This window comes from Sulfitobacter sp. HGT1, from assembly GCF_013282155.1.
GTDB lineage: Bacteria > Pseudomonadota > Alphaproteobacteria > Rhodobacterales > Rhodobacteraceae > Sulfitobacter.
This window is the reverse complement of sequence record NZ_BLWI01000002.1, coordinates 172,147-226,683: the sequence shown is the minus strand read 5'-3', so window position 1 is coordinate 226,683 and position 54,537 is coordinate 172,147. Positions and strand designations below refer to the sequence as shown.

Genomic DNA, 54,537 nt, shown 5'->3' with positions numbered 1-54,537 from the left:
CCTGTGCAGGCCTTGCCGCTTGCGGTGACACCATTGGCGAACAAGCCCTTGGCGGCGGTGCCGTCGGCGCTGGTGCAGCCGTCCTTACAGGCGGCAGCTTGCTTCAGGGTGCAGCCATCGGTGCCGGCGCAAACGTGCTTGCCTGCCAGTCGGGTGCCGTACGCTGCAACTAATCTGACCGACAGTGCTGCCGCCCCCGGCAGCGCGTCACCATATCAAAATACCGACCCCGCTCAGCCTGTGCTGATGCGGGGTTTTTCCGTTTCCTCAAGACCCAAAAGGACAGCCCATGTTCAATAAGATCCTGATCGCCAACCGCGGCGAAATTGCCTGCCGTGTTATCAAGACCGCGCAAAAGATGGGCATCCAGACCGTCGCCATCTATTCGGACGCAGACGCGCAAGCGCTGCATGTTCAAATGGCAGACGAGGCGATCCACATCGGCCCGCCCCCTGCCAACCAGTCCTATATCGTGATCGACAAGGTCATGGCAGCGGTCAAGGAATCCGGCGCACAAGCGGTGCATCCGGGGTATGGTTTCCTGTCCGAGAACGCCAAATTCGCCGAAGCGCTGTCCGCCGCCGGTGTCGCCTTTATCGGCCCCCCAGTTGGCGCGATCGAGAAGATGGGCGACAAGATCACCTCCAAGAAGATCGCTCAGGAAGCGGGCGTTTCAACCGTGCCCGGCTATATGGGTCTGATCGCAGACGCAGACGAGGCGGTGAAAATCTCCAACGAAGTCGGCTATCCGGTGATGCTCAAGGCATCTGCGGGCGGCGGCGGCAAAGGCATGCGCATCGCATGGAACGACGAAGAGGCCCGCGAGGGGTTCCAGTCCTCCAAGAACGAAGCCGCCAACAGCTTTGGCGATGACCGCATCTTTATCGAGAAATTCGTAACCCAACCGCGCCACATCGAAATTCAGGTTTTGTGCGATGCCCATGGCAATGGCGTGTATCTGGGCGAACGCGAATGTTCGATCCAGCGCCGCAACCAAAAGGTCGTCGAAGAAGCGCCATCGCCTTTCCTGGACGAAGCCACGCGCAAGGCCATGGGCGAACAGTCCGTCGCATTGGCCCAAGCGGTTGGCTATGCCTCGGCAGGGACCGTCGAATTCATCGTGGACGGCGACAAGAACTTTTACTTCCTCGAGATGAACACCCGTTTGCAGGTTGAACATCCCGTCACCGAACTGATCACCGGCGTCGATCTGGTTGAGCAGATGATCCGCGTGGCCAATGGCGAAAAGCTGACGATCACACAGGACGATGTAAAGCTGAACGGCTGGGCCATCGAAAACCGCCTATATGCCGAAGACCCGTATCGCGGCTTCCTGCCGTCCATCGGTCGTCTGACCCGCTACCGCCCACCGATGGAAATCGCGGCCGGTCCGTTGCTGACAAATGACAAATGGCAAGGCGATGCCCCCAGTGGTGCGATGGCCGTGCGCAATGATACCGGCGTCTATGAAGGGGGCGAGATCAGCATGTATTACGACCCCATGATTGCCAAGCTGTGCACCTGGGCCCCAACACGCGCCGAAGCGATCGAAGCCATGCGTGTGGCGCTGGACAGCTTTGAGGTCGAGGGCATCGGGCACAACCTGCCGTTCCTGTCTGCCGTGATGGATCACCCGATCTTTATCGCGGGCGACATGACAACCGCCTTTATCGAAGAACAATACCCCGACGGCTTTAGCGGGGTTGAGCTGCCCGAAACCGAATTGCGCCGCATTGCCGCTGCAACGGCTGCCATGCACCGGGTTGGCGAAATCCGCCGGACCCGCGTTTCGGGCCGGATGGACAACCACGAACGCAAGGTGGGTACCGCATGGAATGTCGCCATTCAGGGGCAATCCTATGATGTCGATATCGACGCCGATCCCAAAGGTGCGACGGTCACCTTCGAGGATGGCCATGCCATGCGCGTATCGGGCGACTGGACGCCGGGCGATCAACTGGCCACGATGACCGTCGATGATGCGCCGCTGATCTTTAAGGTCGGCAAGATTTCCGGCGGTTTCCGTGTGCGCGCCCGTGGGGCCGACCTCAAGGTGCATGTGCGCACCCCGCGTCAGGCCGAACTGGCACGCCTGATGCCGGAAAAACTGCCACCGGACACGTCCAAGCTGTTGTTGTGCCCCATGCCCGGTCTGGTCGTCAAAATCGACGTCGAAGTCGGTTTCGAGGTTCAGGAGGGCCAGAACCTCTGCACCATCGAAGCGATGAAGATGGAGAACATTTTGCGCGCCGAGAAGAAGGGCGTCGTTCTCAAGATCAACGCAAGCGCAGGCGACAGTCTGGCTGTCGATGATATCATCATCGAGTTTGAATAGACCCGATGGCCTTTGACGCACCCATATTTCACCCCATCGGCCCAGCGGTTCACGCTGTGCCGGTGAGGTGGGCTATGGGGGCGTGTCAGTCGAATATCTTTCCGGATTTTTCCTTGGCATCGCGGATTTCACGTTGCCGGATCGTCATCTTGTCGATGCTGCGGGTGATTTCGCGCACGTCCCAAGGGCGCGGTTTGCGCAGTTTGATGTCGCCATCCTTGCCGACCAGCACCAGCATGAACCCGCGTGGCCGCATTTTCAGCCGCAACGGGCTGCGGGCGGCGGGGTCTGTATCGGTTAACACAATGACGTCGCGGGCCAGCAAATCTTCTTGCTGTTCCATTAACAATTCCATCTGCTCTTGGTACGCAGGGTCGTCTGGACTGTCTGCAAAGACCAGAACCGGCCTTTTTTTCCAGTGGAATTCACTCAAATCTGCCATATCTGCCGGTGCAAACAGCACCGGGGCGGGTGGTTCTGTCGGGGTTTGTGCGGACAGCACGGACGCAAACAATCCAGCAAAAACAAGGGCTATCACAGGTTTCATTTTCTCTCCTACTGCCTCTGATATAGGGGGTTTGCGCGCGATTGCGATGCGCAAATTGGCGCAAGCACATATTAAGCTTAACGCAACAGGTCTTCGACCATGAATGGGGTCATTCCCCTGAATGGATCGGTTGGGATGGTCCTCTTAAGAAGATTGGGCGATAAGCTGATGGATATTATTCTGCATGTGGGCGCACATCGGACTGCGACGACCAGTTTTCAAAGGTATCTGCGGGCAAACTCCGACGCGATTGGCACATCCGGCACCGGCGTCTGGGGCCCGCTTCGGACCCGTAAGGGGCTGTTTTCCGGTATGTTTCCTGGCCCCGCGATGCAGGGGCGGTCGCCTGACCGGGTGAAAGGGCGGGTGTCCCTGCAACTGTCGCGCGCGCGCGATGCCGGGGTGGTGCGGCTGCTGGTGTCGGATGAAAACATGATCGGCTCGTCGCGCCAATGCGTGCGCACGGGGTCTCTTTTCCCTGCGGCGGGGGACCGGATGGCGCGCTATTGCGCGGCCTTTGACGGCGCGATCACACGGGTTATGCTTAACATCCGTTCCCCCGAAACATGGTGGGCGTCGGCGGCGGCCTATGCGATATCGCGCGGCCACGGGGTGCCGGACGCGGCGCAGCTTGACCGCATTGCCACGTCTGGGCGCGGTTGGCGCGATGTGATCACCGATCTGGCCTGTGCCGTGCCGAATGCGGAAATCAAGATCGCCCCCTTCGAAGAATTCGCAGGCCGCCCCGACGCGCTTCTGTCCGAGGCGACCGGCGTGCAGGCACCGCGTGACCGTGACCACTATTGGCTGAACCGCGCCCCCGATCTGCCTGCCTTGCGCGCCATTCTGGTCGAACGGGGCCAGAACCCCGACCTGTTGCCCGATGAGACGGGCCACTGGAACCCCTTTACCGAAGCGCAGACCGACGTGCTGCGAGAAACCTATTCCGACGATCTGTTCTGGCTTGCTGCCGGTGCGGATGGTCTGGCCCAACTGACAGAAAATCCCGCCCGAAACAGAGCAGGCACAAGCCAGCCCACGGGCGACACTAGAAAAGGACACTCCCATGACAGCCGACAAAGAGACATGGCGCAATCTGGCTGAGGCCGAACTGCGTGGACGAACCGTTGACGATCTGACCTGGCACACGCTGGAAGGCATCGACGTTAGACCGCTCTATACTGCCGATGACGTTGCCGGACTTGACCACATGGGCGGGATCCCCGGCGTGGCCCCCTTTACCCGTGGCGTCAAGGCGACGATGTACGCAGGCCGACCCTGGACGATCCGCCAATATGCGGGCTTTTCCACGGCCGAAGAATCCAACGCATTCTACCGCCGCGCACTGGCCGCTGGCCAGCAGGGCGTTTCCGTCGCTTTCGATCTGGCGACACACCGCGGCTATGACAGCGACCACCCCCGCGTCGAAGGGGATGTCGGCAAGGCCGGTGTGGCCATCGACAGCGTTGAAGATATGAAAATCCTGTTCGACGGCATCCCGCTGGACAAGGTGTCGGTGTCGATGACCATGAACGGCGCGGTTATCCCGATCTTGGCGAACTTCATCGTCGCGGGCGAAGAGCAGGGCCATGATAGATCGGTCCTGTCAGGCACCATTCAGAACGACATTCTGAAAGAATTCATGGTGCGCAACACCTATATCTATCCGCCCGAACCATCGATGAAGATCATCGGGGACATCATCGAATACACCTCTGATTTCATGCCAAAGTTCAACTCGATCTCGATTTCCGGCTATCACATGCAAGAGGCCGGCGCGAACCTAGTTCAGGAACTGGCATTCACTCTGGCCGATGGCCGTGAATATGTGCGCACGGCGATTGCCGCCGGCATGGACGTGGATAAATTCGCGCCGCGCCTCAGCTTTTTCTTCTGCATCGGCATGAACTTTTTCATGGAGGCCGCCAAACTGCGCGCCGCCCGTTTGCTGTGGTCGCGGATCATGGATGAATTCCAGCCCAAGAACCCGAAATCCGCCATGCTGCGCACCCATTGCCAGACCTCGGGCGTGTCCTTGCAGGAACAAGACCCCTATAACAACGTGATCCGTACCGCCTACGAGGCGATGTCGGCGGTCTTGGGTGGCACGCAGTCTCTGCACACCAACGCGTTGGACGAGGCGATTGCCTTGCCGACCGAATTCTCCTCACGCATCGCGCGCAACACCCAGTTGATCTTGCAAGAAGAAACCGGCGTGACCAATGTCGTCGACCCATTGGCTGGCAGCTATTACGTTGAAAAACTGACCAGCGATCTGGCCGAAGCGGCCTGGAAGCTGATCGAAGAGGTGGAAGAACTGGGCGGCATGACCAAGGCCGTGGCATCCGGCATGCCAAAACTGCGCATCGAAGAAGCCGCCGCCACCCGTCAGGCCAAGATCGACCGGGGCACCGACGTGATCGTGGGCGTCAACAAATACCGCCGCGAAACCGAAGACGCGATTGATATTCTCGACGTCGACAACGTTGCCGTGCGCGACAGCCAGATCAAACGGCTGGAAACATTGCGCGCAACCCGCGACGAGGCGGCGTGCACCGCCGCGCTGGCGGAACTGACCCGCCGCGCAAAAGAGGGCGGCAACCTGTTGGACGGTGCCGTCGAAGCCGCGCGGGCCCGCGCCACAGTCGGAGAAATCAGCATGGCAATGGAAAGCGAATTCGGCCGTCACCGCGCGGAAGTGAAAACTTTGGCAGGTGTCTATGGTGCCGCCTATGAGGGCGACAGCGGTTTTGCAGAAATCCAGAAGGCCGTCGAAGAGTTTGCCGAGGGCGAAGGCCGCAGGCCACGTATGCTGGTCGTCAAAATGGGTCAGGACGGCCATGACCGCGGTGCCAAAGTCATTGCGACCGCCTTTGCCGATATCGGTTTCGACGTGGATGTGGGCCCCTTGTTCCAGACCCCGGCCGAGGCAGCGCAGGATGCGGTGGACAATGACGTGCATGTCATCGGCATCTCGTCGCAGGCCGCGGGTCACAAGACGCTGGCACCGCAATTGATCAAGGCGCTGAAAGACGCAGGGGCCGAGGATATTCTGGTGATCTGTGGCGGCGTGATCCCGCAGCAGGACTACAAGTTCCTGTATGATGCAGGGGTCAAGGCGATCTTTGGGCCGGGCACCAACATCCCCAACGCCGCGAAAGACATCCTGAAACTGATCCGCGAAACCCGCGGTTAAGTCGGTATCAAGCAATGAGGGGGCTTTCTGCCCCCTCAAACTCCTCTACCTTTAAGAATGAGGGGGCTTTCTGCCCCCTCAAACTCCCCCGAGGATTTCTGACCATTTGGAAGCTGAAATGAGAATCGAACTGGATCATATCGCCGTTGCAGGAGAGAGTTTGGGCGCGGCGACGGCCCATGTTCAGGATGCTTTGGGCGTCGAAATGCAACAAGGCGGGGAACATGCGGTTTTTCATACCCATAATAGGTTATTGGGGATGCAAGACGGGCTGTATCTTGAGGCGATTGCGATCAATCCCGAGGCCGCCATCCCGGACCGCGCCAGATGGTTTGATCTGGACCGGTTCACCGGCCCCGCGCGGCTGACAAACTGGATTTGCCGCTGCGATGATCTGGACGCTGCATTGGCGGCTTTGCCGGCGGGGTTTGGTGCCCCGGTCCAGTTGCAGCGCGGGGATTTGCGCTGGCGGATGGCTGTGCCGGAAACCGGGGTCTTGCCCTTTGACAATTGCGCGCCGGCCTTGATTGAATGGCAAGGCGACGCGCATCCGGCGCAACGGCTTTTGACGGCGGACTGTCGTTTGACTGCGTTGCAGGTGCACCATCCGGAAGCCATGACATTGGCAGCCCTTCTTGCGCCGTTTTTGCACGACAATCGGGTGCGTTTTGTGGAGGCTGATGCCGGTTTGCGGGCCGAGGTCGAGGTCGGCGGTGCCAAGGTCGTATTGCAATGACGATCCGTGCCGCAACCCAAGCCGATGCTGCCGAGATTGCCGCGATCTGGAATGACATGATCCGCAACACGTTGTTTACCTTTACCACCGAAGAAAAGACCGAAACCGGCATTGCCGCGATGATCCTGGACAGGCCGGGGGCGGTTTGGGTGGCCCAGGCGGAGGCCGAGGCGATCGCAGGTTTTGTCACTTATGCGCAATTCCGGTCAGGGCCGGGCTACCGCACCAGCGTCGAACATAGCATCGTGCTGGGTGCCGGCGCACGCGGGCAGGGCACCGGGCGCGCCTTGATGGACAAGGCCATGGCATCCGCCGCCGGGCAGGGGCACCATGTCATGGTGGCCGGTATCAGTGCCGCCAATGCCGGTGGTGTGGCGTTTCACACGGCCTTGGGGTTTCAGCATGTCGGGCGCATGCCGGAAATCGCCCGTAAAGGCGGGCAATGGCTGGATTTGATTTTGATGCAGAAAATGCTGAGCGCCCCCTGACTTCTGCGCTGCGGCGCAGTATGGTGGTGCCATGTCGATTTGGTCACGTATCACCGAAGCTTTGTCAGCGCTCACTGCCGGTGAGGGGTTGGCGGCTGTTTTCGACCGTCTTCGCAGCCCGCCCGAGCGGTCAGTGGCCTTTACAATCGCGGTGATCGCGCTTGGTGCAAAGATGGCCAAGGCTGACGGGCAGGTGACCCGCGACGAGGTCACAGCGTTTCGCGAAGTGTTCCAGATTGCAGAGGCCGACCAGCAGGGTGCGGCGCGGGTGTTTAATCTGGCCCGTCAGGACGTGACCGGTTTTGAGGATTATGCAGGCCGCATCGCGCAGATGTTTGCCGACCAGCCGGAAATGCTGCGCGATCTGATCGAGGGGTTGTTCCACATCGCGATGGCGGACGGCATGTACCACCCCAACGAAGATGCGTTCCTGACCCGCGTGGCGCAGATTTTTGCCATGGACGACAGTGATTTCGCGTCTTTGCGCGCGCGGTTTGTGCCGGACACATCGCCGCTTCCGCATACGGTTCTGGGCATCGCGCCCAATGCAACCATGGAGGAGGCGAAGGCCGCATGGCGGCAGTTGGTTCGTGACAACCACCCTGACGCATTGGTCGCGCGGGGGCTGCCACCTGAGGCGATTTCGATGGCGGAAAAGCGGATGATCGACATCAACCGCGCCTGGGAAACTTGGTCGGGCAAGGCGCGCTGATGCGCATTGCGACCTATAATATTGAATGGTTCACCGGACTGTTCGACGACGATAACCAGCTGTTTAACGATGGCGGATGGTCAGCGCGCCATCAAGTGACCCGCGCCCAGCAAACCCAGGCCCTGGGGCGGGTGTTTCGGGCGCTGGATGCGGACGCCGTGATGGTGATCGAGGCCCCTGATAACAGCCGTAAACACGAGACCCTGACCGCGTTGCAAAACTTTGCCGCGCATTTCGATTTGCGCACGACCCATGCGGTTATGGGGTTTTCGAATGATACGCAGCAGGAAATTGCGCTGCTTTACGACCCTGCCAAGCTGACGGCCAGCCACACGCCGGGCGGAGAGGCGACCGGCCCCGATGGCGCAACCGGTGCGCCCCAGTTCGACGGTATCTTGCGGATTGATCTGGATATTGATGCCAGCGAAGATGCTGTTGTTTTCTCGAAGCCGCCGCTTGAGTTGAGCGTTCAGACCCGATCGGGGTTTGCGTTCCAGATGATCGGGGCGCATCTGAAATCGAAAGCGCCGCACGGGGCAGAGACCCCTGTTGATATCTTGCGCCTCGGGATCGCCAACCGCCGCAAACAACTGGCGCAGGCAATATGGTTGCGCAGGCGGATTGACGAACTGCTTGTCGCGGGCGCGCCTGTGATGGTCTTGGGGGATTTGAACGATGGTCCGGGTCTGGATTCGTTTGAGGACCTGTTCGGCCGGTCCTCGGTCGAGATTGTGATGGGCCACCGCGGGGAAGCAGCGTTGATCGACCCCCATGCCACCCGCGCCCTGTCACAGCGCATCGGGGCAATGCCGACAACTTCGCGGTTCTGGATCGCGCAGGAAAAGCGGTTTTTGCAGGCATTGCTGGATTACATCATGGTCAGCCCGGCGTTCATTGAGCGCAATGCCAGCTGGCGCATCTGGCATCCGCTGGATGACCCGGACTGTTGGGCGGATGAAGAATTGCGCGATGCGTTGATCACGGCGTCCGATCATTTCCCCGTGACAATCGAGTTCGACGACTGACCGCGCGTGCGATATCTTTTGCGGGGCGCACAAAGAGGTGTATCATCGGGCCATGAAACACATCGCGCTGATTTTTTCGCTGATCTGCCTGCCCGGTCTGCCGCTTGCCCAAGATTTGCCGGATGAGGGCCAGTCGATGATGGAGCGCGGGGTAGAGCTGTTTCTTGAGGGGCTGAAAAAGGAAATGGCACCGGCGCTGGAGGATTTGTCGGAGCTTGGCAAAAAACTGGGGCCGGCCTTGCAGGAGTTTGCCAGTGAAATGGGGCCCGCCTTTGCCGATCTGCTTGAAACGGTCGAGGATTGGAGCGTCTATGAGGCCCCCGAAATCCTGCCAAACGGCGACATTATCATCAAACGCAAACCTGATGTACCGGTCCCGCCGCCCGCGAAAATCATCGTGGACCAGAACCCGGAGTTCGACATCTAGGCCTTGACGGTTTTCAACTGAACCTCTGCCCCCAAGGAGGCGGCGAGAGAGTTCAAACGCGCCTCTGCGACCTCGCCAAAAAGCGGCAGCATGTCGTTGGTCAACCACAGTTCCAGCATCTTCTTTTTCGGGAACCACTTCAGGGTCCCGCGTTCCTCGTCTTTGTTCATCCACAGCATCGCACCAAACCGCATGGCCTTGCCCAGAATTTCAGCCTCGTTGCGCGTCTTTTCATCGACCATTTCATACAGGTCTTCAAAGCGGGTGTTTTCGCGTTTGTTGGAATAGCGGTGCAGCAGGGCCAACCCCAGAAAAATACGTTCCGAATGTTTGAGCCCGCCGAGATTGGCGCGGGTGGCGTTGTCAAAACAGACCTCGGCGCGGTAATCGGGATGCGCGCGCCAGCTGACGTCATGCAGCAGACAGGCAGCTTTGATCAAACGTTTGCGCTGCGGCGAAGCGGATTTGAAAAGCGGCGCAATGAAATCGGACAACACCTTGCCGAAACCGGGGGTGCGGGCATCTTTGGCTTCGGCAAAACGGCAGGCCTCGATCAGGGGATCGCGGTCGCGCAGACGCTGGGGCATCTGTTCGTAAAGCATGCCCTCGCGGATGCCATAGCTGGAAATGGCGATGTCCTTGGGCTTGAAGGTCTTGACCAGCCGCGACAGGACTTCGGCGGCAAAGGGCACCAATGCCATCCGGCTAGAGGACACGCCACTGATCAGGCGCAGTTCTTCGAGGTCGGAATTCTGGATGTGTTTCACGGTGGCGCGCACGGATTTGGCGGTCATGCGATATTCATGAAGCACATGCAGCGGATAGCCCCGACGTACCATATCAATGCGCGCAATCGCCCGCCACGACCCGCCGACAAGGAACAAACGGTCGCGCTGCGCGCCCATTTTTTCAGCCAGTCCCTGCATGACCTCTTTGATATGGGTTTGCCGTGATTTGGCACCGCCCTTGAGATCGCGCAGCTTGAGCGGCCCCAAGGCCGAGGTGACCCGTTTGCCGACGCGGCCTGCTGAAATCTCGGCCAGCTCCATCGAAGATCCACCGATATCGCAGACAAGACCGTAAGCGCCCGGCCAGCCCAAAAGCACACCTTGTGCGGAAAGCCGGGCTTCTTCCTCGCCGTCGATGACCCAGATTTTCAGGCCGGTTTCACGCGCGACCTCGTCGCAGAATGCACGGCCATCCGACGCATCGCGCACCGCAGCAGTCGCCACGACCGTCAGTTCAGCCAGATCCATCCCGTCAGCAAGCTTGCTGAAACGTTTCATCGCCGACAACGCCCGCGCGCGCCCCTGCGGCGACAGATGACCGGTTTCAGCCATGCCAGCCCCCAAGGCGCACATGATCTTTTCGTTATAGAAATACGCAGGCGAACGGGCCGCGCCATCAAACACCACCAGCCGGACAGAGTTCGAACCCACATCGACAACCCCGACCCGGGCAAGCGCACGGGCGGAGGGATCAAGAAACAGCGGTTTTCCGAAAAGCCCCAGATCGGCGACGCCGGTTTCAGGGACAGGGGGGGGCGGATTGGTGTCTTGGCTATCTGCCACAAATGCTCCTGCGGGGCCTTGGTTCAGCTTCAAACTGGCCCAGTTGGGGGGGGAAGGTCAATCGCTAACGGTGCGAGGTGGGCTGTAAAAAGGCGAGGGCCTGCGGCCCTCATGACATTCTGGCGCGTGGGGCGAGGTGAGCCCGGGTGCGGCAATCGGGATCGCGGAGGAAGCCTGCGCCTTCGGCGAGAGTTTATCGGGCAAAATGAAAACGCTGTCAGTCTTCGGTATGGGTCAGTTTGGGCACATCTGAGGCCCCGGCGCTGCCGCGGCCCGAGAGTGAAGGGTTTTCCATGAAAAACCGGTGGCAGCTGAAGGCGAAAACCCCGTCTTGCAAAGGCGGGCGGGTAAAGCTGCCATCGGCGGACATCACCCAGCTTTGTGCTACATCGGCGAGATTGGCCGCCATGATCTGGCTGGTGATCTGTGCCTTGACGGTGGGGTTTTCGATTTCCACCAGGGTTTCGACGCGGCGGGTCAGGTTGCGGCCCATCCAGTCGGCAGAAGACATGAAAACGCGGGCCTTTTTATGGGGCAGGCCATAGCCGTTGCCAAAGCATACGATGCGCGAATGTTCCAGAAACCGGCCCACGATGGATTTGACGCGGATGTTTTCGGACAGGCCTTTGATGCCGGGGCGCAAGCTGCAGATGCCGCGCACCACGAGGCTAATTTTGACTCCGGCCTGCGAGGCTGCATAGAGGGCATCGATGACGTCGGGATCGACGATGGAGTTCATTTTCGCCCAGATCTCGGCGGGTTTGCCGGCGGCGGCATATGTTGCTTCGGCTGCGATCATTTCGAGCAGGCGGGGTTTGAGCGAGATTGGTGAGATGGCCAGATTGTCCAGCGTATCGGGTTGGGCATAGCCGGACAGGTAGTTGAACACTTTGGTGGCGTCGCGCCCCAGTTTCTGGTCGCAGGTGAACAACGACAGATCGGTGTAGATGCGTGCGGTGATCGGGTGGTAGTTGCCGGTGCCATAATGGGTATAGGTGACCAGCTGGTCGCCTTCGCGGCGCACCACGGTCGAGATTTTCGCGTGGGTTTTCAGGTCGATAAACCCGTAAACCACATGGGCACCCGCCCGTTCGAGCCTGCGCGACTGGCGGATATTCGCGGCCTCGTCAAAGCGGGCTTTGAGTTCGACCAATGCGGTGACGGATTTGCCGTCTTCAGCGGCTTCGCACAGGGCTTCGACGATGGGGCTGTCGCGCGAGGTGCGGTAGAGCGTTTGTTTGATCGCCACCACGTTGGGGTCGCGGGCGGCCTGGGTCAGGAAGCGCACGACCATGTCAAAGGTCTCGTAGGGGTGGTGCAGCAGCATGTCTTTCGAGCGGATTGCGGCCAGCATATCGCCGTCATGATCGGTCACCCGTTCCGGCACGCGGGGGGTGAACTGCGGCCACAGCAGATCGGGACGGCTGTCGATCACCAGTTCGGACAGATCGCCAACCCCGATCATGCCGTCGATTTCGATCACATCCTGGGGGCGCACGCGCAATTCGGCCATCACGACGTTTTTCAGCTTTTCCGGAGCACCGGCGGAATGGGTCAGGCGGACGACCTCGCCGCGGCGGCGGCGCTTGAGGGCGACTTCGAACTCGCGCACCAGATCTTCGGCTTCGTCTTCGACCTCGAGATCACTGTCGCGCAGGATGCGGAATTCGAAGTGGCCTTTTAGTTTGTAGCCCGGGAACAGGCCGGGGATGTTGAGCACCAGCAAATCCTCGAGCGGGAGGAACCGCTTGCAGCCTTCGGGGGCGGGCAGGGCCACGAAGCGGTCGATCTTGGCGGGGATCGGCAGCAGCGCTTGCAAGGGGCGTTTATCGGCGGTCCGTTCCAGTTGCAGCGCCAGGGCGTAGCCGGTGTTGGGGATGAAGGGGAAGGGATGCGCGGGGTCGATGGCCAGCGGGGACAAGACCGCGAACACCTGATTTAGAAACACATCTTCGAGATAGGCCAGATCGGCCTGATCCAGATCAGCGGCGCGTTCGAGCATGATGTTCTGCGCGTCCATTTCGGTCATCAGATCGACCAGCGTGTTTTGCTGGGTCAGCATCAGCTTGCGGGCGTCTTCGTTGATCAGCACCAGTTGTTCGGCAGGTGACAGGCCGTCAGCGGCGGGGGTCGTGTTGCCGGCTTGGGCCAGTTCGCGCAGGCCAGCCACGCGGACGGTATAGAATTCATCAAGGTTATTCGCCGAAATCGACAGAAACCGCAGGCGTTCCAGCAAGGGCACGCGGGGGTTTTGCGCCTCTTCGAGGACGCGCCAGTTAAAGCCCAGCCAGCTGAGTTCACGGTTATAAAAACGCCCCGGACCAGAGAGGTCGAGATCGGGCAATGTCTCTGCTTGGGGGAAATCGGCCTTGAGGAAATCTGCTTGGTTCATAGCGGCCTTATGGCGTTGGATTACAACAGAATTATGACAAAAGGAATGGCACGAGTATCGCGCGGTTCAGGCACGGTTGTCCAGCACTTGTGCAGCAAGTGCTCGGGTCAGGGGTTTTTTCTGCGCAAGGCTGGCCGCATCAAGGGCAGCAACAAGCGCACCCGCTGCGGCAAAGGAGCGGTCCATGCGCAACAGCAGATAGGGGATCAGGTCGGGTTTCGGGGTGAGTTGCCGGTCTGCCAGCAGCTTGGCCATTACCGCCGTCAGCAGCATGTCATCGGGGGCATCAAGGGCGGCAGCACCGGCAGCGCCCAACCGGCTGGTGAGGTCCGGCAAGCTCAGGTTCCACCCCGCAACAGGGGGGGTGCCCGTCATCAACAGGCTGTGACCTTCGGCCAGAACCAGATTGTGCAGATGGAAAAGCGCGGTTTCCGCCGCCGCATTGCCCGCGATCGCAGGGACATCTTCGACAGCGACGCTGGTTTGTGCAAGTTGGGGGATATCAGCGGTGGCCAGATCGGCGGCATTGATGATCTGCGCACCGGCCATGGCGGCCCAGACATGGGTCAGGTGGGTTTTACCGGACCCCGCAGGCCCGGTCAGTGCCAGCTTGCGACCGGCCCAGCCCTGCCAGCCGTCAATCATCGCCGCTGCAATCGCGTTGGATGGTGCCACAAAGAAATCATCGCGACCCAGTGCGGTGCGACTGGGAAGAGCAAGGCCAAGTTGTTGTGCCATATCAGTCGACCCGTTCGTCCAAGGTTGCCTGTTCAACGCCTTTGTACAGCACGCTTTCGCGGTATTGTTCGGTCGCGAACCGTGTGACCACGCCAAGTGCGGCAGCAATGGGCACTGCCGCCAACATGCCGACAAAGCCAAAAAGCGACCCGAACATCGACAGCGCCAGAATAAGCCACACCGGGTGCAACCCGACAGAGTTGCCGACCAGTTTGGGGGTCAGGAAATTGCCCTCGATGGTTTGGCCCAGCACAAAGATCGCGGCGACCAGACCGATGGACAGCCAATCGCCCCAGAACTGGAACAGCGCCAGACCGATGGCCAGCACGCCGCCCAACATCGCGCCAAGATAGGGGATGAACGTCACCAGACCTGCGATAAACCCGACCACAAGGCCAAATTGCAGACCCACCAGCATCAGGGCGATGGCGTAATAGGTGCCCAAGATCAGGCAGACCGTGCCCATGCCGCGGATAAAGCTGGCAAGGGTTTTGTCGATGTCGCGTGCCAGGCGGCGGATCACGGGGGCATGGTCGCGCGGCAGCAGGCTGTCGATCTGTGCGACCATGCGGTCCCAGTCGAGCAACAGATAGACGGCGACGACCGGAACGATCACGAACAGCAGCAAGATGTTCAGCAGCGACGCGGCCGAGGCCAGGGCCGTGTTCAGCAATTCGCCGCCGCGTTCCTGAACGGTCGCACCGATGCTGGTGATCGACGTGCGCAAGGTCGATCCTTCGACAAGCAGGGTCGGGAACCGCTCTGTCAGGAATTCGGAGAAATTGCGGGACAGTTCCGGGGCGACCCCGATCAGGTTGATCGCCTGGTTGACCAATGTCGGGACCACCAGCAGGGCCATGAGCACAAAAATCAGGATGGCAAATAGCGTGATCACCGTGGTGGCCATCGCCCGGCTCAGCCCCATAAGTTCAAGACGGTCCGCAACAGGATCAAGGAAATATGCAATCGCGGCCCCGATCAGAAACGGCAGCAGCACATCCCCGGTGAACCAAAGGACCACAAGCGAGACCGCGCCGGCAATCCCCCAGTATTTCAATTGATCTCGAATGGGCAGTGCCATGGGCTATCTCCGAAGACGCGTTCTATTCACATTGCGCACTGGCCCCCGATTTTCAAGGGCAGAGGGCGGGCGATCTGGGGATATCCCCAACACATCGCGGTGTATTTTGGGGCAAGGGGGCCTCCGGCGGGGATTTTGGGCCATTTGGAAATTGAAAGGGGGAATTGATCTGCGACATCTTGGGGATGCGTTTTGAGGATGCATTGGCAGGTTTGGTTTCCGTGCGGGCAGACGCTTGACAATGGGGCGGCAGGCATTGCCACTGTGGTCAGCAAGGAGACCCGATATGCGCAGTGATTTTGACCGTGAACTTGAACAACGTCTGGTGCGCTATGCCGCGATTGACAGCCAAAGCGACGACACCAGCCCGACCAGCCCCAGCACGGAAATACAGTTGAATATGTCGCGCTTGCTGGTGCAGGAGCTGGAAGCGATGGGGGCGGCGGATGTCGAGTTGACAGAATATGGCGTGGTTCTGGCCACGGTACCCGCCACAGTGGAAGGCGCGCCCGTCATGGGGTGGTGCGCCCATGTCGACACCGCGCCGCAGTTCAATGCAACGGGGGTAAAGCCCGTGGTGCATCGCGGCTATAATGGCGGGGATATTACCTTTGCCGATGCGCCGGAGTTGAAACTGTCGCCGGAAAACGCGCCCTATCTGGCCGAAAAGCTGGGCGAGGATATCATTACCGCAAGCGGCACGACCCTGTTGGGCGGCGACGACAAGGCGGGGGTGGCGATCATCATGACCGCCGCGCGGCATTTGCTGGAAAACCCCGAAGTGCCCCATGGCAAGATCCGGCTGGCCTTTACCCCGGACGAGGAAATCGGGCGGGGTGTGGATGCACGTCTGCCGGGCGATATGGCCTGCGATTTCGCCTATACGTTTGACGGGTCCAAGCCCGGCGAGATTGAATACGAGACGTTTTCGGCCGATGGCGCGGTGGTGACCGTGACGGGGGTGTCTGCGCATCCGGGCTGGGCCAAGGACAAGATGGTGAACGCGCTGCATCTGGCGGCGAAAATCCTGATGACCCTGCCGCATGTCACCATGACCCCCGAAACGACGGACGGGCTGGACGGGTTCATTCACGCGACCACCATCAAGGGCGGGTCTTCGGAGGCGGAGATAAAGTTCATCCTGCGTGATTTCGAACGCGAGGCATTGGCGCAAAAGGGCGCGTTGCTGCGCAAGGTCTGCGATGCGGTTCAGGCGTCGGAGCCGCGCGCGCAGATCACCTGCGAGATCACGCCGCAATATAGAAACATGCGATATTGGCTGGAAAACGACATGACACCGGTGGAGCTGGCCCATGACGCGGTACGGGCTGCGGGGATGGAGCCGGTGTCGGTGCCGATCCGCGGTGGCACCGACGGGTCGCGTCTGACCGAGATGGGGCTGCCCTGCCCCAATGTCTTTACCGGCATGCAGGAAATCCACGGCCCGCTTGAGTGGATATCGGTGCAGGATATGGCAAAGGCGTTGCGGGTGGCGTTGGAGCTGGCCAAGCGGGCGGTGCCGTCCTAGCGGTTAGTGTTTGTCGGGGCGGGGTTGATTGAGGTGGGGTTGATTGGGGCGCTGCCCCAAACCCCGGGATATTTAACAGCCGGAGAAGGAGGGGTGTTGGTGATTGTTTCCCTGAATGGTTTGGCATAATCAGGGCCGAAGCCAGTTTGAGAGGATCATCATGCGTCTGTCCCGTTATTTTCTGCCCGTGCTCAAGGAAAACCCGTCGGAGGCGCAGATTGTCAGCCACCGGCTGATGTTGCGCGCCGGGATGATCAAGCAATCCGCCGCCGGGATTTATTCGTGGTTGCCGCTGGGGTTCAAGGTGCTGCGCAAGATCGAAAACATCGTGCATGAAGAGCAGCAGCGCGCCGGGCATATTCCGATGTTGATGCCGACCTTGCAGCCTGCTGATTTGTGGAAAGAATCCGGGCGCTATGATGCCTACGGCCCAGAGATGCTGCGCATCAAGGACCGTCAGGACCGCGATATGCTGTATGGTCCCACTAACGAAGAGATGATCACGGATATTTTCCGCAGCCATGTCGGATCTTACAAGGATTTGCCGCTGACCTTGTACCACATCCAGTGGAAGTTCCGCGACGAGATCCGCCCGCGTTTCGGTGTGATGCGCGGCCGCGAGTTTCTGATGAAAGACGGGTATAACTTTGACCTGACGCAGGAAGACGCGCTGCACGCCTATAACCGTCATCTGGTCAGCTATCTGCGCAGCTATGAGCGCATGGGTCTGCAAGCCATCCCGATGCGTGCTGATTCCGGCCCTATTGGCGGCGATGATACCCATGAATTTCTGGTACTGGCTGAAACCGGTGAGTCGGAAGTGTTCTATGACAGCCAGATCACCGATCTGAATTTCGGCGACCGCGAGATCGATTTTGATTCGGTCGATCAGTGTCAGGCGGTGCTCGAAGAGTTCACATCGCGCTATGCGCGCACCGACGAAACCCATGACGCGGATCTGTTTGCGCAAGTCCCCGCCGAGCGCCAGCGTACCGCGCGCGGCATCGAAGTGGGGCAGATCTTTTACTTTGGCACAAAATACTCCGACGCCATGGGTGCGACGGTTCAAGGCCCCGATGGCAAAGCGACGCCTGTGCATATGGGCAGCCACGGCATTGGCGTCAGCCGTCTGGTGGGTGCGATCATCGAGGCAAGCCATGACGACAAGGGCATCATCTGGCCCGAAGGTGTCACGCCGTTCCATGTTGGGATTGTGAACCTCAAGCAAGGCGACGAAGAGGCCGATACCGCCTGTCAGGCGCTCTATGACAGCATCACCGCCTTGGGTCTTGAGCCGCTTTATGACGACCGCAACGAGCGCGCGGGCGGCAAATTTGCGACGATGGATCTGATCGGTCTGCCCTGGCGGATCACGGTTGGCCCGCGCGGGTTGAAAAACGGGGTTGTTGAGCTGACCTCGCGCAAGACCGGCGAAAGCGAAGAGATGACGCCGGAAGTGGCCGTTGAAAAGGTCGCAGCGATCTATCGCGCGATTGGCTGACAGGGAAACGGGCGCATGCGGGGCAATCTGGGAAAGGATTTCGGATGATCTTGCGTGCGCTGACCCTGGCGGGCGGTTTGGCGGGCGGTGCTGTGACATCGCAATTCCCCGAATATTCGCAGCAATATCTTCAGCGTCTTGGCGGCGCTGTCGATGCGTTGGGGCAGGTGACTGCCGATTTTGACGCGTCTGCGCAGGCGGTCGGCCTGTCGCGGGATGCCGCACTGGCGCAGATGACGGGGACCGTGTTCATGGACCGCCGCCGCGCTGACATGACGACCACATTCCAGCGCTATGACGCCCTGTCGACCGCATTGACCCGGCTTGAGGGGCAGGGCCCGTTCATGCGCGCCTATTCCCTGCCGCAGATGCGCGATGCCCGGATCGCCAAGGCGGCGTGGGATGTGTACCAGCCTGCCGTGCCGTTGAACTTTGCCGGGATGGTGTTTGCTGGCGTGGGGTTTGTGCTGGGGGCGTTGGGGATCGGCCTGCTGTTGCGGCTGCTTGCCCTGCCGTTTCGACGCCGCCGCGCGACCGCCACCTGAACCGCGCCAGTGGCAGCTTTGTGACTGCGCATCGACCCATCACCGCTTGACCCGCTGACCACAAACCAGCAGGTTGCGCGCGACCTATCAGACCGGAGCCCTTTGATGGCCAAACCAGCCCAGACAACACCGCCTTTCGCCCCGTTCGAGTGGATGATCGCATGGCGCTACCTGCGCGCCCGCCGGGCCGAAGGCGGCGTGAGCGTGATGACCTGGATCAGTCTGATCGGCATCACCCTTGCGGTGTTCGCGCTGATTGCCACGCTGTCGGTGCGGTCCGGTTTCAGGGCTGAATTCGTCGGGACCATTCTGGGGGCGAACGCCCATGTGACCGTCTATAATATGGCCACTGTTGACGAAAACGGTGTCAGCCAGACCGGCATTCCCGATTACCTCGAGATGTCGGTGCGGGTTGCACAGGTGCCCGGTGTCACGCAGGCGGCCCCTTTGGTGCGCGGTCAGGTGATGGCGAACAAGGGGCAAGCCAACGCCGGTATCGAGGTTTATGGCATCGAAGGCAGCGATTTGGCCAATATCCCGCGCATTGCCAATCCTGAAACCGGCCTTGGCGATCTGGCGAATTTCGATCAGGGCATCGCCATCGGGTCGGGTGTGGCGCAGGCGCTGCGGGTCGGGCTTGGCGACCGGATCAAGATCATCTCGCCCAATGGTGTGAAAACCGCACTTGGCACCAGCCCGCGGATCAACGCCTATGACGTGGTCTATATCTTTAGCGCCGGGCGCTATGACATCGACCGCACCCGCGCCTATCTGCCGCTGGCCGAAGCGCAGTCATTCTTTAACCGCGAAGGGGTGGCGGACGAGCTGGAAGTCATGGTCGAAGACCCCGACAACGTCGATAATCTGAGCCAGGCCTTGCTGGCTGCGGCGGGGGATCGGGGCATGGTCTGGACATGGCGCGATGCGTCGGGGGCGTTTCTGGATGCGCTGGATATCGAAGACCGCGTGATGTTCGTGATCCTGAGCATCCTTGTGTTGATTGCCGCGATGAACATCGTGTCGGGGCTGATCATGCTGGTGAAAAACAAGGGCCGTGACATTGGCATTTTACGCACCATGGGGCTGAGCGAGGGCTCAATCTTGCGGGTGTTTTTCATCTGCGGGGCGTTTACCGGCATCATCGGCACGGCGATGGGGGTGATCCTTGGCTGTTTGTTCGCGCTTTATGTCGACCAGATCTTTGGTGTGGTGAACTGGCTGTCGGGCGGCACCGCATGGGATGCGTCGGTGCGCGGCATCTATTTCCTGCCCGCCAAGTTGCAATTTGGTGATGTGATGTCGGCGGTGGCCCTGTCGCTGGGCCTGTCGTTCATTGTCACAATCTTTCCCGCACGTCGTGCCGCGCGGATGAACCCTGTCGAGGCTTTGCGTTATGAATGATCCTGTGTTGCGCCTGTCGGGCATATCCAAGGCCTATAATGCGGGCCTTCCGAACGAGGTCACAGTGCTGCGTGGCATCGACCTGACCGTTGCGCCGGGCGAAGTCGTCGCCTTGGTCGCGCCGTCGGGCGCGGGTAAATCGACGTTGCTGCACATCGCAGGGCTGCTGGATACGCCCGACAGCGGGACCGTTGAGATCGCAGGCTTTGACATGACGGGGCAGTCCGATCGCAAACGCACAGGGGTGCGGCGGCGTGATGTGGGGTTTATCTATCAGTTCCATCATCTGCTGCCCGAGTTTTCGGCCGTGGAAAACATCGTTCTGCCGCAGCTTGCCAACGGGGTCGGCAAGGCCGCGGCACAGGCCCGTGCGCTGGAATTGCTGGGTCAGGTGGGGATCGCGCACCGTGCCAGCCACCGCCCTGCCGAATTGTCCGGCGGTGAACAGCAGCGCGTCGCCTTTTGCCGCGCATTGGCCAATGCACCGCGCCTGTTGCTGGCGGATGAACCGACCGGAAACCTGGACCCGACGACCTCGGATCAGGTGTTTGGCGCGTTGATGGAACTGGTGCGCAGCACCGGGCTGTCAGCCGTGATCGCGACCCATAACCTTGAACTGGCCGCACGGATGGACCGCCAGATCCGGTTGGACGCAGGGCGATTGGTACCGCACTAGGCGGGCGCAGTATCAGACCTGCTGCGTCAACCAGACCCCTGCACACATCAGCGCAATGCCCCCCATCCGCGCGGCCCCCAAGGGCGATACCTGCGCGCCGAACAAGCCGAAATGGTCGATGGCGGCAGCACTGAACAACTGGCCCAACAGCACATAAAACACCGCGTTACCGACGCCGAAATGCGGCGCGATAAAGGTGATCGACAAGACATAGAAGGCCACAAACAGCCCCGCCAGAAACAGATGTTTCGGCGCTGCGGGCATCTTGGAAAACCCCTGCGGATTGGTCAGCAAGGCCACGATCAGGCTGGCCCCGAAGGCCACGACAAACAACACTGTCGCCGCCGCTGCGGGGGATCCGATGCGGCTACCCAAGGCCGAATTCAAGGCCGCAAGAATTGGGATGCCGACCCCCGCCAACAACATAATGATCGCATATTGGGCCATCGGATTTCTCAATTTTATCTATTCATTTGACGCAGATCATGGCAAAGCGGCAGGTGAACAGCAAGACTTTGTCTGAGCTTTAAAAGGAAACAAAAATGCGCTTGCCCCTGATCACTCTTGTGCCTTGTGTGCTGGCCATCGCCGCCTGCGTCGAACCCACCATGCCAGAGCGGCCCGAGGGTGCTGCATTTTTTGCCGAGAACTGTACCGCGTGCCACGGCACATCCGCGCGCGGGGATGGCCCGCTGGCGGGCAACCTGACAACCACCCCGCCGGACCTGACCCTGCTGTCGCGCAACAATGATGGCCGGTTCCCGCAGACCAAAACGCTGGCCTATATCTATGGCGACCCGCAGGAAAACCACCTGACCCGGGTGATGCCCAACTTTGGCAAGGACATGGCGCTTGATCTGGTGCCGGTTGATCTTGACGGGCAACTTACGCCGACACCGCGCATTCTGGCCGCCCTGCTGGTGTACCTCGAAAGCATCCAGCGCTAGTCGCAAATCCCGTTCAATTCGACCCCGTCCCACGGCATCCGCACCGCATAGGCGCGGCTTTGGGGCAGGGGGGCGACCGGCATGGCCTGTGAAATCAACGCATGCAGCCGCTTGGTGCGCGGCGCTTGGGGGGCCAGCGCACGGCAACAGACGAATTCCTCGACGATGGCCCCTTGCTGTTCAAAGGCAAAGTCATGGAACTGCGGTTCGGCTTGCAAATCAAACAGATAGGGATCAGCCCCGCCCCCGTGTTCCCGCGCAGCCCGCAGCGGCGAATAGCCCGTTGTGGCGCGGTTTTGCCACTGCCAGACATGGGTCAGCTCGTGGCTGAAAATCATCGCCGCAATCAGGCCGATCTTGTCGGGATAATCGGGCAGATAATCTTCCAGATACCAATCCTTGTCGAAGAGCACCGTGTTCCACAACGCAATGGCGGCGGGCTTGGTCGTGATGACCTCTCCCACCTTTTCGGGGGGCAGAATACGTTCGCGGCAGGTGGTGCGCGGGCGGGCCTTGCGGGTCATGGTCACAGCCTTGGACGGTGCCCCGTCATGCAGCCGCGCCTGCCGGAAATTCAGCGTGTCGCCCATAAGTGTCTGGGCAAATGCCTGTTCGTTATCCGTCAACGGACGCCCGCAAGAGGCCAGCAACAGCAAAAGGATCAGGGCGCGTTTCATGATCCCAAGTTGAGTGAATTGCCGCCCCCCTTCAAGCAAATTCCGCGTTACCGCGCAAAGGTCGCCGTGGCCAGTGCGACAGGCTTGCCCGAGGGTTCTGCGATGATGGTGCAGCGGGTGAAGATCATCGACCGGCCGGCGCGCGTCACCTCGGCCTCGGCGCGCAGGGAATCCCCGCTGGCGGGGCGCAGGAACTGGGTATCAAGGGTGACCGTGCCGACGGGGGTCAGCGCATCCAAATGCCCCATGCAGGCCATGACCATCGCCGTGTCGGCCAGTGCTGTCATCGCCTGACCCGACACGATCCCGCCGGTGCGGTTCAGGTCTTCGGTGATGGGGATGGACAGGACGGTCTTATGGGGACCGATTTCCGTGACCGTGGGGTGCAGCGCCATGACCCAAGGCGCAAAATGGTCGCGGAGAATGGTTTGGGCGGTTTCAGGTGTCATGATGCGGGTCCGGAGTTTGGGCTGGGGTGCGAGTGAGTGAAATGCACGTCTCTTTGTCCTTCTCGAATTCAAGAAAAAGCTAGTATGAATTGAACCCTGACAGGTCTAGGCCTAACTCCATTGTTGTGAACAACTCGAGGAAATACTGATCTATTGGATCAGGAACATCCAAAAATCTAAAACTCATACCTTTGATTGCGTTAATTTCATCCTTAAATGTCTCACCATATAAGGGATGCTCAACGATAGACTGCCTGCTATTTTCGGATTTGTAAGTAGCCTTCGCTATTTCAATGTGTCTCGTTCTCGTTCGCTTCAATGCAAAAGAAGCGGAATTGTGAGATTGTGTTACATGCGCACGAAAGCGGCTTTGAAGGTTGCGGGTTCGTCCAACATAAACAGGTAAACCGTTTTCGTAGAGTATATAAATACCTGATCTTCCATGATCAATTTTGTCGACCCTAAATTTCAAGAGAGGTTCAATCACTAGTTCGCTGAAAAATTTTGGAGCATTAGATGTATAGTCCGAATAGCGTTTCCCCTCAAACATCCAACTCCTCCACAAACTGCGCGTTGTCCTGAATATACTGGTAGCGCAGTTCGGGCTTTTTCCCCATCAGACGTTCGACCAGATCGCCGGTCTCTCCGGGCACGTCTTCCTGCACGGTCACGCGGATCAGTTTGCGGGTGTTCGGGTCCATCGTGGTTTCTTTCAAATCCTTGGCGTCCATCTCGCCCAAGCCTTTGAAGCGTTGCAGGTCGATCTTGCCTTTGCCGCCCAGACCCTTTTCCAGCCACAGGTCCTTTTCTGCGTCATCAGACACGTAAACGCGCTTGGCCCCTTGGGTCAGACGATACAGCGGCGGGCAGGCCAGATACAGGTGGCCTGCGTCGATCATCGGGCGCATCTGGGTAAAGAAGAACGTCATCAGCAGCGCGGCGATATGCGCGCCGTCGACATCCGCATCGGTCATGATGATGATCTTGTCATAGCGCAGATCGTCCAGCACGAATTTGCTGCCCATCCCGACGCCAAGCGCCTCGCAGAGATCGTTGATTTCGGCGTTGGTGTTCAGCTTGCCGGAGGCAGCGCCCAGCACGTTGAGGATCTTGCCCTTGAGCGGCAACAGCGCTTGGTTCACACGGTTGCGCGCGCCCTTGCCGGACCCGCCAGCCGAGTCGCCCTCCACGATGAACAATTCGGTGCCTTCGCGGGTTTTGCTGGTACAATCGGTCAGCTTGCCGGGCAGGCGCAGCTTTTTGGTGGCTGTCTTGCGGGCGGTTTCCTTTTCCTGACGGCGGCGCAGGCGTTCTTCGGCGCGCAGGACAAGGAAATCAAGGATCGCACCGGCAGATTTCGTATCCGCCGCCAGCCAGTTGTCAAAGTGGTCGCGCACGGCGTTTTCGACCATACGCTGCGCGTCAACGGTGGCCAGCCGGTCTTTGGTCTGGCCCACGAATTCAGGCTCGCGGATGAAACACGACACCAGCGCACAGCCGCCCGTGATCAGGTCGTCGCGGGTGATGGTGCCGGCCTTTTTATTGCCGACCAACTCGCCGTATGCCTTGACCCCTTTCAGGATCGCAGACCAGAAACCGGCCTCGTGGGTGCCGCCTTCGGGGGTGGGGATGGTGTTACAATACGACTGGATGAACCCGTCGCGTGACGGCGTCCAGTTGATCGCCCATTCGACCTTGCCCGGCGCGTTGAATTTCTCGCGGAAATCCACTGTCCCGCCAAAGGGGGCTTCGGCATAGGTGGTTGATCCGCTTAGGGTTTCGTTCAGGTAATCGGCCAGACCGCCGGGAAAGTGGAAGGTTGCCTCGGTCGGGGTGTCGCCATCGGTCTGGGCGCATTTCCAGCGGATTTCGACGCCGGAAAACAGATAGGCCTTGGACCGCGCCATCGCAAACAGCCGCGCAGGTTTCAGTTTCAGCGCGCCAAAGATGTCGGGATCGGGGTGGAAGGTCACTGCCGTGCCACGCCGGTTCGGGGCGGCACCGATCTTGACCAGCGGCCCTTGGGGTTTGCCGCGCGAAAATTCCATCGCGAACAGTTCACGGTTCCGCGCCACTTCGACCCGCAGATGGTCGGACAGCGCGTTCACAACCGACGAGCCAACCCCGTGCAGACCGCCCGACGTCTCGTACGAATCGCCCGAGAATTTGCCGCCCGCGTTCAGGGTGCAAAAAATGATCTCGAGCGCGGATTTGGTCGGGTCTTTGGGGTGCGGGTCAATCGGGATGCCGCGCCCGTTGTCGCGCACGGTGACATGGCCGTTCTCGTGCAGCTCCAGCTCGATCCATGTGGCATGGCCCGCAACGGCCTCATCCATCGAGTTATCGATGATTTCGGCGACCATGTGATGCAATGCGCGGTCGTCCTTGCCCCCGATATACATACCGGGGCGCAGACGGACGTGCTCCATATCCTCGAGCACCTCAATGGATGAGGCGTCGTATTCCTTGGCCGAGGGCTGCGTACCGGAAAGAAGATCGGACATAGGGGGCCTGCCTGTCTGTTGCTTTTTGTTAGGGTCTTACTATGCCAGAGCCCGCAGGGCGGGGGAAGGGCGGATGATGTCGTAAACCGGCGTTTTCGGTCGGAATGATCCTGTTATCAGCGCTACAAATCTACCCCAAAGCCAGGTTTCCCATGCCACAGACCACAACCCTACGTTACGTGCCGAACTGGCGTTACATGCTGCAGGAATGCGACGCGCTGTAACGCTATCTGCCCGCAGGCGGCAGCGACAAGACCAAGACCCACCAGCGCAAGGCCCGCGAAGCGATTGCGCGGCTGATCAAAAACAACGCCGAAGTCCGCCTGCAACCGCGCACCGGCGCTGCTGGCCCATGCGTGGCTGGGCGAAGCTGCGGATTTGCACGACCGGTAAAGGGTGTCACCCGCCCGAAGAAATAGCGCGCAAACGGCGCTTCAAAGCCAGTTCAAAATCGCGTCTGCGACCTCGCGTGGCTTTTGATGGTGCAGCCAGTGATCCGCCCCCTTGATGGCAATGCGGGTCAGGTCGGGGGCATAATCCTCAAGCCCTTGGGTCGATGCGGGCATCAATGCCGTGTCGTCTTCGCCCCAAATCAGCAGATGCGGGCAGCGCACTTGCAACCGTGCCGGATCAAAGGCCAGCGCATCGTCTATCGCCTCTCCGGTGTGCCCCAGTTTCAGGGGCGAGGCGCGGTACCAGTTGACCATGCCGCGCAGGCCTGCCGCATCGCGCCATGCCGCCTTGTACCCCGCAAGCGTGTCCCCTTGCAGCCAATCCATATCCATATGCGCCGAAAACAACCCCATCAGTTTGGCGAAACCATCGGCGGCCAGAATGTCTTCTGACCCTTCGCGGCGCAGGAAATGGATGTATTGCGAGGCATCGGTTTGCAGCCCGCCCTTGGCCAGTTCGCGCTGGAACGGGGCAGGGTGGACGCCGTTCATGATGATCAGTTTCGACACCAGTTCGGGCCGCCCGATCGTCAGCGCATAGGCCACGGACGCCCCCCAGTCATGGCCCAGCAGGATCACCGGTTCGTCCCCGATCAACGCGGCCATATCCGACACCAGTTGCGACGTCTTGTACTGCGCGACTTGGGCCGGTCGCCAGCTTTGACCATAGCCGCGCTGGTCTGGGGCGATGCAGTGAAACCGCGTCGCCAGCAGCGGGGCCAGATCGTTCCACGCGCCGGAATATTCGGGAAAACCGTGCAGCATCAGCAGCTTCGGCGCGTCTTTGTCCCCCCAATGGCGGATAAAAAACGGGTGTCCGTTCAGCTCGACTGTTTCGGTCCAATGGGCTGTCATCTGGTTTCCCCTCCTCGAAAAATGCGTCTTATCGTGCTGGCAAATGTTCCAGCGTCAGGCCCAATGCCGTGCCTTGGGCAAACCCCTGCCAGCTGCCATCCAGAAACGGTGCCAGTGCCTCGCCGCGCAAATGCATCCCCATAAAGGCCGCTGCGAAGTGCTGGGCGATGTTGTTCATCCGCAGGGTATCCCACACCGCATCTGCATAATGGTCAAACGGGGCCCAGCCCAGCACATCGGACATGGCCCAGCTTTCCGACGGGGCCGGAATGGGGGCGGCGGCGTTATGGCCCGCGTTCTGAAAGCTTAACAAATAGCGGTCGCTGGCGGCACCCTCGAACAAGCCACGCATCGCGGCATAGTTCGACACATCATCTGAGGTGCCCGCCATCATCAGCATCGGCGTGTCCATCTGCGCGATACCGGCCGCATCCCACATGCCTTGCGCATTGCCCCAAGGGCCAATCGGCATGATGGCTTTCAGACGGGGGTCGCGCAGAGCCGCGTGGCTGTCGGACCCTGCCAGATGCTGCGCCAATGCGCCGCTGTCGCCCGCGCGCGGGTGATCCAGTGCGGTCGCTGCCAGCCCCGCGCCGCCAAATACCAACGCGCCGTAGCCGCCCATCGAATAGCCGACCAGCCCGACGTTTTCGCAATCCACCAGATTGCCCAGATCTCCGCCCAGCATCGCCATCCCGTCAATCACCCCGCGCTGGTCCAGCGGGCGGTTCACCAAGGTGACATCAAACGCCTGCTGGTCCTCATAGGTGCTGCCCGCATGGTCGGCTGCGGCCACGACATAGCCTTTTGCGGCAAGACTTTCGGCCAGATGACCCAGCAAGAACCGGTTGCCCGGATACCCGTGCGAGATCACGATCAAGGGCGCGGTTCCCTGCGCGGGCCGGGCATTGCGGCTGGCCGATCCGTGCAACAGGGTGGGGGTCACACCGTCACGCAGCAGCGTGTGATAGACGGTGCCGGGCGATGTATCGGCATGGGCCGGGTACCAGATTTCTGTCGTCAGCGTCCTGCCTGCATGGATGTCGATCTCGTGGGTGGTGACCCCGATGGGGCGCGGCCCGCGTGCGGCAAGGCTGGGCGCGTCGGGGCGGATAAGGTCGATACGATTGTGCATGGTTGGCCCCTTTGGTGATGCGCGCAGTGTGATGGGTAAACTGTGACGCGCAGCCTTGGGTTAGGCAAGCGTGACGCGGCGCGACGGTGCGCGGATTGAAAAACCCCGGCCGTTTCAAAAAACACCCAGATGAACCGGGTCCGGTCCCTCTTTCCCTTGCGCAAATGCTGGCGTAAGGCTGGCAGATGACAACCAAAATGACATATCCCGGCCACGCCCGCGCAATCGCTGTGATGGGGTTGCCGCTTGTTGGTGGCCATCTGGGTCAGGTCGCTATCGGCGTGACCGACACGGTCATGGTGGGCTGGTACAGCGTCGAGGCGCTGGCCGCTGTGACCCTCGCCAGTACCTATTTCTTTGTTCTGCTGATCTTTGGATCGGGCTTTGCCTGGGGCGTGATGCCCATGGTCGCCGCGTTCGAGGCCGAAGGCGATGAGACCAGCCTGCGCCGTGCCACCCGCATGGGGCTGTGGCTGTCGCTGGGTTTTGCCTGTCTGGCGCTGCCCTTGATGATCTGGTCGCGTCCGGTGATGGGGCTGATGGGGCAAGATCCTGCATTGGCCGAAATGGTCGGCCAATATTTGGCGATTGCGGGGTGGGGCATCATTCCGGCCCTGCTGGTGATGGTGCTGAAAAGCTATCTTGCCGCGCTGGAGCGGACCCAAGCCGTGTTCTGGATCACCATTCTGGCCGCCATCGCCAATGTGCTGGCGAATTACGCGTTCATTTTCGGCAATTGGGGCGCGCCTGAACTGGGCATTCGCGGTGCCGCGATTGCGTCGCTGGGTTCGAACGCCGTCGCCTTGCTGGCGGTGATTGTCTATGTGTTGAAAGCCTTGCCCGAGCATCAGATATTTGTGCGCCTGTGGCGGCCCGATTGGGATATGCTGGCACGCGTGTTCCGTTTGGGTCTGCCCATCGGCTTCACCGGCCTAAGCGAAGTCGGCCTGTTCGCGGCATCGGCTGTGATGATGGGCTGGCTGGGCACCGTGGCACTGGCGGCCCACGGGATCGCCCTGCAACTGGCGTCGATCACATTCATGGTGCATCTGGGCATCAGCAACGTCGCCACGATCCGCGCGGGCAATGCCTATGGCCGCCGCGAGCCCGATCATCTGGCAAAAGGTGCGATCACCAGCACCGCCATGTCGGTCTTTATCGCAGCGCTGACGATTGTGATCTTTGTGCTTTGGCCCGAACCGCTGATCAACCTGTTCATGCAGCAGGACGAACCGGCGCGTGACAAAATCCTTGCAGTGGGCGTGGGGCTGCTGGCCATGGCCGCGCTGTTCCAGCTTGTCGACGGCGCACAGGCCGTGGCGCTTGGGCTGCTGCGCGGCGTGCAAGACACCAAGATACCGATGATCCTTGCCGGCATCAGCTATTGGCTGGTCGGTATTCCCGCGTCCTATCTGTTGGGCTTTGTTGCCGGGCTGGAGGGCATCGGCGTCTGGCTGGGGCTGGTCATCGGGCTTGGCGTGGCGGCGGTCTTGCTGAACCTGCGGTTCTGGGGGGCGTCGATGCGCAGCCTGCGTAGCGCCCCCGAAGAACAGTCCTAGGTCATCCGGTCGGCTTTCTTGCGCACAAGCGTGCTGCGCAAATCATGCATCGCCAGCAGCAACGCATCGGTCACCTGTTCAAGCTGGTCGTCAGTCGCCTTGGACTGCACCCATTGCGTGGTCAGGTTCAGATAATCGATGGCGCGGTGGATGTCGTCCATGTCGCGCTTTGCCAAAACGGCCATGCGTTCATCCATCCACGCCCGGATATGCGCCACATCCTCGTCCGACAACACGCGGTCGCCTTGGGTCTTGATCTCGCCATTGCGGATATTGGCGATGGCGATCTGGTCCATCTCGATCCGGCGCTGGCGATTTTCAGTATCAATCCGAAACACCGCCGCCCCGTTTTCACGAATACGAAAGTAATATTCTGGCAGTTCGCTCGACATCTAAGTGGTTCTCCAGACGGGCATTTGCGTAATCCATAGCCAATTCCGCGTTACAATTGAATGGCTAATAGATGAATTTTCCCTGAAGACATGGCGGGACCGCAAGCGCATTGCTTGCACCAAACGGTCCCGCGTGTCTCGGATCAGTCCGGCAGCCTACCCAATGCCGGACCCAAATCCCTTACTTCATCGCGGCGCAAAAGCCCTGAATCCGGCTGCATGCTTCCTTCAGCGCTTCGTCCGAAGTGGCATAGCTGATGCGGAAGTTCGGGCTAAGCCCGAAGGCCGCGCCAAACACCACCGCCACGCCGGTTTCCTCCAGCAGGGCGGTCGCGAATACCTCGTCATCGGTGATTTTTGTGCCTGCCGCCGATGTCTTGCCGATCAGCCCCTTGATGGACGGATAGACATAGAACGCCCCTTCGGGCTTGGGGCAGATCACCCCGTCGATCTGGTTCAGCATGTCGACAACCAGATCACGGCGACGCGCGAACATCTTGTTGTTTTCAGGGATGAAATCCTGCGTCCCGTTCAGCGCCTCGACGGCCGCCCACTGGCTGATGGTGCAGGGGTTCGACGTTGATTGCGACTGGATTTTCCGCATCGCCCCGATCAGCTTTTCCGGACCTGCGGCATAGCCGATCCGCCAGCCGGTCATCGCATAGGCCTTGGACACACCGTTCATCGTCAAGGTGCGGTCATACAAGGCCGGTTCAACCTGCGCAGGGGTGCAGAATTTGAAATCATCATAGGCAAGATGTTCGTACATGTCGTCGGTCAACACCCAGACATGCGGGTGACGCATCAACACATCCGTCAGCGCCTTGACCTCGTCCCAGCTATAACCGGCACCGGTGGGATTCGACGGCGAATTGAAGATGAACCACTTGGTCTTTGGCGTGATCGCGGCTTCCAGCGCCTCTGGCGTCAGTTTGAAATCATTCTCGAGCGTGGCAGGCGCGATCACCGGTTCGCCGCCCGCCAGCAAAACCATATCGGGATAGCTGACCCAATAAGGCGCGGGAATCACGACTTCTTCGCCGGCGTTCAGGGTGGCCATCAATGCGTTATACAACACCTGCTTGCCGCCCGTGCCGACACTGATCTGCGCGGGAACATAGTCCAACCCGTTGTCACGCTTGAATTTTGCGCAAATCGCCTGCTTGAGCTCCGGAATGCCATCAACGGCGGTGTATTTGGTTTTACCGGCCTTGATGGCGGCAATCCCTGCGTCCTGAATATTCACAGGCGTGTCAAAATCAGGCTCTCCGGCACCAAGGCCGATAATATCGCGCCCTGCGGCCTTTAGTTCGGCGGCTTTTTGGGTCACGGCGATGGTGGGGGACGGTTTGACGCGTGCGAGTGTCTTGGACAGCAGTTCCATTTCGGCCTCAGTTTGATATGTATACGCCATACTCATAGGGCTGACCCCCGCACCGTTCAAGCAACAACGGTGTCAAAAAGGAGAGATGCAGTGACTGAGAATCAAGATTGGTATGGCCCGGATGCGGCCACTTTCGGGGACCGCGTCGCAGCAGCACGTGAAAACTCTGGGATGTCACAGGCCGCCTTGGCCAAACGTCTGGGCGTGAAACAGTCAACCCTGCGCGGCTGGGAAGACGACCTGTCTGAGCCACGCGCCAACCGGCTGTCCACTTTGGCGGGCATTCTGGGCGTGTCGATGATGTGGCTGATCAACGGCGAAGGCGAGGGGCTGGATGCCCCCGAAGAAGGCCCGTCCGCCGATGCCAGCGCAAGGGATGTGCTGAACGAATTGCGCGAGTTGCGCAGCGATATGTTGAAACGAGCAGAGCAACTGGGCCGTCTTGAAAAACGCCTGCGCACCGCTTTGCAAGGAGAATAAAATGGCCGAACTACGCGAACACAAGGTCAAACGGCTGCACATGCGTTCCATGCGGCGCGGAATAAAAGAGATGGATTTGATCCTTCCATCCTATGCCGCGACACGGTTGGAAAGGATGGATGACGCCACTTTGTCCCTGTATGACGAAATGCTGAGCGAAAATGATCATGATCTTTATCAATGGGTTACGGCGCAAACTTCACCGCCCGAAGCCTTTGCCGCGATGATCGGGGAAATCCGCGCCCACATCGCCGCCAACCCGCTTTAGCGCGCCTGTTTTGGGCCGCTCACGCGGCTCATGACAAGCATCTATCTGGTTTAACGATATATTTCTCTTTTTTGTTCAGGTTCCGGCAAAGCAATTCCAGTCGGAGAGAGATTATGAGTATCCAAGACCCAATCGCCCTGCCGGGTTCGCAAAAGGGGTTTATGGTCGGCTACCTAGAGGCGCTTAGCCTTGTGGAGCGATTGCACCGGCTTTTGCTGGATGTGATCAAGGACGAATTCGAACGGGTCGGCGCGCTCGAGATCAACGCCGTTCAGGCGCTGTTGCTGTTCAACATCGGCGACAACGAAGTCACCGCCGGAGAGCTGAAAACCCGCGGATATTATCAGGGCAGCAACGTCAGCTATAACCTGAAAAAGCTGGTCGATATGGGTTATATGCATCACCAGCGCTGCGAAATCGACCGCCGGTCGGTGCGTGTGCGCCTGACCGAAAAGGGCCGCAAAATCCGCGATGTCGTGTCCGACCTTTTTGCCCGGCACGCGGTCGGTCTGGAAAGCAAAGGCGTGCTCGGACCCGCCGGGGTGGAGGAAATAACCCACTCGCTCAAGCGGATGGAACGGTATTGGACGGATCAGATCAGGTATATCTACTGATCAATTTCTGTGCGGGGCGCGCATCAAATCACATTGCATTGCGGCCGTCTTTGGTCTGGACGCCTGAGCCTGACCACCCCATGATCCCGACACGCAAAACAGGGATCACACCATGCAACCGCTGCGCCTCGCTTCGTTCTCGACACAAAACAAGGGGGGCAACCCTGCGGGCGTCGTCATCGCGCCACAGCACCCTTCCGAAGACGAGATGCGCAAGATCGCGGCGGATCTGGGGTATTCCGAAACCGTCTTTGCCCATCCTCAGGGCGATGCCTGGCGCGTGCGGTATTTCTCTCCCGAAAGCGAGGTGCCGTTTTGCGGTCATGCCACCGTGGCTTTGGGGGCTGCATTGGCCAGTGCGCAGGGCAACGGCATGTTCAAACTGACCCTGAACGACACGGCCATCACCGTAGAAGGGCACAACCAAAACGGCCAGATGCACGCGGCCTTGCAATCTCCCGCGACCCATAGCGCGCCCGCTAAATCAGGTCTGACGGATGCCGCGTTGTCGCTTCTCGGCTTGCAAAAAAGCGATCTTGATCCCCGGTTTATCCCCACATTTGCCGGGGCAGGGGCCACACATCTGATCCTTGCCCTGAAAAGCCGGGATAGATTGGCCGCGATGTCCTACGATCTAGCTGCGGGTCGCGACCTGATGCGGGCCCACGGGATTGTCACGATCGCGCTGGTCTGGGTCGAGGACAACCAGCGCTTCCACGTCCGCAACGCCTTTGCCTCTGGCGGGGTGATCGAAGACCCCGCAACCGGTGCTGCCGCCGCCGCATTCGCAGGGTATCTGCGCGATATCAAATGGCCGCATGGTGGCAAAATCACCATCATCCAAGGCGAGGATATGGGCGCGAAATCCATCATCACCGCCGAAATCCCCGATGAAAAAGGCGCGTCCATTCGCGTGTCAGGCGAGGTGCGGCAAATCTAGTCCAGCGACAGATCCGACACCGCCAACACCTCCAGTTCGCGCAGCAGCTTGCGGGTCATCGCGGCCTCGTAATCGTCAAACCCCAAGGCCGTTTCCACAAATGCATCCGGCCCGGTGATCACTTCGGCCCTGAAATAGGACGACAATTCGCCAATTTCGCCCTGACCTTGCCCCCCGAAACCGCTGCCATCCGCCCCGATGACCAGCGCATTCACCGTCACCCCGCGCGCCGAAATTGCGTCTTTCACGTCGCGGGGGCGGGGGCCAAGATTGGATTTTCCATCCCCCGAAATATCCAGGGTGCGCTTCCAACACGCGGGCTTTTCATCCAGATAAACCGCACCAAGGGCCATCGCCGTGCCTAACGCCGTCCCCGGCGACACATCGCGCCGCGCAGTTTGCTGCAAAGTCTCGATAAACCCGTTCAAACTGGCGGCATCCACCATCGTCACCCAGGGCGCAATCACCGCCTGATCCGACGGGCCGCTCCATTCATATACCATCACAGATACCGGCGCGCCGGGTGATGACAACAGCGCATCGCGCACCGCCACATTGTCAAAGGCGGCGGCCAAGCCGTTGATCTGCAAGCGATACTCCTGCGCATCGACGGACCCCGACACATCCAACCCAAGCGCCAGCGCCTGACGGCAGGCGGCATGGGCAGGTCCGGCAAAAGACAGCGCCAAGATGCAGGCAACCGTGCGGATCATCCCGCCCCCGCTGGCGTATCCAGCGACCCGATTGCGGGCGGCGTCAATTCGCGCTCCAGCTTGATTTGCAAGGCGCGTCCGTAATCGTCAAACCCGTTGGCCACGACCATAAACGCCCCCGGCCCGTGCAAAACCTCGGCCTGATAGAACGCAATCAACCCGGTTTCGGCCTCGAAATCGGCGGCGTTCACCACCAGACCGTTCACCGTCACCTCGTTAAAGGGGAACTCGGAATAGGCCGCTTGCGGCCCGAAGCCTTCGTTATTCTGCCCGTCCCCCGCCATATCAAGCGTCTTGTACAAACAGGCGGGCGCGCGGTCCAACAGCCCCGCACCAAAGCCCAAAGCGTAACCCATCGCGGTTGGAAAGTCACTGTGGCTGCGGGTGCTTGTCGCCACGGTTTCGGCGGCGCGCAGCAGATCGGCCTGCGTGTCAATCAAGGTCCAATCCAGGATCAGCTCCTGGTTATAGCGGCCCGACCATTCGTAAACCGCCAGCGCCACCGGCAGATCCGAGGCGAAAAACGCCTGTGCCACAGCGTCCGACACCAACGCCGACGCGGTGCCGCCGCGCTGCAAACGATCTTCTGCCGCATCGACAGAACTGGACACGTCCAGGGCCAGAACCAACGCCAACCGGCACCCCGCCGCCGAAACGGCGACAGGGAAAACCAGCAATGCGGTGGCCAAGGACGCGACCCTGAACATCAGCCTTACCAGTGACCGACATTTTCCATGCTGGCCCACGGCTCTGCCGGTTCCAGCGCGTCACCTTCTTGCAGCAGTTCGATCGATACATTGTCGGGCGACCGCACAAAGGCCATATGCCCGTCGCGGGGGGGGCGGTTGATCACGATGCCGTTGTCTTGCAGAATTTTGCAGGTGTCATAGATGTTTTCGACAGTATAGGCGAGATGCCCGAAATGGCGGCTGTCATCGGGCAGGGCGTCATCGCCATCCCAGTTATAGGTCAGTTCAACATCGGCATGGCCGTCGTTCTGTCCGGGGGGGCACATGAACACCAGCGTAAAGCGCCCGCCTTCGTGGTCCATGCGGCGACGCTCGACCAGGCCAAGCAATTCGTAAAATGCCTTGGATTTTTCCAAGTCTTTTACGCGCACCATTGTGTGAAGATATTTGATCGGCATGGAGGTCCTACTTTCTGGTCTGTGACGGACGCTAAAAGAGGGATTGTACCCCAATTTGCAGTCCAAGATTTCTTGTCTCAAAGCGGGTGACGTTCGACGATGTCTGGCTCGCTTCCAATGTGAATTTAGGGGCAAAGCCGTAACTGTCAAAATCTACCATCAAAAGAGACGCAGAAACTGACGTTTTTACGTCGCGCCGTGCCTCGGCCCCGTAAATCGCATGGTCATATTGGCTGATACTGCTGCCAAGCGCCAGTTGCCCCTGACCGCCAAGGATCGGTTTTGCATGGGTATAGGTCACGCCAAACCCCGCCTTAGTATGGGTCAGCGCGGCACTGTCGGTATCTGTGCGGCCGATCTGGGTGCTCCAAGACAGGGCGGACCCGCCTTCCAAAGGCCGAAACCACTGCGCGCTTAGGTCTGCTGTCACGCCCGACCGGCGGGCATTGTCCTTGCGGTCTGAATATCCCGCAGAGGCAGCCCAAGTGAATTGACGCCGCTCGGGGCGGGCATAGCTTTGCTTCCACATCACGCGCACTTCGTCAGCCAGCGGCGTTTCAGATGTCCACAACCGGCCAAAGCTGACAGCGACAGTCTGGCGCGGGGCATCGGGACCGGAAATGAAATCGCGCCCGACAGTGCCCTCTAGCCGCCGATACGAGAAATCCGACGCCTCAACCCCCGCAGGCACGGCGTCGTCGGTAAAGGTGACGTGGTTTTCTGTCCAGCGCAGGGCGATGAAATCGCGCTTTTTCTGGCTTTGCGACAAGGTATAGCGCAGGTTTAAATCGCTGGTGAATTCGACCCCCGACAGCGGCACAGCCGACGGATCGGTGAACACCAGACCGCCCAACACCAGCGTATTGTCGCGGGGCGCGTTGTTGACGTTATCGCTGGGGGTGACGGCAAATGACAGGTTGACCGACCAGGGGTTGGTCTTGCGCACAAATCCGTAATCGCGAATGGCGCGGGCGCGCAGGGCAGGGGTGGGGGCCACATGGGTGGCGCGCCGTAACCAGATTTGCGCACGGGTTTTCTTGCCCTCGGACGACAGCGCCTGCGCCATCGTGATGGACGCGCCATATCGATCCTGATCGGTCTTGGCCGACGCCCATGCCTGCCGTGCTGCCTTTTGCGCCTCGGGATAGCGTTTCAGCGTACGCATCGCCTGGGCGTGGATCAACAGGCCGGTCGTGTCCTGCGCATCACGTTTGAGCAAGACCGTCGTGATGTCGGCGGCCGCCTGCGCCTGGCCGCCCACTAGCAAGCGGGCGGCTGCAATGCGGGCTTCGTCGGGGTTCAATGTGGTTTGCGCCACACTGACCCCGGCCAGACAGACCCACGCCAGAAGCGGGGCAAGCCGCATCAGTCGGTGCATTCCGGCGCGGTCTTGCAGGTCACGACCACGCTGCCGACCTCGCGCATGCCTGCGCCTTCGACAAACACAATGCCCGCGATCTCTTCGGCACCGGGGCCGGCGAACACGCCGCTCCAATTGCCTGTCGCGCTGATTTCGCCGCCCTGATAGCCGTCATTCAAGGTCTGCGTGCCGCCTGTCACCTCGACGGCGGTGCCAGACTTGATCGTGCCTGTGGTGCGGTCGATCTCGCTGTTGGCAAAAGACACAATACCGTCGAGCGCACCCAACGGCTGACCCGCAGTGTCATAGAGCGTGCGGTTGCGCACCACCCCCCCCACGGCACCAACCTCGTCAAAGTCCCCAAAGTCGGCCGTCATCTCCATGCCACCTGTGACATAATACAACTCGGCCACCGGATTGTCGTTATCATCGGTGGTCCGAACGACACGCACCGCGGCATATTCACCCGAATAGGAATATATCCCGGTTGCAGGCACCGCCGTGTTGCCGCTGACCCGCTGCGCACCGGCCCCGCCGAAACCGAATTCGATATATGCGTTCGATTGCGTGGCCCCGGCCTGAGACAGGCCTGAATCAGACCGTCGGAAAACCGCGAAATACCGGAATTCGTTACTGTCGGGCGCGGGGTCGCTTTGGTAGGCGGCAAACCCGTTGCTAAAGGCCGTATCTTTGATCCGCACATAGGTGTTGTTGGGATCGTCAAACGGTATGTTGTTGATCGTCAATTCGTCCTTGTCAGCGTCATAGGTGATGCTGTTGGCGGTCAGATTCTGATTGTCGGTGTTCAGATAAACCGAACCGGGGGCGGTATCGCCCGCTCCGCCGTCTGTTGTGTCGGTCTCGCCATTAAACGGAGTGCCATCGCCACATCCCGCCAAGCCAAGACAAAGCACGAGCCCTGCTGCGCCTAATTTCATATCTGTCTGCCTCGAATTTTTTTTTAATTACGGCAACAGTCGTCAATCTTGGGGGCTATTGTCAACGATACTACACCCCTTGGGGGCATTTACCCGCAAAGTGCTACTTAAAAACAATACCGCATATCGCGGTTCCGAACTGGGTTTTGCGCATATATAGTGAGCGGCGAATCCCACGCCATTTGACAGGACGCGCCCCATGCCCATCAGCCCAGACCAACAAGCCGAAATTGACGCCCTGCGTAGCACCGCACAGCCCACTTTGCGTGCCGTGTCACAGGGCATGGAAGACCATCTTTACAAGGCGATCCCCGTCCTTGACCACGGGTTCGTGCGCGTCATCGACTATATGGGCGACGACGCCGCCATCTGTCAGGCCGCCCGCGTGTCCTATGGCAAGGGCACGAAATCCGTCCAGAACGACGAAGGGCTGATCCGCTACCTCATGCGCCACTGGCATTCGACCCCGTTCGAAATGTGCGAAATCAAGCTGCACGTGAAGCTGCCCGTCTTCGTTGCGCGCCAGTGGATCCGCCACCGGACCGCCAACGTCAACGAATACTCCGCCCGCTATTCGATCCTCGACCGCGAATTCTATATCCCCACGCCCGAACACACGAATGCCCAAAGCGTCGTGAACAATCAGGGGCGCGGCGGCGTGCTCGAAGGGGCCGAAGCCGCGCGCGTGCTGGAAATCCTCAAGACCGACAGCAACCGCGCCTATGATAATTACGAGGCGATGATCGCCGAAACCGGCCCTGACGGCCAACCGCAGGACGGTCTGGCCCGCGAACTGGCCCGCATGAACCTGCCCACCAACATCTACACGCAATGGTACTGGAAGGTCGATCTGCACAACCTGTTCCACTTCCTGCGCCTGCGCGCCGATGCCCACGCCCAATACGAAATCCGCGTCTATGCCGATGCCATCTGCAACGTCGTCGCCGACTGGGTGCCCGCCGCCTACAAAGCCTTCGAGGATTACCGTCTTGGTGGAGCGACCCTTTCCCATACATCCCTTGATTGTATCCGCCGGATGTTGAAGGGTGAGGAAGTCACGCAAGAGACCTCTGGGATGAGTAAAGGCGAGTGGCGTGAGTTTATGGGGGTTATTGGGTGAGTGGAGGTTATGACTTTGAAGCGGTGCAAAGTCTAATTTTTGAGACGCTCATACCTGAGACCGAAAGAATCGTATTCCACAAAGGTAAACCTGCCGATTTTGAGTTTGTGAGCTTATACCTATCAATGATGGAAATGGCGTGGGGATGTCTAGCCATGTTAGATAAACGTCTAGGATACCATTCCTATCCTATTTTGAGGCAAATAGTCGAAACATTCATTGAGATGAAAGTTTTGGAGAGTGATCCCTCATATTTGGATAACCTAAGGTTTCGATCTGCGAGATCTAAAAAGAAAAAATTCGAAAACGCAAAGAAAGGTAACCCGTATTTTTCAAGTCTGAATAGTATTCAAAATTTGGACAATGAGATTTCAGAAAACGAGAGCGTGATAGATAAGATAGAGAAGAAGTGGAAAAGAAGGGTTTCAGTTGAAGAGAAATTTCGATTAGCTGGAATGAACGAAGAATACGATGGACTCTATCGCCTGCTGAGTGACCATACTCATTCGAACCACGGGGCACTTGTAAGTAGGCATGTTAAATTTGATGCTGAAACCACAAGTTTTGTTGCGTTTAATCATGGCGAACGAAGTGATTTTATGGAAGTTACAACATCTTTGCACGAGTATCTAAGCGCGGCGTCTGACCTCATTCGTAAAAAGTTTCTATAGGTTCTATTTATCTTAAATTGCGTTCTCGAAACTCGGGAGCTGAAATTTACTTCACAATTCTATATCTTGGGATGACGTCCAACCTTACCCTTTCCTAAGGACATCCCTAACCCATGCCAAATCTCCGATTTGGCAGCGCCCGAACCGCCCCCACGGGGAGGGCGCTTCGCTTCCCGCCCCTCGGTTCGGGCGCGGCAACCGTAAGGTGGGGATTTTCCCCACCTGACCGCAACGTGGGATAAATCCCACCCTACACCCCCTCAACCATAAACAAACCAACAATACCAACACCTTAACACCACCCACGGGTAACCCCATAACACCGCATTGACTTACCCCCAAATCCGCTCAAACTCCTCCCATGTTTGATCTCTCCAATCCCCCCGACGGGTTCACCGACAACCCCTTTCCCCATTACGACCGGCTGCTCGCCGACGCGCCTGTGTGTCCGCAGCCCGACGGGTCGTTTCTGATCTCCGGCCATGCCCATCTGAGCGCGATCTACCGTGACACCACCACCTATATCTCGGATAAACGCGCGGCGTTTGCGCCGAAATTCAGGGTCGGCTCGCCGCTGTTCGAACATCATACCACCAGCCTCGTGTTCAACGATCCGCCCCTGCACACCCGCGTGCGCCGCATCATGACCGCCGCCCTGACGCCCAAGGCATTGGCGCGGATGGAGCCGGGGCTGATCGCCATCGTCGATCACCTGCTCGACGCGATGCCGCAAGATGCCGATCTGGTCGAAAATTTCGCCGCGACCATTCCGATCCAGATCATTGGCAACCTGCTTGACGTGCCGCTCTCCGAGCGCGGCCCCCTGCGCGACTGGTCTCTCGCCATCCTTGGCGCGCTGGAGCCCACGCTGACGGGCGCGCAACTGGAACGCGGCCATCAGGCGGTGCGCGATTTCAAAGCCTACCTGCAAGACCTGATCGCGCGGCGCAAAGCATCCCCCGGTGATCCCGAAACCGATGTGCTGACCCGTCTGATCAACGGCGACGACGGCGGGACGCTGTCGGAAATCGAGCTGATCCAGAACTGCATTTTCATCCTGAACGCGGGCCATGAAACCACGACGAACCTGATCGGATCGGGCCTTGCCCTGCTGCACGATCACCCCGATCAACGCGCCAGACTGTTGGCCGACCCGTCGCTGATCAACACGGCGGTCGAGGAAGTGCTGCGTTTCCGGTCCCCCAACCAGTTCGGCAATCGCGAGACGACCGCCCCCGTCACCCTTGGCGGTCACGCCATCCCCGCGGGCAGCAACCTGCATCTGTGCATCGGTGCCGCCAATCGCGACCCTGCGGTGTTTGATGACCCCACGCGGTTCGACATCACCCGTCACCCCAACCGCCACCTTGCCTTTGCCGGTGGGCCGCATGTCTGCGTCGGCTTGACCCTCGCGCGGATGGAGGGGCGCATCGCGCTGGCGCGGTTCCTGAACCGCTATCCCGACTACAGGTTGAAACAGGGCCGCAAGCTGGGCGGGCGCATCCGGTTTCACGGTCCGGCCTATCTGCCCTCCCGGCCATTTCCCTAGATTTGGCCCGCTTTTGTTGCAAAAGGGCTAGACTTGATGGCCCCCAGTGGGCAAAGCTGAACAAAAGCGGAAAATAGACGAGGGATATGATGCGTTTACCAACAGCAATGATCGCCGGCCTTAGCATGATGGGGGCGATTGTCCTGCCTGCTCAGGTTTCTGCCGAAGCCAAAGTGTACCCATACCCCACCAGTGCAAACTACTGCCCGGCCGGGCTTCAGCCCATTACGATTCAAGGTGTGATCTGCTGCGGTACGCCAAACCAGACCATGACCTATCAGCAGGTCAAAGCGCATCCGGTCAAGAAGGTCCGCAAAGCGCATTACCACAAGCCGCGCCCTGTGACGTATTCCTGCATTCCGGGTGAAAAAGGCTGTAGCTAAACGCGGCAGCCCACAGGCATTTGAATAGCCCGGTGTTTGCGCATCGGGCTTTTTGCTGAAATGGGTCCAGGTGTGGGCCATCTGGCTGCCCTTGTCTGGCAGACCGGAAAATACAGACAATCCTCTGCAAAGCCGCGCCTTCGGGGCGAAATCTTAAGGACGAGATGTGACGATGATCATTTACGGGCTCAAGAACTGCGATACCTGCCGCAAGGCGATGAAATCCCTTCCCGATGCGCAGCTTGTCGATGTGCGCGTGGACGGCGTTCCGGATGATGTGATGCAACGCGCCTTTGCGCAATTCGGCATGGCGTTGGTCAACACACGCTCGACCACCTGGCGGGGGCTGGATGATGATGCCCGCGGGCAAGAACCGCTGACCTTGCTGGCGCAGCATCCCGCCTTGATGAAGCGCCCCCTGATCGCGACAGGGGAAGAACTGCATCTGGGCTGGGCCAAACCCGTGCAGGACGCACTTGGCGTTTAGGTCCGGCGCGCGACCAATACCTTGTCCAGCGACAGCGGCCCTGCGCCTTTGACAAACAGAACGGACAACAACAGCAGCCACAACGCGCGCTGGTCCAGAATGGTACCGTCCGGGATATGGTCGAACCAACGGCCAAGGGCATCAAGCTGTCCATGACCGTAGATATCGGTGGCCGACTGCAAGAACACAAACCCGATCATGCCAATCGCCGCCAGCCGCGTGAACAACCCCAATACAATCAGGGCGGGCAGCAAGAATTCGGCCATGGTTCCGGCGATGACGACCGCATGGTGAAAGCTGCTGAGCGCCGAGCTGTCATAGCCCACCGCTTCAAACGCTTTGGGCCAGATCTGGATATAGGCACCTGCGGAGGGGTTCAGTATTCCGCCAAATCCGTTGCCCAGTTTCGTCAGTCCGGAGTTCAGGAAATACACCATCAAAACGGCCGCAAACACCAGGCGAGCAAAGGTGGGCAGCATCCAGTTCTGGCGCATCAGACGGATAACGATGGCGTCGTACATATCAAACACCCTGTGCATATCAGATGGTTTCCTTTGCGCAAAAGGCATTGCTGGATAGGGCCACTGTCAGTGCGGCGGCCAGATCGAATGCGGGGATTTCAGCGGCGGTGGCGTCAACGGCATCGCCGAGGGTTTTGCCTTGTTCCAGATGCGCCAACCAATTGGCCCCACCGGAGGGCAGCAAGCGGGGTTCGGGGTCGAAATCGGGCCGGGTGATCAGGACGTCTTGGGCCTGCATCACGGGCTTTTCGGCACCCTCGACCATGTTGAAACGCCAGATGTCATAGAGCGGCCAAGCCGATCTGATGATCCGCGTGGCGGGCGCAAGCGTAAATCTATGTTGCATGATCGCGTCGGGCGACAGCTGCTGAAAGCCTACAAGATCAAAGGCCGGTGCATCCGCCGCATGATAGGAAGAGCGCATCGCAAGATCGAGCCGAGCGCAATCCGCAAGATAGCCGAGTTTCGCGACTTGTGGCAGCTGTTCAAGAAATCTTGGGAATTCGCCGCCATAGTGCATCATCAAGGGTGATGTCGGCGGGTGCGCCCGGGCAAATACCGGGGCAAGGCTGTCAAAACTTTGCCCGCCCAGAATTTTGCGCACCAAGGGAAAGGCGGTTTGCAACGCGGCAATCAGCGAATGGGTGACATTATTGCGGTAAACGTCATAGCGTTTTCCGGCAGGGGTATGATGCGCGCCCTCCAGCCCTTGTGGCACGGGGGCAGACGGGTCAAGCAACCCTTGGCGAAAGGCGGATTGGTCTGTCATGCGGCCAACGCAAGGGCTGCGCGCTGTGCTTCGGCTTGCAAAACGGGCCAGTCAGGCACGTCGTTATCCCATTCGACCAGAACCGGCTTGGGGCCGGTCCGTGCAAGGGTATACTCAAGCAGCGCCCAGACCGGATCGACCACGGGTTTGCCATGGCTGTCGATCAACAGCGGCGCACCGGCATCATCGGTGTCTTCGTCATGGCCGCCAACGTGGATTTCGCCCACATGGGCCAGCGGATAGGCGTCGATATAGCTTTGTGCCGACAGGCCAAGGTTCGTGGCCGAGATAAAGACGTTATTGACGTCCAACAGCAGCCCGCAGCCGGTTTTGCGCACCAGTTCGGCCAGAAATTCGGTCTCGGACAGGGTGGATTCAGCAAAGGCCAGATAGCTGGATGGGTTTTCGAGCAGCATCTGCCGGCCCAACATATCCTGGACCTGGGCAATATGGCTGGCAACGCGGGTCAGGGTGGCACCGGTATAGGGAAGCGGCAACAGATCGTTCAGAAATTCGGCCCCGTGGGTCGACCAGGCAAGATGTTCGGAAAAGCTGGCCGGTTGCGCCCGGTCGCACAGCGTTTTCAGCCGGTTCAGGTGGTCGCGGTCCAGCGGGGTTTCGCCGCCGATGCTCAGGCCGACACCATGCACGGACAGGGCAAACCTGTCGGTCAATGCGCGCAGTTGGGCAAGGGGACGCCCGCCATCGCCCATGTAGTTTTCGGCATGGATTTCGATCCATTCGACGGGATCGGGGTCGCGCTGCAAGTCGCTGAAATGCTGGGGCTTATAGCCAACGCCCGGGGCGGCGGGCAGTCGGTCAAAGCGGCGTTGACTGTCGAGCATGACGCACGCTCCCTTGGCTGGATATCAAAGGGGCGCAGGCAGCGGTAAACACTGCCTGCGCCGGATCGGTTTAGGCTGGCAAGTCGCGGTCAAGTGGCTCGAGCGAGCCTTTGCGCGCTGTGCCGTCTGCCATTTCCGGCAGTTCCATGGATTCGCATGTGCCTGCGTCAACCAGCGTCCAGGAGTTGCCTTGGAAATCGGTCACAGAGGAGCCTGCGCATGTTGTGCCCGGACCTGCGGCGCAGTCATTTGCACCCGCAAGTGCAACGCCGTAGCATTTTTCTTTGGCGGCGGCATCGGCGGGAGTGCTGTGGGCGGCCAAAGCTGCGGCAACGGCACCGGCGACGGCGAAAGTTTTCATCGTGTTGGACATTTCGGTGTTCCTCCTGATTGGATGTTCTGTCTTCGTAACTCATTTAAAGCCGTGTTGGTGCGACAAAGCTACTCACGTCGAAGTGTCTCACATGAACGTCAGGAAATCTGGTGGTTTTCTGTAATATTTGGCGGAAAAATGCTGAAAACGGCATTTTTCTTGAAACAATCCGTCACATCCGGGCGGCACATATGTCCGCCCGGACGGGTTTGTTACAGTAGAATTTAACGCAGATCGGGCGGGGTCGCCTCGATACCAAGTGCTGCTGCGACGTCGGCAAGCGACTGAACCGAGGTCTGTTTTTCGCCAAGACGCCGCACGGATACGGTTTTTTCTTCGACCTCGCGGGCACCGACGGCCAAGATGACCGGCACCTTGCCAACCGAATGTTCGCGGACCTTGTAGTTGATCTTTTCGTTGCGAATGTCAGCTTCGGCGCGGACACCTGCGGCGGTCAGGGTCTCGATGACCTCGCGCACGTAATCATCCGCCTCTGAGGTGATGGAGGCCACAACGACCTGACGCGGGGCCAGCCAGAACGGCAGCTTGCCTGCGTGTTCTTCGATCAGGATGCCGATGAAACGTTCAAACGATCCCAAGGTCGCGCGGTGCAGCATGACGGGGCGGTGTTTCGCGCCGTCGGACCCGACAAAGGTCGCGTCCAGCCGTTCGGGCAGCACGAAATCCACCTGATGGGTGCCACATTGCCAGTCACGGCCAATCGCGTCGGTCAGCACGAATTCCAGCTTGGGGCCGTAAAACGCACCTTCGCCGGGGTTGATTTCAGGTTCGATCCCCGCTTTGCGGGTCGCAGACAGCAGGGCCGCTTCGGCTTTGTCCCAGACTTCGTCCGATCCGGCACGGGTGTCGGGGCGGTCCGAGAACTTGACCTTAAAGTTTTCAAATCCGAGGTCTTTGTAGATCGCGGACAGGAATTCGATGTAGATCAGGGTTTCTTCCTCGATCTGGTCCTCGCGGCAGAAGATGTGGCCATCGTCCTGGGTAAAGCCGCGCACGCGCATGATACCGTGCAGCGCGCCCGAGGGTTCATAGCGGTTGCACGAACCGAATTCGGCCATGCGCAACGGCAGGTCGCGATAGGATTTCATGCCCTGGTTAAAGATCTGCACGTGGCAGGGGCAGTTCATCGGTTTCAGCGCGTTCACGGTTTTCTCGCGGGCGTGTTCTTCGTCGACTTCAACGATGAACATATGCTCTTGATACTTGTCCCAATGGCCGGATTTTTCCCACAGTTTGCGGTCGACGACTTGGGGTGTGTTCACCTCGACATAGCCGCCGGCGCGCTGTTTGCGGCGCATGTAATCCTGAAGCTGGGTGTAGATCAGCCAGCCGTTGGGGTGCCAGAACACCTGACCGGGGGCTTCTTCTTGCATGTGGAACAGGTCCATCTCGCGGCCCAGTTTGCGGTGGTCGCGTTTGGCGGCCTCTTCGAGCATATTCAGATGCGCGCGCAGCTTTTCCTTGCCGGTAAAGGCCACGCCGTAGATGCGTTGCAACATCGCGCGGTCGCTGTCACCGCGCCAGTAAGCGCCAGCGATGGACATCAGTTTAAAACTGTCACCGGGCACCTGGCCGGTGTGTTGCAGGTGCGGGCCACGACACAGGTCTTGCCAGTCGCCGTGCCAATACATGCGCAGCGGCTCATCACCCGGAATGCTTTCGATCAGTTCGACCTTATAGGGTTCGCCCAGATCTTCGTAGTGCTTGATCGCGCGCGGGCGGTCCCAGACTTCGGTGCGTACGGGATCGCGGGCGTTGATGATTTCTTTCATCTTCTTTTCGATCACGCCAAGGTCTTCGGGGGTAAAAGGGTCGGCGCGGTCAAAGTCATAATACCAGCCGTCCTTGATCACCGGACCGATGGTGACGCGTGTGTCGGGCCAGATTTCCTGAACGGCGCGGGCCATGATGTGGGCAAGGTCGTGGCGCACCAGTTCGTTGGCCTGATCTTCGTCGGCCATGGTGTGGATCGCGATGTCTGCATCTGCGTCAATCGGCCAGGCCAGATCGAAATGCGCACCGTTCACGGTGGCACTGATCGCCTTTTTGCCAAGGGATTTGGAGATGTCATTGGCGACGTCGCCCGCAGTGATACCTGCGCCGTACTGTCGTGCATTGCCATCGGGAAGGGTAAGGGTGATCTGGGCCATTTGGGCCTCCTCGTCGGTTTGGCGCCTACGAGACGCCCGGTTGCGGGTTATTTGCTCCCGCTAGATGGCCGCGCGGGGCAGGGTTGTCAATAACTTGGGGCGGCTTTGGAAACTTCTTGGCAGGCTTGCGCGTTGGGTCAAGATATTGACGCGACAGATAATATGACGGGAAGCGACAGAATGCAGGACGGATTGGCAAGCGCGGCGTTCGAGAAACTCTCGGGGGCTGAGGGTGAGGCGGACGATCTGTCACAAGGGGCGCAAAAGGCCGAAGCGCCAAATGCGTTGCGCCATGTTGCCAGCCTGTCGATGACCAAGATCGCGGACGGGTTGATTGACCCCAAGCTGATGTTGTCTTGGCTTTTGACGTCGCTGGGCGCACCGGCGGTGTTTGCCGGGGTCTTGGTGCCGATCCGTGAAAGTGGCGCGTTGCTGCCGCAGATGTTGATGGCGTCCTGGGTGCAGTCGATGCCGCGGCGCAAGTGGGTGTGGGTGTTGGGCAGTGCGGGGCAGGGGATATTTGCCGCGCTGATCGTGTTGGCCGCATTGACGTTGGACGGGGCCGCGGCGGGGTATGCCATTTGCGCGGCCCTTGGTGGGCTGGCTTTGTCGCGGGCGGCGTGTTCGGTGTCCTACAAGGATATTCTGGGCAAGACCGTCGGTCAGTCGCGGCGCGGCGCGATTACGGGGTTGGCAGGGTCGGTATCTGCGGTGGGGGTGGTGATCCTTGCGGTGCTGCTGATGTCGGGCCTGTTCGAGGACCGCCGCATCGTCATCGCCGCAATCGCATTGGCCGCCGGTCTGTGGGGCGCTGCGGCGCTGTTGTTTTCCACATTGAAGGAAATGAAAAGCGACCCGTCCAAGGGCGAAGGCGCGGATTTCGGCATATTGAAAAAGGATGCGAACCTGCGCCGCTTTATCCTTGTGCGCGGGTTGCTGGCGTCAACCGCATTGGCCCCGCCGTATTTCGTCGTACTTGCTGGGGGCGAGGACCAGTCCGCCCTTGGCCAGTTGGGCGCATTGGTTCTGGCATCTGCCCTGGCGTCTTTCCTAAGCTCTTATATCTGGGGGCGGTTGTCGGACCGGTCCAGCCGCAAGGTGTTGATGCTGACGGGATGTGTGGGGGCCGTGGCGATGCTGGGCGCTGTGGCGCTAAGCATGCTGGGGCTGGCCATGCAAATCTGGGCGATGCCGCTGGTGCTGTTCATCCTGATGATCGCCTATCACGGTGTGCGGCAGGGCCGGTCGACCTATCTGGTGGACATGTCGCCGGAAAACCAGCGGTCGGCCTATGCCGCCGTGTCAAATACGGTGATCGGCGTGCTGTTGCTGGTTGCGGGGGTCGCTGGCGGCGGTGTTGCGCTGATCGGGCCGACGGCAACGCTGGTTTTATTCGCACTTATGGCGATTGGCGCAGCGGCTGCGGCAATTGGTCTGCGCGAGGTCGAAGCTGCTGATTGATCCTTGGCGCGACAGGTTCTATGACTTGGCGGGTGGAACATGCATTCAAAAGGATGGCGAAATGTCCAAACATAACCGCAGTTTCGAGCTGACGATCAGCGATATCGACCTGATCGAGGCAGCCCTGCACGTGACCAAGCGCGACCTGTCGGCGGATGTCTATAACGGCACCCAAGAGATGTTGCCCGCCGATGAAACGGTGGAGTCGCTGCGCAAGATCGACGATCTGCTGGGACGTCTGCACAATCAAAAGATTTTCTACCGCCCCGCCAAGGGCCCTTATCTGGGCGGATGAACATGGCGCAGACCCTCGAGACCCCGCAAGGGCGCAAGCTGGCCTATCATCTGACGGCCGGTCAGGGGCCTTGCGTTGTTTTCCTGGGCGGTCTGAAATCCGACATGCAAGGCACCAAGGCGGTGTTCCTTGAGGACTGGGCCCGCCGCGAGGGCCGCGCGTTTTTGCGGTTTGATTATTCGGGGCATGGTGACTCCTCGGGTGATTTCACCGACGGCTGCATTGGCGATTGGGCCCAGGATACGCTGGCCGCAGTGAGCGCGTTGACCACGGGCAGGATCGTGCCTGTCGGGTCGTCCATGGGCGGCTGGCAATCGTTGTTGCTGTGCCGCGCGATGCCTGAACGGATCGCCGGGCTGGTCACCATCGCGGCGGCACCCGATTTTACCGAAGACGGATATTGGGCCAGCTTTACCGACGCGCAAAAGCAGCAGTTGGACACAGTGGGCCACGTCGAGCTGCCGTCGGATTATATGGAGCCCTACATCATCACAAAGCGGATGATCGAGGACGGGCGCAAGCAGCTGGTGTTACGCTCGCCGTTGCATCTGCCGTTTACGGTGCGGTTCTTGCAGGGCACGGCCGATACGGCGGTAAGTGTCGCAACGGCGGTGCGGTTGCTGGAACATGCCACAGGGCCGGACATGCAGTTGCAACTGGTCAAGGACGCCGATCACCGCTTTTCCGACGATCGCTGTCTGGGGCTGATGCAGGCCGCGGTCCACGAGGTGTTGGACAAGGCTGTGGATGCGTAAACCCGCCAGCATGTGGAGCCTCGAGACGGTCGGGCGGGTGCGTCTGTCGAAACACTTTTACATGCGCGATTTCCTGTATTCCGAGATCAGCGGCTTTCATGGCATCCCCAACATCCCCGATAATCCCGATCTGGCGATTGAAAACGGGCGGGCGTTTTGCACCGCCTTGCTGGACCCGCTTGAAGAAACATTTGGCCGGATCGCGGTGCGGTCCGGTTATCGGTCGCGGGCGCTGAATGACTATGGCAACGCCAACAAGCTGAACTGTGCCGCCAGCGACAACCCGATTGAATGCCACATCTGGGACCGTAACAGCGGCGATGCGGCCATTGCGGGGGCGTCTGTCGTGATCCCGTGGTTTGCCGATCAATATGATCAGGGGCGTGACTGGCGCGATCTGGCGTGGTGGGTGCATGATCATCTGCCCTATTCCGAGATGTGGTTCTTTCCCAAGCTGGCGGCGTTCAATCTGGTGTGGCGGCCGGTACCCTTGCGCATGATCTCCAGCTATATCGCGCCAAAGGGGATGTTGCTGCGGGCAGGGCAGGCCCCGTCGGAACCGGTCGAACAGCGGCAGCAGCGGTACCGTGACTTTCCGCCCTTGCATGGCATTGCCTATCCATGTTGATGTGGGCAGCAAATCGGCAGGGCAGTGACATGTATTTCGCAATCAACACGATGAAAGACAGGGCAATTTATGGCTGAACCGCTTGTGCTTTTGCCCGGACTGATGTGCGACGCGCGGGTGTTCTGGCCTCAGATTGCCGAATTGTCGGCGACGCTGGCTGTGACGGTGGCCCCGATTACCCAAGGCGAAAGGATCGATGAAATCGCATCCGGTTTGCTGGATCTTCTGCCGCAGAAATTTGCGCTGGCCGGGTTGGGGCTGGGCGGCATGGTGGCGTTGGAAATCGTGCGCCGTGCACCCGACCGCGTCACGCGGCTTGCCCTGATGGATACCAGCCCCTTGGCGGGGACACCGCAAGGATCGGCCATGCGCGAGTTGCTGATCGTCAAGGCCAAGTCGGGGCGTCTGGCCGATGTGATGCGCGAAGAAGTCCCGCTGACCGCTCTGGCCCAAGGACCAAGCCGCGCGGCGGTGATGGATATCTTGCTCGACATGGCCGACACGCTGGGCGTCGAAGTATATTTGAAACAGGCCCGCGCCCTGCAACGTTGCCGCGATCAGCAAGCGGTGCTGCGCAAGCTGCGCTGTCCGACCCTCGTGATGTGCGGCGCGTCAGATACGATCAACACCGTGAAGCGCCACAGCTTTATGGCGGAACTTATTCCCAGCGGGTCTTTGCAGGTGATCGAAGGGGCAGGGCATATCCCGACGCTGGAACAGCCCGAAGCGGTGACAGACGCGTTGATCCACTGGATGCGCCAGCCCTACGTCTTGCAATAACGCAAAAGGCTCAGACAAGCCGGGCAGTGATCTCGGCGCGTTCGGCTTTGGGCACGACGTGAACCTCTTGGACGGGTTTCAGCGTCTCGGGGTCAAAAAACGGCGTGTCTTTCCAGCGGCCTGTGACCCGTGCTGCGGTCACGCGGCTGAACACACCCCAGACAAAACGCGCCATGCCTTTATGCTGCGGCTTGCCTTTGACCGTCTTGTAAAACGCCTTGGTTGTGACCCGGCCAAGGGCATCGGGCTGGGACAAAAGCGCCACGCGGATACTGGAAAACGCGATCTTGGGATTGCGCAGGGTGTTGCCGATCACCGACCCGCAGCATTTCGTGTGCCAGCGCAGAATATTGGTTTCCCCAAAGGAAAACACTGCCAGCTGATCCGCCCCCCGATCAAAGACGATCCGGTCGGGCGTGGTTTGGAATAGTGCGACAGAGGGCGTGTCGGGCTGACCCGAATAGACCTCGGCGGCGCGGCAATCCTTGCAAAAACATTCAAGGTGATTGCCGATGGCAGGGGATGCGCCGCGCAACGTTCCGGTGACCGTGCCACAAGAGCATGAAAACGGGACGTCGCGCGGCGCTTTGAACATTATGCGGCAGCGTTATTATTGGCTGGCTTTGCAGGTTTTTCCTGCGCCGCGCCGTTCTGGTTGGCATCAATGAATTTCAGCACCAGCGGGCGGATGTTGTCGCGCCAGCTTTTGCCCGCAAAGATACCATAGTGGCCGGCACCGTCTTCAAGATGGCTGGCCTTTTTGCTGTCGGGCAGACCGGTACACAGGCCAAGTGCTGCGATACATTGACCGGGGGCCGAGATATCGTCCTTGGTGCCTTCGACGGTTTTGACCGCAACGGTTGTGATCTTGCCGATGTCGACCTTTTTGCCCGCAACGGTAAAATTATTCGTGCCGATCTCGTTGTTTTTAAAGATCCGCTCGACTGTAGAGAGGTAGAATTCGGCAGGCATATCCATGACGGCAAGGTATTCGTCATAGAACTTGTTGTGTTTGTCGTGATCGCTGGCTTCGCCTTGGGCGACGCGCATGATCTGGTCGCGGAACGCCTTGGTGTGGGTTTCGCTGTTCATCGAGATAAACGAATTCAGCTGCAACAGACCGGGATATACCTTGCGACCGACGCCGGGGTATTTAAAGCCAACGCGCTGGATCGACATTTCCTGAAGCTGGCCCATGTGAACGCGGTCGCCAAAATCGGTGACTTCGGTGGGGCTGGCATCGGGGTCGATGGGGCCGCCGATCAGGGTCAGGGAACTGGGCTGTGCGCTTGGGTCTTCCTCGGCCAGATAGGCGGTCGCGGCAAGGGTCAGGGGCGCAGGCTGGCACACGGCGATCACGTGAACATCCGGGCCAAGGTGGCGCATGTATTCAACAAGGTGCAGCGTGTAATCTTCGACGTCGAACTTGCCGGCGCTCACAGGAATTTCGCGGGCGTTGTGCCAGTCGGTGATATAAAGGTCGGTATCAGGGATCAGGCTGATCACGGTCGAACGCAACAATGTGGCATAGTGGCCGGACATCGGGGCAACCAACAGGACTTTGCGTTTTGGCAGTTCGCGCTTTTGCACGACGAAATGCAGCAGGTCGCCAAAGGCACCCTGAATTTCTTTCTTGATCTCGACGGGGTGGTCCGCGCCGTCTTTGCCGACAACCGGCGGCAGGTTCCAGTCGGGTTTCGCAACCATCCGCGCAAAGCTGCGTTCGGTGACTTCGCCCCAGGCGGCCATCCAGTCAAGTGCGGGGTTTGGAATGGCGGAAAATGCCGGATAAGAGGCAAAAGCCTGCGCGGTCGCACCTAACCATTGATTAGTGTTCCGCATTGTTTCCATTAGATCGTAAGATGCCATATACTTCATGAGGGGTCTCCTTTTGGTTGGCCCTGTGCTTGGGCACTCCGCCGGTCCCCTCCCAGTCAGGACGGCGCGATGCTGCAAGTGCAAACATAGGGAGGAAAAAGTTCAATGACAACAAAAACGAATGAACCGACTGAACCGGACGCTGCTGCACTGGCCCGGATGACCGAGAATATGAGTAAAGTTGAGGCTCTGGGCGCGCGGCTGTCGCAGATTATGCTGAACCGGGAGGGGCACCAGGCCAGTCTGGACGCGCCGAATCAAGAGCTGTTCGCCAAGGCCGCCCAATCCTATTGGAACGAGGCGGTACAGAATCCCGCCAAGCTGATCGAGCATCAGGTGTCATTCTGGACCAAATCCGTCTCGCATTTTGTCGAGGCGCAAAAGGCATTGGCCAAGGGCAAGCTGGAAGCGCCCGCCGATGCCCCGACCGACGACCGGCGTTTTGCCAATCCTTTGTGGAAATCCCACCCTTATTTCAATTTTGTAAAACAGCAATATCTGATCAATTCCGAGGCGCTGAGCCAGGCGGTTGCCGATGTGCCCGACCTTGAACCGCGCGAGAAACAGCGGTTGGGGTATTTCAGCCGCCAGATCATCGACATGATGAGCCCGACCAATTTTCTGGCCACCAATCCCGACGCGTTGGAACGCGCGGTGGCCACCGAAGGTGAAAGCCTGATCAAGGGGCTGGAAAACCTGATTTCCGACCTCGAGGCGAATAACGGCGAGATGATCGTCCGGCTGGCCGATGAAAAAGCGTTCGAACTGGGCCGCAACATTGCCACGTCACCGGGCAAGGTGGTGTTTCGCAACCGCATGTTCGAACTGATCCAATACACGCCCACGACCGAAAAGGTGCATGCCACACCGATCGTGATCTTTCCGCCCTGGATCAACAAATTCTACATTCTGGACCTTAAGGAACAGAACAGCCTGGTGAAGTGGATCGTGGATCAGGGGCATACCTTGTTCATGGTGTCCTGGGTCAACCCCGACAAAAGCTATCACGACGTCGGCATGGGCGACTATATCGAGGAAGGCTTCATCGCGGCCATCGAGGAAGTCAAAAAGATCACGAAACAGGATCAGGTGAACGCGGTGGGCTATTGCATCGCTGGCACCACACTGTCGCTGACATTGTCCTTGCTCAAGCAACGCGGTGACAAATCGGTCAAATCCGCCACCTTCTTTACCGCGCTTACCGATTTTTCGGATCAGGGCGAATTCCAGCCCTTCCTGACTGATGATTTCATCGACGGGATCGAGGCCGAAACCAAGGATAAGGGCATCTTGCCGTCCATCATCATGGCGCGGACCTTTTCGTTCTTGCGCTCGAACGATCTGGTGTATGGGCCGGCGATCAGAAGCTATATGCTGGGTGATACGCCGCCGGCCTTTGACCTGCTCTATTGGAACGGGGACGGGGCGAACCTGCCGGAACGCATGGCGATGGAATACCTGCGCGGCTTGTGCCAGCAAAACAAGCTGGCCGATGGCGGGTTTGACCTGCTGGGCCATCACCTTGAACTGGGCGATATCGACGTGCCGCTGCTGGCTGTCGGATGCGAAACCGATCACATCGCGCCTTGGAAGGACAGTTTCCGCGGGGTCCAGCAAATGGGCAGCAAGGACAAGACCTTTATCATGACCCAATCGGGCCATATCGCGGGGATCGTGAACCCGCCCAGCAAGGGCAAGTACGGTCACTATACCAACCCCGACATTTCACTGGATTACAAAGACTGGCTGGAAGCGGCCGAGTTCCATGCCGGATCGTGGTGGCCGACCTGGGCAAGCTGGCTGGAGAATCATCAAGGCGACGAAGTAGATGCACGCATACCGGGCGCGAATGGTCAGGAAATCTTGTGCGATGCCCCCGGAACATATGTCGCGCGAAAGGCAAATAGCTGATCTGATTGTTCTTTTCCCCAACGTCAATTATCTTATGCTGCGGTGCAGAAAAAACTTGAAATGCCGCACCGCAGCATGTATATCAGTGTCATACCAGAACGAGCAGGCTCTCGCCGCTCTCAACCGAAAGAGGAAGAGACTATGACAAAGACACCAGATATCGCCGCCATGATGAAAGACGTTATGGGCGCATTCCCAGTTGATACAACAGCCATGAACGATGCGTT

At 59.5% G+C, this 54,537-nt stretch carries 58 protein-coding genes (2 of these 58 cut by a window edge); 32 read left to right on the top strand and 26 right to left on the bottom strand.

The genetic code is table 11. The features are described from left to right. Positions 1-173, top strand: partial view of a hypothetical protein gene (locus tag HGT1_RS03215; RefSeq protein ID WP_176248537.1) — the 3' portion only. 34 nt of this gene lie to the left of the window's left edge; the window shows 173 of its 207 coding nt (coding positions 35-207); its start codon lies beyond the left edge, outside the window; its stop codon occupies positions 171-173. Between the two features lie 116 nt (positions 174-289). Beyond that, positions 290-2,335, top strand: a complete 2,046-nt coding sequence (locus tag HGT1_RS03210) for an acetyl/propionyl/methylcrotonyl-CoA carboxylase subunit alpha (protein WP_176248536.1) — start codon at positions 290-292, stop codon at positions 2,333-2,335. Positions 2,336-2,420: 85 nt separating this feature from the next. On the opposite strand, the gene HGT1_RS03205 is transcribed toward HGT1_RS03210, so the two are convergent. After that, positions 2,421-2,882, bottom strand: coding sequence for a DUF4174 domain-containing protein (locus HGT1_RS03205; protein WP_176248535.1), 462 nt, complete (start codon positions 2,880-2,882; stop codon positions 2,421-2,423). Between the two features lie 168 nt (positions 2,883-3,050). Here HGT1_RS03205 and HGT1_RS03200 point away from each other — a divergent pair, with 168 nt between their 5' ends. The 7 genes from HGT1_RS03200 (at position 3,051) to HGT1_RS03170 (ending at position 9,466) form a co-directional block, all read left to right on the top strand. Further along, on the top strand, positions 3,051-3,986 hold the full coding sequence (locus tag HGT1_RS03200) for a hypothetical protein (RefSeq protein WP_176248534.1): 936 nt from the start codon (positions 3,051-3,053) through the stop codon (positions 3,984-3,986). Beyond that, complete coding sequence (gene scpA, locus HGT1_RS03195) at positions 3,949-6,078, top strand: methylmalonyl-CoA mutase (protein WP_176248533.1); 2,130 nt, start codon at positions 3,949-3,951, stop codon at positions 6,076-6,078. The genes HGT1_RS03200 and scpA overlap by 38 nt, the downstream gene beginning before the upstream one ends. 118 nt (positions 6,079-6,196) lie before the next feature. Beyond that, positions 6,197-6,814 (top strand): VOC family protein, encoded by a 618-nt coding sequence (locus HGT1_RS03190; protein WP_176248532.1) that lies wholly within the window; start codon positions 6,197-6,199, stop codon positions 6,812-6,814. After that, positions 6,811-7,302, top strand: coding sequence for a GNAT family N-acetyltransferase (locus HGT1_RS03185; RefSeq protein ID WP_176248531.1), 492 nt, complete (start codon positions 6,811-6,813; stop codon positions 7,300-7,302). The genes HGT1_RS03190 and HGT1_RS03185 overlap by 4 nt, the downstream gene beginning before the upstream one ends. 31 nt (positions 7,303-7,333) lie before the next feature. Then, positions 7,334-8,014, top strand: coding sequence for a molecular chaperone DjiA (locus HGT1_RS03180; protein WP_176248530.1), 681 nt, complete (start codon positions 7,334-7,336; stop codon positions 8,012-8,014). Next, a complete protein-coding gene (locus HGT1_RS03175) occupies positions 8,014-9,039 on the top strand; it encodes an endonuclease/exonuclease/phosphatase family protein (RefSeq protein ID WP_176248529.1) in 1,026 nt (341 codons plus the stop codon). The genes HGT1_RS03180 and HGT1_RS03175 overlap by 1 nt, the downstream gene beginning before the upstream one ends. Before the next feature lie 52 nt (positions 9,040-9,091). Further along, complete coding sequence (locus HGT1_RS03170) at positions 9,092-9,466, top strand: hypothetical protein (protein ID WP_176248528.1); 375 nt, start codon at positions 9,092-9,094, stop codon at positions 9,464-9,466. Here HGT1_RS03170 and ppx read toward each other — a convergent pair. From ppx to HGT1_RS03150, 4 genes are all read right to left on the bottom strand, one after another. Beyond that, positions 9,463-11,037, bottom strand: coding sequence for an exopolyphosphatase (gene ppx, locus HGT1_RS03165; RefSeq protein ID WP_255200081.1), 1,575 nt, complete (start codon positions 11,035-11,037; stop codon positions 9,463-9,465). The two genes, HGT1_RS03170 and ppx, sit on opposite strands and share 4 nt — an antisense overlap. A 217-nt stretch (positions 11,038-11,254) precedes the next feature. Next, the gene (locus HGT1_RS03160) at positions 11,255-13,429 is read right to left on the bottom strand and encodes an RNA degradosome polyphosphate kinase (protein ID WP_176248527.1); all 2,175 of its coding nucleotides are present in this window, start codon (positions 13,427-13,429) and stop codon (positions 11,255-11,257) included. A gap of 66 nt (positions 13,430-13,495) precedes the next feature. After that, positions 13,496-14,167 carry a chromosomal replication initiator DnaA gene (locus tag HGT1_RS03155; protein WP_176248526.1) on the bottom strand — a complete coding sequence of 224 codons (672 nt, stop codon included), beginning with the start codon at positions 14,165-14,167 and terminating at the stop codon, positions 13,496-13,498. 1 nt (position 14,168) lies between these two features. Beyond that, positions 14,169-15,248 carry an AI-2E family transporter gene (locus tag HGT1_RS03150; RefSeq protein WP_176248525.1) on the bottom strand — a complete coding sequence of 360 codons (1,080 nt, stop codon included), beginning with the start codon at positions 15,246-15,248 and terminating at the stop codon, positions 14,169-14,171. Positions 15,249-15,534: 286 nt separating this feature from the next. Between HGT1_RS03150 and pepT the strand changes: the two genes are divergently transcribed. From pepT to HGT1_RS03125, 5 genes are all read left to right on the top strand, one after another. Continuing rightward, positions 15,535-16,776, top strand: a complete 1,242-nt coding sequence (gene pepT, locus HGT1_RS03145; RefSeq protein ID WP_176248524.1) for a peptidase T — start codon at positions 15,535-15,537, stop codon at positions 16,774-16,776. Between the two features lie 160 nt (positions 16,777-16,936). Next, on the top strand, positions 16,937-18,277 hold the full coding sequence (gene proS, locus HGT1_RS03140; protein WP_176248523.1) for a proline--tRNA ligase: 1,341 nt from the start codon (positions 16,937-16,939) through the stop codon (positions 18,275-18,277). A 44-nt stretch (positions 18,278-18,321) separates the two neighbouring features. Continuing rightward, the gene (locus HGT1_RS03135) at positions 18,322-18,822 is read left to right on the top strand and encodes a DUF2937 family protein (protein ID WP_176248522.1); all 501 of its coding nucleotides are present in this window, start codon (positions 18,322-18,324) and stop codon (positions 18,820-18,822) included. Between the two features lie 105 nt (positions 18,823-18,927). After that, positions 18,928-20,223: a lipoprotein-releasing ABC transporter permease subunit gene (locus tag HGT1_RS03130; RefSeq protein WP_255200080.1), complete on the top strand. Its 1,296-nt coding sequence runs from the start codon at positions 18,928-18,930 to the stop codon at positions 20,221-20,223. Continuing rightward, complete coding sequence (locus tag HGT1_RS03125; protein WP_176248521.1) at positions 20,216-20,899, top strand: ABC transporter ATP-binding protein; 684 nt, start codon at positions 20,216-20,218, stop codon at positions 20,897-20,899. Before HGT1_RS03130 ends, HGT1_RS03125 begins: the two co-directional genes overlap by 8 nt. Positions 20,900-20,911: 12 nt before the next feature. On the opposite strand, the gene HGT1_RS03120 is transcribed toward HGT1_RS03125, so the two are convergent. Next, complete coding sequence (locus HGT1_RS03120) at positions 20,912-21,346, bottom strand: DMT family transporter (protein WP_176248520.1); 435 nt, start codon at positions 21,344-21,346, stop codon at positions 20,912-20,914. Between the two features lie 95 nt (positions 21,347-21,441). Here HGT1_RS03120 and HGT1_RS03115 point away from each other — a divergent pair, with 95 nt between their 5' ends. After that, positions 21,442-21,846: a cytochrome c gene (locus tag HGT1_RS03115; protein ID WP_255200079.1), complete on the top strand. Its 405-nt coding sequence runs from the start codon at positions 21,442-21,444 to the stop codon at positions 21,844-21,846. On the opposite strand, the gene HGT1_RS03110 is transcribed toward HGT1_RS03115, so the two are convergent. The 6 genes from HGT1_RS03110 to HGT1_RS03085 all read right to left on the bottom strand — a co-directional run bounded on the left by HGT1_RS03110 (position 21,843) and on the right by HGT1_RS03085 (position 27,918). Next, entirely contained in the window at positions 21,843-22,523 is a 681-nt protein-coding gene (locus tag HGT1_RS03110) for a hypothetical protein (RefSeq protein WP_176248519.1), read from the bottom strand. The two genes, HGT1_RS03115 and HGT1_RS03110, sit on opposite strands and share 4 nt — an antisense overlap. A gap of 47 nt (positions 22,524-22,570) precedes the next feature. After that, a complete protein-coding gene (locus tag HGT1_RS03105) occupies positions 22,571-22,972 on the bottom strand; it encodes a PaaI family thioesterase (RefSeq protein WP_176248518.1) in 402 nt (133 codons plus the stop codon). Between the two features lie 79 nt (positions 22,973-23,051). Beyond that, the gene (locus HGT1_RS18450; RefSeq protein ID WP_176248517.1) at positions 23,052-23,522 is read right to left on the bottom strand and encodes a GIY-YIG nuclease family protein; all 471 of its coding nucleotides are present in this window, start codon (positions 23,520-23,522) and stop codon (positions 23,052-23,054) included. Then, the gene (locus HGT1_RS03095; protein ID WP_176248516.1) at positions 23,515-25,476 is read right to left on the bottom strand and encodes a type IIA DNA topoisomerase subunit B; all 1,962 of its coding nucleotides are present in this window, start codon (positions 25,474-25,476) and stop codon (positions 23,515-23,517) included. The genes HGT1_RS18450 and HGT1_RS03095 overlap by 8 nt, the downstream gene beginning before the upstream one ends. A gap of 434 nt (positions 25,477-25,910) precedes the next feature. After that, positions 25,911-26,783, bottom strand: coding sequence for an alpha/beta fold hydrolase (locus tag HGT1_RS03090; protein WP_176248515.1), 873 nt, complete (start codon positions 26,781-26,783; stop codon positions 25,911-25,913). Positions 26,784-26,811: 28 nt separating this feature from the next. Then, the gene (locus HGT1_RS03085) at positions 26,812-27,918 is read right to left on the bottom strand and encodes a dienelactone hydrolase family protein (protein ID WP_176248514.1); all 1,107 of its coding nucleotides are present in this window, start codon (positions 27,916-27,918) and stop codon (positions 26,812-26,814) included. A 185-nt stretch (positions 27,919-28,103) separates the two neighbouring features. Here HGT1_RS03085 and HGT1_RS03080 point away from each other — a divergent pair, with 185 nt between their 5' ends. Continuing rightward, positions 28,104-29,477 (top strand): MATE family efflux transporter, encoded by a 1,374-nt coding sequence (locus HGT1_RS03080; protein ID WP_176248513.1) that lies wholly within the window; start codon positions 28,104-28,106, stop codon positions 29,475-29,477. Here the strand turns inward: HGT1_RS03080 and HGT1_RS03075 are convergent. Both HGT1_RS03075 and HGT1_RS03070 read right to left on the bottom strand, forming a co-directional pair. Beyond that, positions 29,474-29,869, bottom strand: a complete 396-nt coding sequence (locus HGT1_RS03075) for a hypothetical protein (protein ID WP_176248512.1) — start codon at positions 29,867-29,869, stop codon at positions 29,474-29,476. The two genes, HGT1_RS03080 and HGT1_RS03075, sit on opposite strands and share 4 nt — an antisense overlap. A 181-nt stretch (positions 29,870-30,050) precedes the next feature. Beyond that, the gene (locus HGT1_RS03070; RefSeq protein ID WP_176248638.1) at positions 30,051-31,253 is read right to left on the bottom strand and encodes a pyridoxal phosphate-dependent aminotransferase; all 1,203 of its coding nucleotides are present in this window, start codon (positions 31,251-31,253) and stop codon (positions 30,051-30,053) included. A gap of 90 nt (positions 31,254-31,343) precedes the next feature. Here HGT1_RS03070 and HGT1_RS03065 point away from each other — a divergent pair, with 90 nt between their 5' ends. The 4 genes from HGT1_RS03065 to HGT1_RS03050 all read left to right on the top strand — a co-directional run bounded on the left by HGT1_RS03065 (position 31,344) and on the right by HGT1_RS03050 (position 33,555). After that, complete coding sequence (locus tag HGT1_RS03065; protein ID WP_176248511.1) at positions 31,344-31,733, top strand: helix-turn-helix transcriptional regulator; 390 nt, start codon at positions 31,344-31,346, stop codon at positions 31,731-31,733. A 1-nt stretch (position 31,734) separates the two neighbouring features. Then, positions 31,735-32,001, top strand: a complete 267-nt coding sequence (locus HGT1_RS03060; RefSeq protein WP_176248510.1) for a succinate dehydrogenase assembly factor 2 — start codon at positions 31,735-31,737, stop codon at positions 31,999-32,001. 113 nt (positions 32,002-32,114) lie between these two features. Next, positions 32,115-32,615 (top strand): MarR family winged helix-turn-helix transcriptional regulator, encoded by a 501-nt coding sequence (locus HGT1_RS03055; protein WP_176248509.1) that lies wholly within the window; start codon positions 32,115-32,117, stop codon positions 32,613-32,615. 112 nt (positions 32,616-32,727) lie between these two features. Further along, the gene (locus tag HGT1_RS03050) at positions 32,728-33,555 is read left to right on the top strand and encodes a PhzF family phenazine biosynthesis protein (protein ID WP_176248508.1); all 828 of its coding nucleotides are present in this window, start codon (positions 32,728-32,730) and stop codon (positions 33,553-33,555) included. On the opposite strand, the gene HGT1_RS03045 is transcribed toward HGT1_RS03050, so the two are convergent. From HGT1_RS03045 to HGT1_RS03025, 5 genes are read right to left on the bottom strand one after another with little or no spacing between them, the layout of a single operon-like run. After that, positions 33,552-34,268, bottom strand: a complete 717-nt coding sequence (locus HGT1_RS03045; RefSeq protein WP_176248507.1) for a DUF1194 domain-containing protein — start codon at positions 34,266-34,268, stop codon at positions 33,552-33,554. The genes HGT1_RS03050 and HGT1_RS03045 overlap by 4 nt on opposite strands. Next, entirely contained in the window at positions 34,265-34,975 is a 711-nt protein-coding gene (locus HGT1_RS03040; protein WP_176248506.1) for a DUF1194 domain-containing protein, read from the bottom strand. Before HGT1_RS03040 ends, HGT1_RS03045 begins: the two co-directional genes overlap by 4 nt. A 5-nt stretch (positions 34,976-34,980) precedes the next feature. Then, on the bottom strand, positions 34,981-35,415 hold the full coding sequence (locus tag HGT1_RS03035; RefSeq protein ID WP_176248505.1) for a VOC family protein: 435 nt from the start codon (positions 35,413-35,415) through the stop codon (positions 34,981-34,983). Positions 35,416-35,446: 31 nt separating this feature from the next. Further along, positions 35,447-36,793 carry a surface lipoprotein assembly modifier gene (locus HGT1_RS03030; RefSeq protein WP_176248504.1) on the bottom strand — a complete coding sequence of 449 codons (1,347 nt, stop codon included), beginning with the start codon at positions 36,791-36,793 and terminating at the stop codon, positions 35,447-35,449. Beyond that, positions 36,781-37,713, bottom strand: a complete 933-nt coding sequence (locus tag HGT1_RS03025; RefSeq protein ID WP_176248503.1) for a hypothetical protein — start codon at positions 37,711-37,713, stop codon at positions 36,781-36,783. Before HGT1_RS03025 ends, HGT1_RS03030 begins: the two co-directional genes overlap by 13 nt. Positions 37,714-37,912: 199 nt before the next feature. Here HGT1_RS03025 and thyX point away from each other — a divergent pair, with 199 nt between their 5' ends. From thyX to HGT1_RS03000, 5 genes are all read left to right on the top strand, one after another. Next, entirely contained in the window at positions 37,913-38,833 is a 921-nt protein-coding gene (thyX, locus tag HGT1_RS03020) for an FAD-dependent thymidylate synthase (RefSeq protein ID WP_176248502.1), read from the top strand. Next, positions 38,830-39,504 (top strand): DUF5677 domain-containing protein, encoded by a 675-nt coding sequence (locus HGT1_RS03015; protein ID WP_176248501.1) that lies wholly within the window; start codon positions 38,830-38,832, stop codon positions 39,502-39,504. The genes thyX and HGT1_RS03015 overlap by 4 nt, the downstream gene beginning before the upstream one ends. Positions 39,505-39,865: 361 nt before the next feature. Next, positions 39,866-41,053: a cytochrome P450 gene (locus HGT1_RS03010; RefSeq protein ID WP_176248500.1), complete on the top strand. Its 1,188-nt coding sequence runs from the start codon at positions 39,866-39,868 to the stop codon at positions 41,051-41,053. Between the two features lie 86 nt (positions 41,054-41,139). Beyond that, positions 41,140-41,436 carry a hypothetical protein gene (locus tag HGT1_RS03005; RefSeq protein ID WP_255200078.1) on the top strand — a complete coding sequence of 99 codons (297 nt, stop codon included), beginning with the start codon at positions 41,140-41,142 and terminating at the stop codon, positions 41,434-41,436. Between the two features lie 172 nt (positions 41,437-41,608). Further along, on the top strand, positions 41,609-41,923 hold the full coding sequence (locus tag HGT1_RS03000; RefSeq protein WP_176248636.1) for an ArsC/Spx/MgsR family protein: 315 nt from the start codon (positions 41,609-41,611) through the stop codon (positions 41,921-41,923). On the opposite strand, the gene HGT1_RS02995 is transcribed toward HGT1_RS03000, so the two are convergent. The 5 genes from HGT1_RS02995 to thrS all read right to left on the bottom strand — a co-directional run bounded on the left by HGT1_RS02995 (position 41,920) and on the right by thrS (position 46,602). Further along, positions 41,920-42,444, bottom strand: coding sequence for a DoxX family protein (locus HGT1_RS02995; protein WP_255200077.1), 525 nt, complete (start codon positions 42,442-42,444; stop codon positions 41,920-41,922). The two genes, HGT1_RS03000 and HGT1_RS02995, sit on opposite strands and share 4 nt — an antisense overlap. A gap of 19 nt (positions 42,445-42,463) precedes the next feature. After that, on the bottom strand, positions 42,464-43,213 hold the full coding sequence (locus HGT1_RS02990) for a DNA-binding domain-containing protein (protein ID WP_176248498.1): 750 nt from the start codon (positions 43,211-43,213) through the stop codon (positions 42,464-42,466). Beyond that, positions 43,210-44,058, bottom strand: coding sequence for a DUF692 domain-containing protein (locus HGT1_RS02985; RefSeq protein WP_176248497.1), 849 nt, complete (start codon positions 44,056-44,058; stop codon positions 43,210-43,212). The genes HGT1_RS02990 and HGT1_RS02985 overlap by 4 nt, the downstream gene beginning before the upstream one ends. Positions 44,059-44,128: 70 nt before the next feature. Next, positions 44,129-44,431 (bottom strand): DUF2282 domain-containing protein, encoded by a 303-nt coding sequence (locus HGT1_RS02980; RefSeq protein ID WP_176248496.1) that lies wholly within the window; start codon positions 44,429-44,431, stop codon positions 44,129-44,131. Between the two features lie 224 nt (positions 44,432-44,655). Then, complete coding sequence (thrS, locus tag HGT1_RS02975) at positions 44,656-46,602, bottom strand: threonine--tRNA ligase (RefSeq protein WP_176248495.1); 1,947 nt, start codon at positions 46,600-46,602, stop codon at positions 44,656-44,658. Between the two features lie 180 nt (positions 46,603-46,782). Between thrS and HGT1_RS02970 the strand changes: the two genes are divergently transcribed. From HGT1_RS02970 to HGT1_RS02950, 5 genes are all read left to right on the top strand, one after another. Continuing rightward, entirely contained in the window at positions 46,783-48,063 is a 1,281-nt protein-coding gene (locus tag HGT1_RS02970) for an MFS transporter (protein WP_176248494.1), read from the top strand. Positions 48,064-48,124: 61 nt separating this feature from the next. Further along, positions 48,125-48,358, top strand: coding sequence for a hypothetical protein (locus tag HGT1_RS02965; RefSeq protein ID WP_176248493.1), 234 nt, complete (start codon positions 48,125-48,127; stop codon positions 48,356-48,358). A 2-nt stretch (positions 48,359-48,360) separates the two neighbouring features. Then, positions 48,361-49,113: a carboxylesterase gene (locus tag HGT1_RS02960; RefSeq protein WP_176248492.1), complete on the top strand. Its 753-nt coding sequence runs from the start codon at positions 48,361-48,363 to the stop codon at positions 49,111-49,113. 10 nt (positions 49,114-49,123) lie between these two features. Further along, positions 49,124-49,741: a hypothetical protein gene (locus HGT1_RS02955; protein WP_176248635.1), complete on the top strand. Its 618-nt coding sequence runs from the start codon at positions 49,124-49,126 to the stop codon at positions 49,739-49,741. A 69-nt stretch (positions 49,742-49,810) separates the two neighbouring features. Continuing rightward, complete coding sequence (locus HGT1_RS02950) at positions 49,811-50,521, top strand: alpha/beta fold hydrolase (protein WP_176248491.1); 711 nt, start codon at positions 49,811-49,813, stop codon at positions 50,519-50,521. A gap of 10 nt (positions 50,522-50,531) precedes the next feature. Here the strand turns inward: HGT1_RS02950 and HGT1_RS02945 are convergent, their stop codons facing one another. Together HGT1_RS02945 and phaZ are read right to left on the bottom strand one after the other, a co-directional pair. After that, on the bottom strand, positions 50,532-51,116 hold the full coding sequence (locus HGT1_RS02945; RefSeq protein WP_176248490.1) for a DUF6151 family protein: 585 nt from the start codon (positions 51,114-51,116) through the stop codon (positions 50,532-50,534). After that, positions 51,116-52,399, bottom strand: a complete 1,284-nt coding sequence (gene phaZ / locus HGT1_RS02940) for a polyhydroxyalkanoate depolymerase (RefSeq protein ID WP_176248489.1) — start codon at positions 52,397-52,399, stop codon at positions 51,116-51,118. Before phaZ ends, HGT1_RS02945 begins: the two co-directional genes overlap by 1 nt. A gap of 105 nt (positions 52,400-52,504) precedes the next feature. Here phaZ and HGT1_RS02935 point away from each other — a divergent pair, with 105 nt between their 5' ends. Together HGT1_RS02935 and HGT1_RS02930 are read left to right on the top strand one after the other, a co-directional pair. After that, positions 52,505-54,310, top strand: a complete 1,806-nt coding sequence (locus tag HGT1_RS02935; RefSeq protein WP_176248488.1) for an alpha/beta hydrolase — start codon at positions 52,505-52,507, stop codon at positions 54,308-54,310. A gap of 141 nt (positions 54,311-54,451) precedes the next feature. After that, a protein-coding gene (locus HGT1_RS02930) for a phasin, PhaP (RefSeq protein WP_176248487.1) crosses the window boundary here: on the top strand, positions 54,452-54,537 show its 5' end (the start). It continues 358 nt past the right edge of the window; only the first 86 of its 444 coding nucleotides appear in the window; the start codon lies at positions 54,452-54,454; its stop codon lies off the right edge, out of view.

Excerpts from the sequence above, each read along its gene's own strand:
- HGT1_RS03210 (WP_176248536.1), top strand. The coding sequence starts at position 290 with ATGTTCAATAAGATCCTGATCGCCAACCGCGGCGAAATTGCCTGCCGT.
- HGT1_RS03205 (WP_176248535.1), bottom strand. The coding sequence starts at position 2,882 with ATGAAACCTGTGATAGCCCTTGTTTTTGCTGGATTGTTTGCGTCCGTG.
- HGT1_RS03200 (WP_176248534.1), top strand. The coding sequence starts at position 3,051 with ATGGATATTATTCTGCATGTGGGCGCACATCGGACTGCGACGACCAGT.
- scpA (WP_176248533.1), top strand. The coding sequence starts at position 3,949 with ATGACAGCCGACAAAGAGACATGGCGCAATCTGGCTGAGGCCGAACTG.
- HGT1_RS03190 (WP_176248532.1), top strand. The coding sequence starts at position 6,197 with ATGAGAATCGAACTGGATCATATCGCCGTTGCAGGAGAGAGTTTGGGC.
- HGT1_RS03185 (WP_176248531.1), top strand. The coding sequence starts at position 6,811 with ATGACGATCCGTGCCGCAACCCAAGCCGATGCTGCCGAGATTGCCGCG.
- HGT1_RS03180 (WP_176248530.1), top strand. The coding sequence starts at position 7,334 with ATGTCGATTTGGTCACGTATCACCGAAGCTTTGTCAGCGCTCACTGCC.
- HGT1_RS03175 (WP_176248529.1), top strand. The coding sequence starts at position 8,014 with ATGCGCATTGCGACCTATAATATTGAATGGTTCACCGGACTGTTCGAC.
- HGT1_RS03170 (WP_176248528.1), top strand. The coding sequence starts at position 9,092 with ATGAAACACATCGCGCTGATTTTTTCGCTGATCTGCCTGCCCGGTCTG.
- HGT1_RS03160 (WP_176248527.1), bottom strand. The coding sequence starts at position 13,429 with ATGAACCAAGCAGATTTCCTCAAGGCCGATTTCCCCCAAGCAGAGACA.
- HGT1_RS03155 (WP_176248526.1), bottom strand. The coding sequence starts at position 14,167 with ATGGCACAACAACTTGGCCTTGCTCTTCCCAGTCGCACCGCACTGGGT.
- HGT1_RS03150 (WP_176248525.1), bottom strand. The coding sequence starts at position 15,248 with ATGGCACTGCCCATTCGAGATCAATTGAAATACTGGGGGATTGCCGGC.
- pepT (WP_176248524.1), top strand. The coding sequence starts at position 15,535 with ATGCGCAGTGATTTTGACCGTGAACTTGAACAACGTCTGGTGCGCTAT.
- proS (WP_176248523.1), top strand. The coding sequence starts at position 16,937 with ATGCGTCTGTCCCGTTATTTTCTGCCCGTGCTCAAGGAAAACCCGTCG.
- HGT1_RS03135 (WP_176248522.1), top strand. The coding sequence starts at position 18,322 with ATGATCTTGCGTGCGCTGACCCTGGCGGGCGGTTTGGCGGGCGGTGCT.
- HGT1_RS03130 (WP_255200080.1), top strand. The coding sequence starts at position 18,928 with ATGGCCAAACCAGCCCAGACAACACCGCCTTTCGCCCCGTTCGAGTGG.
- HGT1_RS03125 (WP_176248521.1), top strand. The coding sequence starts at position 20,216 with ATGAATGATCCTGTGTTGCGCCTGTCGGGCATATCCAAGGCCTATAAT.
- HGT1_RS03120 (WP_176248520.1), bottom strand. The coding sequence starts at position 21,346 with ATGGCCCAATATGCGATCATTATGTTGTTGGCGGGGGTCGGCATCCCA.
- HGT1_RS03115 (WP_255200079.1), top strand. The coding sequence starts at position 21,442 with ATGCGCTTGCCCCTGATCACTCTTGTGCCTTGTGTGCTGGCCATCGCC.
- HGT1_RS03110 (WP_176248519.1), bottom strand. The coding sequence starts at position 22,523 with ATGAAACGCGCCCTGATCCTTTTGCTGTTGCTGGCCTCTTGCGGGCGT.
- HGT1_RS03105 (WP_176248518.1), bottom strand. The coding sequence starts at position 22,972 with ATGACACCTGAAACCGCCCAAACCATTCTCCGCGACCATTTTGCGCCT.
- HGT1_RS18450 (WP_176248517.1), bottom strand. The coding sequence starts at position 23,522 with ATGTTTGAGGGGAAACGCTATTCGGACTATACATCTAATGCTCCAAAA.
- HGT1_RS03095 (WP_176248516.1), bottom strand. The coding sequence starts at position 25,476 with ATGTCCGATCTTCTTTCCGGTACGCAGCCCTCGGCCAAGGAATACGAC.
- HGT1_RS03090 (WP_176248515.1), bottom strand. The coding sequence starts at position 26,783 with ATGACAGCCCATTGGACCGAAACAGTCGAGCTGAACGGACACCCGTTT.
- HGT1_RS03085 (WP_176248514.1), bottom strand. The coding sequence starts at position 27,918 with ATGCACAATCGTATCGACCTTATCCGCCCCGACGCGCCCAGCCTTGCC.
- HGT1_RS03080 (WP_176248513.1), top strand. The coding sequence starts at position 28,104 with ATGACAACCAAAATGACATATCCCGGCCACGCCCGCGCAATCGCTGTG.
- HGT1_RS03075 (WP_176248512.1), bottom strand. The coding sequence starts at position 29,869 with ATGTCGAGCGAACTGCCAGAATATTACTTTCGTATTCGTGAAAACGGG.
- HGT1_RS03070 (WP_176248638.1), bottom strand. The coding sequence starts at position 31,253 with ATGGAACTGCTGTCCAAGACACTCGCACGCGTCAAACCGTCCCCCACC.
- HGT1_RS03060 (WP_176248510.1), top strand. The coding sequence starts at position 31,735 with ATGGCCGAACTACGCGAACACAAGGTCAAACGGCTGCACATGCGTTCC.
- HGT1_RS03055 (WP_176248509.1), top strand. The coding sequence starts at position 32,115 with ATGAGTATCCAAGACCCAATCGCCCTGCCGGGTTCGCAAAAGGGGTTT.
- HGT1_RS03050 (WP_176248508.1), top strand. The coding sequence starts at position 32,728 with ATGCAACCGCTGCGCCTCGCTTCGTTCTCGACACAAAACAAGGGGGGC.
- HGT1_RS03045 (WP_176248507.1), bottom strand. The coding sequence starts at position 34,268 with ATGATCCGCACGGTTGCCTGCATCTTGGCGCTGTCTTTTGCCGGACCT.
- HGT1_RS03040 (WP_176248506.1), bottom strand. The coding sequence starts at position 34,975 with ATGTTCAGGGTCGCGTCCTTGGCCACCGCATTGCTGGTTTTCCCTGTC.
- HGT1_RS03035 (WP_176248505.1), bottom strand. The coding sequence starts at position 35,415 with ATGCCGATCAAATATCTTCACACAATGGTGCGCGTAAAAGACTTGGAA.
- HGT1_RS03030 (WP_176248504.1), bottom strand. The coding sequence starts at position 36,793 with ATGCACCGACTGATGCGGCTTGCCCCGCTTCTGGCGTGGGTCTGTCTG.
- HGT1_RS03025 (WP_176248503.1), bottom strand. The coding sequence starts at position 37,713 with ATGAAATTAGGCGCAGCAGGGCTCGTGCTTTGTCTTGGCTTGGCGGGA.
- thyX (WP_176248502.1), top strand. The coding sequence starts at position 37,913 with ATGCCCATCAGCCCAGACCAACAAGCCGAAATTGACGCCCTGCGTAGC.
- HGT1_RS03010 (WP_176248500.1), top strand. The coding sequence starts at position 39,866 with ATGTTTGATCTCTCCAATCCCCCCGACGGGTTCACCGACAACCCCTTT.
- HGT1_RS03005 (WP_255200078.1), top strand. The coding sequence starts at position 41,140 with ATGATGCGTTTACCAACAGCAATGATCGCCGGCCTTAGCATGATGGGG.
- HGT1_RS03000 (WP_176248636.1), top strand. The coding sequence starts at position 41,609 with ATGATCATTTACGGGCTCAAGAACTGCGATACCTGCCGCAAGGCGATG.
- HGT1_RS02995 (WP_255200077.1), bottom strand. The coding sequence starts at position 42,444 with ATGTACGACGCCATCGTTATCCGTCTGATGCGCCAGAACTGGATGCTG.
- HGT1_RS02990 (WP_176248498.1), bottom strand. The coding sequence starts at position 43,213 with ATGACAGACCAATCCGCCTTTCGCCAAGGGTTGCTTGACCCGTCTGCC.
- HGT1_RS02985 (WP_176248497.1), bottom strand. The coding sequence starts at position 44,058 with ATGCTCGACAGTCAACGCCGCTTTGACCGACTGCCCGCCGCCCCGGGC.
- HGT1_RS02980 (WP_176248496.1), bottom strand. The coding sequence starts at position 44,431 with ATGTCCAACACGATGAAAACTTTCGCCGTCGCCGGTGCCGTTGCCGCA.
- thrS (WP_176248495.1), bottom strand. The coding sequence starts at position 46,602 with ATGGCCCAGATCACCCTTACCCTTCCCGATGGCAATGCACGACAGTAC.
- HGT1_RS02970 (WP_176248494.1), top strand. The coding sequence starts at position 46,783 with ATGCAGGACGGATTGGCAAGCGCGGCGTTCGAGAAACTCTCGGGGGCT.
- HGT1_RS02965 (WP_176248493.1), top strand. The coding sequence starts at position 48,125 with ATGTCCAAACATAACCGCAGTTTCGAGCTGACGATCAGCGATATCGAC.
- HGT1_RS02960 (WP_176248492.1), top strand. The coding sequence starts at position 48,361 with ATGGCGCAGACCCTCGAGACCCCGCAAGGGCGCAAGCTGGCCTATCAT.
- HGT1_RS02955 (WP_176248635.1), top strand. The coding sequence starts at position 49,124 with ATGTGGAGCCTCGAGACGGTCGGGCGGGTGCGTCTGTCGAAACACTTT.
- HGT1_RS02950 (WP_176248491.1), top strand. The coding sequence starts at position 49,811 with ATGGCTGAACCGCTTGTGCTTTTGCCCGGACTGATGTGCGACGCGCGG.
- HGT1_RS02945 (WP_176248490.1), bottom strand. The coding sequence starts at position 51,116 with ATGTTCAAAGCGCCGCGCGACGTCCCGTTTTCATGCTCTTGTGGCACG.
- phaZ (WP_176248489.1), bottom strand. The coding sequence starts at position 52,399 with ATGAAGTATATGGCATCTTACGATCTAATGGAAACAATGCGGAACACT.
- HGT1_RS02935 (WP_176248488.1), top strand. The coding sequence starts at position 52,505 with ATGACAACAAAAACGAATGAACCGACTGAACCGGACGCTGCTGCACTG.